At 71.4% G+C, this 56,005-nt stretch carries 52 protein-coding genes (2 of these 52 only partly in view); 25 read left to right on the plus strand and 27 right to left on the minus strand.

Features of this window, described 5'->3' with window-relative positions:
• The 3 genes in view from B9O00_RS11415 to B9O00_RS11425 are tightly spaced (at most 4 nt apart) and all read right to left on the minus strand, a layout consistent with a single transcriptional unit that may run on beyond the window.
• Positions 1–577, minus strand: partial view of an ABC transporter ATP-binding protein gene (locus B9O00_RS11415; protein ID WP_085122800.1) — the 5' portion only. 308 nt of this gene lie to the left of the window's left edge; 577 of the gene's 885 nt are visible here — the first part of the coding sequence; its start codon is at positions 575–577; its stop codon lies off the left edge, out of view.
• Positions 577–2,085, minus strand: a complete 1,509-nt coding sequence (gene livM / locus B9O00_RS11420) for a high-affinity branched-chain amino acid ABC transporter permease LivM (protein WP_143596208.1) — start codon at positions 2,083–2,085, stop codon at positions 577–579. Before livM ends, B9O00_RS11415 begins: the two co-directional genes overlap by 1 nt.
• Positions 2,086–2,089: 4 nt before the next feature.
• Complete coding sequence (locus B9O00_RS11425; RefSeq protein WP_085122801.1) at positions 2,090–3,007, minus strand: ABC transporter permease subunit; 918 nt, start codon at positions 3,005–3,007, stop codon at positions 2,090–2,092.
• 368 nt (positions 3,008–3,375) lie between these two features.
• On the opposite strand from B9O00_RS11425, the gene B9O00_RS11430 reads away from it, so the two are divergent.
• Together B9O00_RS11430 and B9O00_RS11435 are read left to right on the plus strand one after the other, a co-directional pair.
• Positions 3,376–3,876 (plus strand): Lrp/AsnC ligand binding domain-containing protein, encoded by a 501-nt coding sequence (locus tag B9O00_RS11430; protein ID WP_085122802.1) that lies wholly within the window; start codon positions 3,376–3,378, stop codon positions 3,874–3,876.
• Positions 3,877–3,944: 68 nt separating this feature from the next.
• Positions 3,945–4,547 carry an HAD family hydrolase gene (locus tag B9O00_RS11435; RefSeq protein WP_159460192.1) on the plus strand — a complete coding sequence of 201 codons (603 nt, stop codon included), beginning with the start codon at positions 3,945–3,947 and terminating at the stop codon, positions 4,545–4,547.
• 11 nt (positions 4,548–4,558) lie between these two features.
• On the opposite strand, the gene B9O00_RS11440 is transcribed toward B9O00_RS11435, so the two are convergent.
• From B9O00_RS11440 to B9O00_RS11470, 7 genes are all read right to left on the minus strand, one after another.
• Positions 4,559–5,803: a peptidoglycan-binding protein gene (locus B9O00_RS11440; RefSeq protein ID WP_085122804.1), complete on the minus strand. Its 1,245-nt coding sequence runs from the start codon at positions 5,801–5,803 to the stop codon at positions 4,559–4,561.
• A 150-nt stretch (positions 5,804–5,953) separates the two neighbouring features.
• A complete protein-coding gene (locus B9O00_RS11445; protein WP_085122805.1) occupies positions 5,954–6,955 on the minus strand; it encodes a dipeptide ABC transporter ATP-binding protein in 1,002 nt (333 codons plus the stop codon).
• Positions 6,952–7,920 carry an ABC transporter ATP-binding protein gene (locus tag B9O00_RS11450; protein WP_085122806.1) on the minus strand — a complete coding sequence of 323 codons (969 nt, stop codon included), beginning with the start codon at positions 7,918–7,920 and terminating at the stop codon, positions 6,952–6,954. Before B9O00_RS11450 ends, B9O00_RS11445 begins: the two co-directional genes overlap by 4 nt.
• A 4-nt stretch (positions 7,921–7,924) precedes the next feature.
• The gene (locus B9O00_RS11455) at positions 7,925–8,836 is read right to left on the minus strand and encodes an ABC transporter permease subunit (protein ID WP_085122807.1); all 912 of its coding nucleotides are present in this window, start codon (positions 8,834–8,836) and stop codon (positions 7,925–7,927) included.
• A gap of 9 nt (positions 8,837–8,845) precedes the next feature.
• Positions 8,846–9,853 (minus strand): ABC transporter permease subunit, encoded by a 1,008-nt coding sequence (locus B9O00_RS11460; RefSeq protein ID WP_085122808.1) that lies wholly within the window; start codon positions 9,851–9,853, stop codon positions 8,846–8,848.
• 87 nt (positions 9,854–9,940) lie between these two features.
• Positions 9,941–11,536, minus strand: a complete 1,596-nt coding sequence (locus B9O00_RS11465) for an ABC transporter substrate-binding protein (protein ID WP_085122809.1) — start codon at positions 11,534–11,536, stop codon at positions 9,941–9,943.
• Positions 11,537–11,688: 152 nt separating this feature from the next.
• Positions 11,689–11,910, minus strand: a complete 222-nt coding sequence (locus B9O00_RS11470; protein ID WP_218822818.1) for a DUF6898 family protein — start codon at positions 11,908–11,910, stop codon at positions 11,689–11,691.
• A 258-nt stretch (positions 11,911–12,168) separates the two neighbouring features.
• Here B9O00_RS11470 and B9O00_RS11475 point away from each other — a divergent pair, with 258 nt between their 5' ends.
• Complete coding sequence (locus B9O00_RS11475; RefSeq protein ID WP_085122811.1) at positions 12,169–13,140, plus strand: threonine dehydratase; 972 nt, start codon at positions 12,169–12,171, stop codon at positions 13,138–13,140.
• A gap of 7 nt (positions 13,141–13,147) precedes the next feature.
• Here the strand turns inward: B9O00_RS11475 and B9O00_RS11480 are convergent, their stop codons facing one another.
• Complete coding sequence (locus B9O00_RS11480; RefSeq protein ID WP_085122812.1) at positions 13,148–13,750, minus strand: 2-hydroxychromene-2-carboxylate isomerase; 603 nt, start codon at positions 13,748–13,750, stop codon at positions 13,148–13,150.
• A gap of 286 nt (positions 13,751–14,036) precedes the next feature.
• Between B9O00_RS11480 and B9O00_RS11485 the strand changes: the two genes are divergently transcribed.
• Positions 14,037–15,260, plus strand: a complete 1,224-nt coding sequence (locus B9O00_RS11485) for a PAS domain-containing sensor histidine kinase (protein ID WP_159460193.1) — start codon at positions 14,037–14,039, stop codon at positions 15,258–15,260.
• 36 nt (positions 15,261–15,296) lie between these two features.
• On the opposite strand, the gene B9O00_RS11490 is transcribed toward B9O00_RS11485, so the two are convergent.
• From B9O00_RS11490 to B9O00_RS11520, 7 genes are read right to left on the minus strand one after another with little or no spacing between them, the layout of a single operon-like run.
• On the minus strand, positions 15,297–16,286 hold the full coding sequence (locus B9O00_RS11490) for an FAD:protein FMN transferase (RefSeq protein WP_085122814.1): 990 nt from the start codon (positions 16,284–16,286) through the stop codon (positions 15,297–15,299).
• Positions 16,273–16,863, minus strand: a complete 591-nt coding sequence (locus B9O00_RS11495; protein WP_089229620.1) for a nitrous oxide reductase accessory protein NosL — start codon at positions 16,861–16,863, stop codon at positions 16,273–16,275. The genes B9O00_RS11490 and B9O00_RS11495 overlap by 14 nt, the downstream gene beginning before the upstream one ends.
• A complete protein-coding gene (locus tag B9O00_RS11500) occupies positions 16,860–17,687 on the minus strand; it encodes an ABC transporter permease (protein WP_085122815.1) in 828 nt (275 codons plus the stop codon). The genes B9O00_RS11495 and B9O00_RS11500 overlap by 4 nt, the downstream gene beginning before the upstream one ends.
• Positions 17,684–18,601: an ABC transporter ATP-binding protein gene (locus B9O00_RS11505; RefSeq protein ID WP_085122816.1), complete on the minus strand. Its 918-nt coding sequence runs from the start codon at positions 18,599–18,601 to the stop codon at positions 17,684–17,686. Before B9O00_RS11505 ends, B9O00_RS11500 begins: the two co-directional genes overlap by 4 nt.
• Positions 18,598–19,869: a nitrous oxide reductase family maturation protein NosD gene (locus tag B9O00_RS11510; RefSeq protein ID WP_085122817.1), complete on the minus strand. Its 1,272-nt coding sequence runs from the start codon at positions 19,867–19,869 to the stop codon at positions 18,598–18,600. Before B9O00_RS11510 ends, B9O00_RS11505 begins: the two co-directional genes overlap by 4 nt.
• Before the next feature lie 4 nt (positions 19,870–19,873).
• Positions 19,874–21,781, minus strand: a complete 1,908-nt coding sequence (nosZ, locus tag B9O00_RS11515) for a TAT-dependent nitrous-oxide reductase (protein ID WP_085122818.1) — start codon at positions 21,779–21,781, stop codon at positions 19,874–19,876.
• A 30-nt stretch (positions 21,782–21,811) separates the two neighbouring features.
• The gene (locus B9O00_RS11520) at positions 21,812–24,268 is read right to left on the minus strand and encodes a NosR/NirI family protein (protein WP_085122819.1); all 2,457 of its coding nucleotides are present in this window, start codon (positions 24,266–24,268) and stop codon (positions 21,812–21,814) included.
• 177 nt (positions 24,269–24,445) lie between these two features.
• Here B9O00_RS11520 and B9O00_RS11525 point away from each other — a divergent pair, with 177 nt between their 5' ends.
• Positions 24,446–25,426 carry a ferritin family protein gene (locus B9O00_RS11525; protein ID WP_085122820.1) on the plus strand — a complete coding sequence of 327 codons (981 nt, stop codon included), beginning with the start codon at positions 24,446–24,448 and terminating at the stop codon, positions 25,424–25,426.
• A gap of 31 nt (positions 25,427–25,457) precedes the next feature.
• Here the strand turns inward: B9O00_RS11525 and ubiV are convergent, their stop codons facing one another.
• From ubiV to ubiT, 3 genes are read right to left on the minus strand one after another with little or no spacing between them, the layout of a single operon-like run.
• Positions 25,458–26,384 (minus strand): ubiquinone anaerobic biosynthesis protein UbiV, encoded by a 927-nt coding sequence (ubiV, locus tag B9O00_RS11530; RefSeq protein WP_085122821.1) that lies wholly within the window; start codon positions 26,382–26,384, stop codon positions 25,458–25,460.
• Between the two features lie 37 nt (positions 26,385–26,421).
• Positions 26,422–27,441, minus strand: a complete 1,020-nt coding sequence (ubiU, locus tag B9O00_RS11535; protein WP_085122822.1) for a ubiquinone anaerobic biosynthesis protein UbiU — start codon at positions 27,439–27,441, stop codon at positions 26,422–26,424.
• A complete protein-coding gene (gene ubiT, locus B9O00_RS11540) occupies positions 27,438–27,968 on the minus strand; it encodes a ubiquinone anaerobic biosynthesis accessory factor UbiT (protein ID WP_200808475.1) in 531 nt (176 codons plus the stop codon). The genes ubiU and ubiT overlap by 4 nt, the downstream gene beginning before the upstream one ends.
• A gap of 256 nt (positions 27,969–28,224) precedes the next feature.
• Here ubiT and B9O00_RS11545 point away from each other — a divergent pair, with 256 nt between their 5' ends.
• Positions 28,225–29,181 (plus strand): DUF5996 family protein, encoded by a 957-nt coding sequence (locus tag B9O00_RS11545; protein WP_085122823.1) that lies wholly within the window; start codon positions 28,225–28,227, stop codon positions 29,179–29,181.
• 226 nt (positions 29,182–29,407) lie between these two features.
• The gene (locus B9O00_RS32460; protein WP_143596210.1) at positions 29,408–30,235 is read left to right on the plus strand and encodes a hypothetical protein; all 828 of its coding nucleotides are present in this window, start codon (positions 29,408–29,410) and stop codon (positions 30,233–30,235) included.
• Between the two features lie 215 nt (positions 30,236–30,450).
• Here the strand turns inward: B9O00_RS32460 and B9O00_RS11550 are convergent, their stop codons facing one another.
• Entirely contained in the window at positions 30,451–31,584 is a 1,134-nt protein-coding gene (locus B9O00_RS11550) for an acyl-CoA dehydrogenase family protein (protein ID WP_179243919.1), read from the minus strand.
• Between the two features lie 287 nt (positions 31,585–31,871).
• On the opposite strand from B9O00_RS11550, the gene B9O00_RS11555 reads away from it, so the two are divergent.
• The 5 genes from B9O00_RS11555 to phnE all read left to right on the plus strand — a co-directional run bounded on the left by B9O00_RS11555 (position 31,872) and on the right by phnE (position 36,138).
• On the plus strand, positions 31,872–32,594 hold the full coding sequence (locus B9O00_RS11555; protein WP_143596211.1) for a GGDEF domain-containing protein: 723 nt from the start codon (positions 31,872–31,874) through the stop codon (positions 32,592–32,594).
• 59 nt (positions 32,595–32,653) lie between these two features.
• The gene (locus B9O00_RS11560; protein ID WP_085122825.1) at positions 32,654–33,136 is read left to right on the plus strand and encodes a DUF6505 family protein; all 483 of its coding nucleotides are present in this window, start codon (positions 32,654–32,656) and stop codon (positions 33,134–33,136) included.
• A gap of 152 nt (positions 33,137–33,288) precedes the next feature.
• Positions 33,289–34,140, plus strand: coding sequence for a phosphonate ABC transporter ATP-binding protein (gene phnC / locus B9O00_RS11565; RefSeq protein WP_085122826.1), 852 nt, complete (start codon positions 33,289–33,291; stop codon positions 34,138–34,140).
• A 72-nt stretch (positions 34,141–34,212) separates the two neighbouring features.
• The gene (phnD, locus tag B9O00_RS11570) at positions 34,213–35,238 is read left to right on the plus strand and encodes a phosphonate ABC transporter substrate-binding protein (protein ID WP_085122827.1); all 1,026 of its coding nucleotides are present in this window, start codon (positions 34,213–34,215) and stop codon (positions 35,236–35,238) included.
• A 72-nt stretch (positions 35,239–35,310) separates the two neighbouring features.
• Positions 35,311–36,138: a phosphonate ABC transporter, permease protein PhnE gene (phnE, locus tag B9O00_RS11575; RefSeq protein WP_089229619.1), complete on the plus strand. Its 828-nt coding sequence runs from the start codon at positions 35,311–35,313 to the stop codon at positions 36,136–36,138.
• Positions 36,139–36,150: 12 nt separating this feature from the next.
• Here the strand turns inward: phnE and B9O00_RS11580 are convergent, their stop codons facing one another.
• From B9O00_RS11580 to aspS, 3 genes are all read right to left on the minus strand, one after another.
• Positions 36,151–37,200: an agmatine deiminase family protein gene (locus B9O00_RS11580; RefSeq protein WP_085122828.1), complete on the minus strand. Its 1,050-nt coding sequence runs from the start codon at positions 37,198–37,200 to the stop codon at positions 36,151–36,153.
• Positions 37,201–37,400: 200 nt separating this feature from the next.
• A complete protein-coding gene (locus B9O00_RS11585; protein WP_085122829.1) occupies positions 37,401–37,847 on the minus strand; it encodes a hypothetical protein in 447 nt (148 codons plus the stop codon).
• A gap of 114 nt (positions 37,848–37,961) precedes the next feature.
• The gene (aspS, locus tag B9O00_RS11590) at positions 37,962–39,746 is read right to left on the minus strand and encodes an aspartate--tRNA ligase (RefSeq protein WP_085122830.1); all 1,785 of its coding nucleotides are present in this window, start codon (positions 39,744–39,746) and stop codon (positions 37,962–37,964) included.
• A 217-nt stretch (positions 39,747–39,963) separates the two neighbouring features.
• Here aspS and B9O00_RS11595 point away from each other — a divergent pair, with 217 nt between their 5' ends.
• Positions 39,964–40,812: a formate/nitrite transporter family protein gene (locus B9O00_RS11595; RefSeq protein WP_085122831.1), complete on the plus strand. Its 849-nt coding sequence runs from the start codon at positions 39,964–39,966 to the stop codon at positions 40,810–40,812.
• A 4-nt stretch (positions 40,813–40,816) separates the two neighbouring features.
• Here the strand turns inward: B9O00_RS11595 and B9O00_RS11600 are convergent, their stop codons facing one another.
• A complete protein-coding gene (locus tag B9O00_RS11600) occupies positions 40,817–41,413 on the minus strand; it encodes a glutathione S-transferase family protein (RefSeq protein WP_235017105.1) in 597 nt (198 codons plus the stop codon).
• A gap of 105 nt (positions 41,414–41,518) precedes the next feature.
• Between B9O00_RS11600 and B9O00_RS11605 the strand changes: the two genes are divergently transcribed.
• The 12 genes from B9O00_RS11605 (at position 41,519) to B9O00_RS11660 (ending at position 55,336) form a co-directional block, all read left to right on the plus strand.
• On the plus strand, positions 41,519–42,373 hold the full coding sequence (locus B9O00_RS11605; RefSeq protein WP_085122832.1) for an isocitrate lyase/PEP mutase family protein: 855 nt from the start codon (positions 41,519–41,521) through the stop codon (positions 42,371–42,373).
• Between the two features lie 45 nt (positions 42,374–42,418).
• The gene (locus B9O00_RS11610; protein WP_085122833.1) at positions 42,419–43,708 is read left to right on the plus strand and encodes a cation:proton antiporter; all 1,290 of its coding nucleotides are present in this window, start codon (positions 42,419–42,421) and stop codon (positions 43,706–43,708) included.
• A gap of 123 nt (positions 43,709–43,831) precedes the next feature.
• Complete coding sequence (locus B9O00_RS11615) at positions 43,832–44,788, plus strand: sugar-binding transcriptional regulator (protein ID WP_159460194.1); 957 nt, start codon at positions 43,832–43,834, stop codon at positions 44,786–44,788.
• A 74-nt stretch (positions 44,789–44,862) separates the two neighbouring features.
• A complete protein-coding gene (locus B9O00_RS11620; RefSeq protein ID WP_085122835.1) occupies positions 44,863–46,290 on the plus strand; it encodes an ABC transporter substrate-binding protein in 1,428 nt (475 codons plus the stop codon).
• Positions 46,291–46,386: 96 nt separating this feature from the next.
• Complete coding sequence (locus B9O00_RS11625) at positions 46,387–47,325, plus strand: carbohydrate ABC transporter permease (protein ID WP_085122836.1); 939 nt, start codon at positions 46,387–46,389, stop codon at positions 47,323–47,325.
• 14 nt (positions 47,326–47,339) lie between these two features.
• Entirely contained in the window at positions 47,340–48,197 is an 858-nt protein-coding gene (locus B9O00_RS11630; RefSeq protein ID WP_085122837.1) for a carbohydrate ABC transporter permease, read from the plus strand.
• 5 nt (positions 48,198–48,202) lie between these two features.
• Positions 48,203–49,300 carry an ABC transporter ATP-binding protein gene (locus tag B9O00_RS11635; protein WP_085122838.1) on the plus strand — a complete coding sequence of 366 codons (1,098 nt, stop codon included), beginning with the start codon at positions 48,203–48,205 and terminating at the stop codon, positions 49,298–49,300.
• Positions 49,301–49,304: 4 nt separating this feature from the next.
• Complete coding sequence (locus tag B9O00_RS11640; RefSeq protein ID WP_085122839.1) at positions 49,305–50,447, plus strand: ABC transporter ATP-binding protein; 1,143 nt, start codon at positions 49,305–49,307, stop codon at positions 50,445–50,447.
• On the plus strand, positions 50,447–52,054 hold the full coding sequence (locus B9O00_RS11645) for an FGGY-family carbohydrate kinase (protein WP_085122840.1): 1,608 nt from the start codon (positions 50,447–50,449) through the stop codon (positions 52,052–52,054). Before B9O00_RS11640 ends, B9O00_RS11645 begins: the two co-directional genes overlap by 1 nt.
• A 176-nt stretch (positions 52,055–52,230) precedes the next feature.
• Positions 52,231–53,094, plus strand: a complete 864-nt coding sequence (locus B9O00_RS11650) for a 2-hydroxyacid dehydrogenase (protein ID WP_437123442.1) — start codon at positions 52,231–52,233, stop codon at positions 53,092–53,094.
• Positions 53,095–53,111: 17 nt separating this feature from the next.
• Positions 53,112–53,774: an L-fuculose-phosphate aldolase gene (locus B9O00_RS11655; protein WP_085122841.1), complete on the plus strand. Its 663-nt coding sequence runs from the start codon at positions 53,112–53,114 to the stop codon at positions 53,772–53,774.
• Positions 53,775–53,797: 23 nt separating this feature from the next.
• Positions 53,798–55,336, plus strand: a complete 1,539-nt coding sequence (locus B9O00_RS11660) for a glycerol-3-phosphate dehydrogenase (RefSeq protein WP_085122842.1) — start codon at positions 53,798–53,800, stop codon at positions 55,334–55,336.
• Positions 55,337–55,351: 15 nt separating this feature from the next.
• On the opposite strand, the gene B9O00_RS11665 is transcribed toward B9O00_RS11660, so the two are convergent.
• Positions 55,352–56,005, minus strand: partial view of a citryl-CoA lyase gene (locus B9O00_RS11665; protein WP_085122843.1) — the 3' portion only. 153 nt of this gene lie beyond the right edge of the window; only the last 654 of its 807 coding nucleotides appear in the window; its start codon lies beyond the right edge, outside the window; the stop codon is at positions 55,352–55,354.

Consider the following 56,005-nt stretch of genomic DNA (forward strand, 5'->3'; position numbering starts at 1 on the left):
CCGCCGGCTCGTCGAGGCAGAGCATCGCCGGCCCGGTGCACATGGCGCGCGCGATCTCGAGCCGGCGCTGGTCGCCGTAGGGCAGGTTGCCGGCGGAGAAGTCGGCGCGGGCCAGCAGGTTGATCCGGTCGAGCCAGTAGCGCGCCTGGTCGATCGCCTCGCGCTCGGCCTTGCGGTAGCCCTTGAAGCCGAACACGCCGGCCAGCGAGAAGGCCGAAGCCAGCTGCAGCTTGTTGTGCTGGGCGACCAGCAGGTTCTCCAGCACCGACATGTTGGCGAAGAGCCGGATGTTCTGGAAGGTGCGCGCGACGCCGGCGACCCGGGCGATGGCGTGGCCCTCCATGCGCTCGAGCAGGAACTCGCTGCCGTTGCGCGTCATCCTCAGCATGCCGACCGTCGGCTTGTAGAAGCCGGTCAGGCAGTTGAAGACCGTGGTCTTGCCGGCACCGTTCGGCCCGATGATCGCGGTGATCTCGCGGTCGGCCGCGACGAAGGAGACGTCGTCGACCGCGACCAGGCCGCCGAAGCGCATGGTCAGATGCTCGACCTCGAGCAGCGGCGTCTTGTCGGAGGCCATCAGGATGCCGCCTCCGCCGCCTGCTGTTCGGCCCGGATCTCGCTCTCGGCGGGACCGCCGCGGCCGTGCAGCAGCACCGTCGGGTCCCGGTGCGCCAGCAGGCCGCGCGGCCGCCAGATCATGATCAGCACCATGCCGCCGCCGAAGGCCAGCATGCGGTACTGCTCCAGGTCGCGGAACCACTCGGGCATGCCGATCAGGATGATCGAGGCGAAGACCACGCCGAGCTGGCTGCCCATGCCGCCGAGCACGACGATCGCCAGGATGATCGCCGACTCGATGAAGGTGAAGCTCTCCGGGCTGATGAAGCCCTGGCGCGTCGCGAAGAACGAGCCGGCGAAGCCAGCGAACATCGCGCCCGTGGTGAAGGCGGCGAGCTTGACGTTGGTCCGGTTGATGCCGAGCGACTGGCAGGCGATGTCGTCCTCGCGCAGCGCCTCCCAGGCCCGGCCGATCGGCAGCCGGCGTACCCGCATGGTCACGAAGTTGACCAGCAGGGCCAGCGCCAGGATCAGGTAGTAGAGGAAGATCACGCGGTAGAGGGTGTCGTACTCCAGCCCGAACAGCTCATGGAAGGTGGTTGAGCCCGGCGGGGCGTGACGCGCGAAGTCGGCGAAGCCGAAGAAGCTCGGCCGCGGGATCCCGGAGATGCCGTCGGGCCCGCCGGTCACCTTGTACCAGTTCAGCAGGATGATGCGGACCATCTCGCCGAAGCCGAGGGTGACGATCGCCAGATAGTCGCCGCGCAGGCGCAGCACCGGGAAGCCGAGCATCAGGCCGCCGAAGGCCGACAGGATGCCGGCCAGCGGCAGGCACAGCCAGAACGAGAAGCCGAAGGTCTGCGCCAGCAGGGCGTAGGAATAGGCGCCGATCGCGTAGAAGGCGACGTAGCCGAGGTCCAGCAGGCCGGCCAGGCCGACGACGATGTTGAGGCCCCAGCCGAGCATCACGTAGGTCAGGATCAGCGTCGCGATGTCGATCACCTGGCGGTCGGCGAAGGGCAGGAACGGCATGACGATCGCGAAGGCGGCGAGCGCCGGCCCCAGGTAGCGCGACAGCTTCTGGAAGCGCTGGCCGGCCCGGTCCATGGCCTCGTCGCGTTCCTGCGCGGTCAGCTTGGAGCGGTGCCGGACCAGGGTCAGCACGCCCTTGAGCGCCAGCACGCCGCCGCCGATCAGCCCGAACACCGGCAGCACCGTGCCGGGCATCGGGATGACCTGGGTCACCACCGCCATGGCGATGCCGCCGAGGATCACCGGGATCGGCAGGCCGGCGCGATCGAGGATCAGCAGGAAGCGCCCGACCATGACCAGGGCGACGGTCCAGGCGACGTCGGCGAAACGGGTGTCGATGCCGAGCACCGCGCCGTCGCCGGTGTTGGAGTCGACGGTGCGCAGGCCGACCATCGCGAAGGTCAGGCCGAGCGCCACCAGGCCGGCGAAGCCGACCTCCTTGAGGATCGTGCGCGGGTCGAGGTCCGAGAACGCGCCGGGGGTCTCGCTTCGCATCGGCTCAGACCTTCTCGATCTCGGGTTTGCCCAGGATTCCGTAGGGCCGGAAGATCAGCACCAGGACGAGGATCGAGAAGGCCGCGACGTCCTTGTATTCGACCGAGAAGTAGGCCGACCAGTAGGCCTCGATCAGGCCGATCAGCAGGCCGCCGACCATGGCGCCGGTGATCGAGCCGATGCCGCCGAGCACCGCCGCGGTGAAGGCCTTCAGCCCGGCCAGGAAGCCGATGTAGAAGTCGATGACGCCGTAGTAGAGCGTGACCATCACGCCGGCGACCGCGGCCAGCGCCGCGCCGATCACGAAGGTGATCGAGATCGTCCGGTCGACGTCGACGCCGAGCAGCGCCGCCATCGTCTGGTCCTGCTCGCAGGCGCGCTGCCGGCGGCCCAGCTCGGTGCGGCTGATCAGCTGCGAGAAGCCGAGCATCAACGCCAGGGTCAGCGCCATGATGATGATCTGCAGGTAGCTGAGGTTGACGACGAAGCCGTCGGCCCGCTCCATCACCGCGATGCCGCCCTGGACCATCGGCTGCAGCGGCTTGACCCGCGCGCCCTGCAGCAGCTGCACGTAGTTCTCCAGGAAGATCGACATGCCGATCGCGCTGATCAGCGCGGCCAGGCGCTGCGAGCCGCGCAGCGGCTTGTAGGCGAAGCGCTCGATGGTCCAGCCGTAGGTGGCGGTGAAGATCATCGAGAGCACGAGCATGACCAGGATCGCCAGCGGCACCCAGGTGATGCCGAGCAGGCCGGTCACCAGGAACCAGATGATCGCCATGAAGGCGCCGATCATGTAGATGTCGCCGTGGGCGAAATTGATCATGCCGATGATCCCGTAGACCATCGTGTAGCCGATCGCGATCAGGCCGTAGATGGCGCCGAGCGTCAGGCCATTGATCAACTGCTGAAGAAAATACTCCATCAGGCCTTGCCGTTCCCCAGACGCGCGCCGGACCGGCGCGGCTTCCCTGTTCGTTTCGTTATGGCCGCCGCGTTTTATCCGGCGTGCCTTTGAAGCGAGACCTACTCTCGCCCGTTGAAAGCGTCAAGCGACGCCGCGACGCATCGAAGGGCCATCGGGCGTTGCGATCGGGCCCGTGCGGCCCGCGCGACAGTCGCGGAACGCGCGGCCGTCTTCCGATCGGCCCGGAGGCGCCCGATCGCCGGCTCCGGTCCGTTGAGAAGACCAGCCGAATCTGGCAGAGCCCTGCCAGCCTGAGGCCCTTTTTTGTGGCACTCATCTTCGCCTTTCACCTAAATCAGGATCTCAATTCAGACAGAAGGACTGCCATGGCCAGCCCTCACGGAACCCTCGACCGCATCGAGCGCCGCATTCTCGCCGAGCTGCAGCGCGACGGCCGGATGTCGCTCGTCGCCCTGGCCAAGCGCGTCGGCCTGACCAAGACCCCGCTCGCCGAACGCGTTCGCAAGCTGGAGCGCGCCGGCTTCATCCGCGGCTACGCCGCCCTGCTCGACCCCGACAAGCTCGGCGCCGGCCACGTCGCCCTGGTCCAGGTCACCCTGGAGCGCACCACCACCGACGTGCTGGAGGCCTTCAACGTAGCGGTCCGGACGATTCCCCAGGTGCAGTCCTGCCACATGGTCGCCGGCGCCTTCGACTACCTGCTGAAGGTGCGCAGCCGCGACATCGGCGAATACCGCCGGCTGCTCGGCGAGCGGATCTCCACCCTCCCCGGCGTCCAGCAGACCCACACCTTCGCGGTCATGGAGACGGTCAAGGACGATCCCTTCGTCGCGGTCCCGGACGGCGGGCGGGACCCGGCGGCCTGAGCCGCTTCGGTCGGCGGCCGGATCGTGCTATCGACGCGGGCATCGGCGCAGCGGCGGGAGGGGACGGCGTGACGAAGAGGGTTCTGCTGTTCGACCTCGGCGGCGTGCTGGTCGACTGGCGCGGGCTCGCCGAACTCGGTCGCCTCGCCGCGCCGCACGACGACGCCCGCGAGGTGCGCCGGCGTTTCGTCGCCAGCGAGGCGCTGCGCGACTTCGAGACCGGGCGCTGCGATCGCCGGGACTTCGCCGCCCGCTTCGTCGCGGAGTGGCGGCTCGGGCTGGAGGCCGAGGCCTTCCTCGGGCTCTTCCGCTCCTGGCTGCGCGGCCCGTTCCCGGGAACGCTCGAGAGCCTCGACGCGCTGCGCGGCAGCCATCGCCTGGCCTGCCTCAGCAATACCAACGAGATGCACTGGCAGCACATGATGGTCGGCCTCGGCCTGGCCGAGGCGCTCGACCACCGCTACGCCTCGCACCTGCTGGGGCTCGTCAAGCCGGACCGGGCGATCTTCGAGCGGGTGCTCGCCGACCTCGCAGTCGCCCCCTCGGCCGTGACTTTCTTCGACGACGGCGCGGACAACGTCGAGGCCGCCCGCGCCCTCGGCATCGAGAGCCATCTCGTCGATCCGCGGCACGGCGTCCAGCCGACCCTGCGTGCGCTCGGCCTGCTCTGAGCGCGCCACGCTCACCTGGACGGCACTGCCGGCCGGCCCGAAGCCGCCGGCCGGTGTCGATCGCCCGGAGCATCGCCGCTGGCCCAGTGCGTCGTCGTGGTCCGGATCACCAGCTGGCTCAGCTGCGTCGAGGATGGCCGTGCTGCCTCCAGCCGGCTCAGCAGGGTGCCGTCGATGATGCCGTCGGGCACCGCGCCGACCCGCCTCTGGAAGGCGACGACCGCCGCCCTGGTCAGGGCATCCGCGACGCCGTTGACCGGCCCGGGGTTGATACCGTTCTGCAGCAGGCCGCGCTGCACCTTAGCGACGAGGTCGCTGGGCGCCTGGGCAGCTGGGGCCCGGGCCGTCCGCGACGGCCGGGGCGCCGGCGCCGGGCCGTGTGCCATCGTCCGTCCGGCCAGGGGTGACGCCTGGGCATCGGGCGCCGCGGCATGCAGAGGCGCCCTGTCGGCCGCATTGTCCAGCTTCGCGGCGGCGCGCGCCGTCACCGTCCGGGTGGGCCGCGGATCGGCCTGCGCCGCGGCGCTCGTCGGCCCGCCGGACCGGATCGACGGGGGTGGCGCGGCCGGGCCGGCGATCTCGCCCGGCGGCACCGCCCGAACGACCGGCTCGCCGGCCACGGCGGGCGTCTCGGGCGCCGGCACCGCGTCCGCCGCCTGCGGCGGTGGGGCCGCCGGCTCGGAGGGCGCAGGGCTGCGCTCCGCCGGGTCGCGCCGGACCGGCGTCGCGGCGGCGTTCCCGTGCGGGCTGGCGCCGGCAGACGCCACGGCGGCGGGCGGCGGCTCCGCGCCGCCGGAAAACTGCGACAGCAGGGCCGCGCCGAGGCCGGCCGCGGCGAGCAGCACCGCGGCGGCGAGCGCCGGACCCGAGAGCGCTTCCGGCAGCCGCCGTGGCCGGCTCGAGCGCCCACGATCGCGCCCCTCGGCCCTGACGCCGCCCGGGCGCCGCTGTCGGGCGGCGGCCCCGCTGCCGGCCGGGGCGTCGGATCCCTGCTTCTGCCGGTTCGCGGAGCGGCCCTCCGGCACGGCACGACCCGCACTGGCGGCCAGCGCCTCGAACCCCTCGAAGCCCTCGGCATCGGAGACGCCGTCGGGTCTCGCACCGCCGTCCTGCCGGCCGCCGGGCCGACGCCGGCCCTCGAGGCTGGAGGTCCATTCAGCGCCCCAGTCGAGGCGCGGACCGTCGGCTCCGCCGTTCCGGCCGTCGCTGCTTCCGATTCCGTCACATCTCATGCCGAGCGCTCCGAGGCCTGCCATCCCGCATCGGCGGCCGCGCCGTCTCCGGCAGCGCGGCACGCCGAGACCGAGGAATCGTCCGCGGCTCCCACAGGTTCCGGTGCTCCGGCGACCTGCCGTCGTCGATCACAGCCTGCTCACAGCCACTTCCCGGCACCCGCCGCGAGGCGTCTAGGGCACCCGCCCCTCCTCGACGCCGTGGCAGGCCGTCTCGGTCGCGCCAAAGCGCTGCATCGGCGGCACCTCCGTCCGGCAGCGTGCGTCGGCGAAGCGGCAGCGCGGGTGGAACACGCAGCCGGACGGCGGGTTGAAGGGCGACGGCACCTCGCCCTCCAGGCGGATGCGCTGGCCCTTGCGCTCCGGGTCGGCGACCGGCGTCGCCGAGAGCAGCGCCTGGGTGTAGGGGTGGCGCGGCCGCGCGAAGACCTCCTCGACGCTCGCGATCTCGACCGGCCTGCCCAGGTACATGACCATGACCCGGTCGCAGAACAGCCGGACCACCGAGAGGTCGTGGCTGATGAAGACGTAGGTCAGGCCGAAGCGCTGCTGCAGGTCGGTCAGCAGGTTGAGGATCTGCGCCTGGATCGAGACGTCGAGCGCCGAGACTGGCTCGTCGAGCACCAGGATCTTGGGCTCCAGCATCAGCGCCCGGGCGATCGCGATACGCTGGCGCTGGCCGCCCGAGAACATGTGCGGATAGCGGCCGTAGTGCTCGGGCCTGAGGCCGACGGCGCGCAGCATCTCCAGCGCCTTGGCGCGCCGCTCGGCCGGCCGCAGGGCCGTGTTGATGACCAGCGGCTCCTCCAGGATCGAGCCGATCTTCTGGCGCGGATTGAGCGAGGCGTAGGGGTTCTGGAAGACGATCTGGACGGTCGTGCGTAGCCGTCGGCGCGCCGCCCTGTCGGCCTCGCCGGCCTCGATGCCGTCGATCGAGAGCCGGCCCTCGGACGGCGTCTCGATCATGGTCAGCAGGCGCGCCAGGGTCGACTTGCCGCAGCCGGACTCGCCGACGATCGCCAGGGTCTCGCCGGCGGTCACCGAGAAGGTCGCGCCGTTGACCGCGCGGACCAGGGCCGGCGCGCCGAACAGGCCGCGGCGCAGGTCGTAGACCCGCTTCAGGTCGTGCGCCGCGACGATCGCGCCGACCGGGGCGGGCTGCTCGACGGCGCTCACGCCAGCGGCTCCCGGACCGGATGGTGGCACAGCGCCTCGCCGAGCGCCGGCTCCAGGCGCGGCGGCGCGACGCTGCGGCAGAGCGCGTCGGCGCGCGCGCAGCGCGGATTGAACAGGCAGCCCGCGGGCCGGTCGCCCTGCCCCGGCACGACGCCGGGAATCGCCGGCAGGCGGCCGCCCTCGGCGCGCTCCGGCAGGGCCGCCAGCAGGGCGTGGGTGTAGGGATGGTGCGGCGCCCGGAACAGCCCCCTGACCGACTGCCGCTCGACCTGCTGGCCGGCGTACTGCACGACGACCCGCTCGGCGGTCTCGGCGACCACGCCCATGTCGTGGGTGATCAGCACCAGGGCCATGCCGGTCTCGTCGCGCAGCTGCAGCAGCAGGTCGAGGATCTGGGCCTGGATGGTCACGTCGAGCGCCGTCGTCGGCTCGTCGGCGATCAGCAGCTTGGGCCGGCAGGCGATCGCCATGGCGATCAGCACGCGCTGGCTCATGCCGCCGGAGAGCTGGTGCGGAAAGGCGTCGATGCGCCGCTCCGGCTCCGGCATGCCGACCAGGCGCAGCAGCTCCAGGGTGCGCTCGCGGCGCTGGCGCCGGCCGAGCCCGAGGTGCGCCTGCAGCACCTCGCCGATCTGGAAGCCGGCGGTGAAGCAGGGATTGAGGCTGGCGATCGGGTCCTGGAAGATCATCGAGACGTCGCGGCCGATGACCTGGCGGCGCTGGCGGGCCGGCATGCGCTGCAGGTCCTCGCCCTCGAAGGTCAGGCGGTCGGCGGTGACGGTCGCGCCGTCCGGCAGCAGGCCCATGAGCGCCAGCATGGCAACCGACTTGCCCGAGCCGGACTCGCCGACGATGGCCACGACCTCGCGCGGGTCGACGGTGAGGTCGACCCCGTCGACGGCGCGGAACGGGCCGCTGGTCGTATCGAACTCGACGCTGAGGTTGCGGATCTCGAGCAGCGCCATTTGGCTAGGACCTCTTCAGCTTCGGGTCGAGGGCGTCGCGCAGCCCGTCGCCGACGAGGTTGATGGCCAGGACCGAGACCAGGATGGCGATGCCGGGGAAGGTCACGACCCACCAGGCGCGCAGGATGAACTCGCGCGCCTCGGCCAGCATCGTGCCCCACTCCGGGGTCGGCGGCTGGGCGCCCATGCCCAGGAAGCCGAGGGCGGCCGCGTCGAGGATCGCGTTGGAGAAGGACAGCGTCGCCTGGACGATCAGCGGCGCCAGGCAGTTCGGCAGGATCGTCAGGAACATCAGGCGCAGGGGCCCGGCGCCGACGGTGCGCGCCGAGACGACGTAGTCGCGGTGCTTCTCGGACATCACCGAGGCGCGGGTCAGGCGCACGAAGTGCGGCTGCAGCACGATGGCGATGGCGATCATGGCGTTGAGCAGCCCGGGCCCCAGGATCGCGACCAGCACCAGGGCCAGCAGCAGCGAGGGGAAGGCCAGGATCACGTCCATGACCCGCATGATCACGCCGTCGACCCAGGCGCCGAAATAGCCGGCGACCAGGCCGATCAGGATGCCGCCGGTCAGCGCGATCGAGACCACGACGACGCCGATGAACAGCGAGAAGCGCGCGCCGAAGATCAGCCGCGAGAGGATGTCGCGGCCGACCGCGTCGGTGCCGAGCAGGTAGTCGAGCCGGCCGGCCTCGGCCCAGGCCGGCGGCATCAGCAGCGCGTCGCGGTTCTGCAGGATCGGGTCTTGGGGGGCCAGCAGCGGCGCCAGCAGGGCGATCGCGACCAGGGCCACGAAGACCGCGAGGCCGAGCACGGCGCCGCGGTTGCGCCGGAAGTCGCGCCAGAAGTCGCGCAGCACCTGGCGGGTCGCCGAGCGGGCGGCGCGTTCGATGGCGGCGGTCGTGCTGTCGCTCATCGCTAAACCTCACTGATGCCGGATGCGCGGGTTGATCAGGCCGTAGAGCAGGTCGACCACCAGGTTGACGACCATGACCACACCGGCGATCAGCAGCAGGCCGCCCTGCACCGCCGGATAGTCGCGCCGGAAGATCGAATCGACCATCCACTTGCCGACGCCGGGCCAGGAGAAGATCGTCTCGGTCAGGATCGCGCCGGCCAGCAGCACGCCGACCTGCAGGCCGATCGTCGTGATCACCGGGATCAGCGCGTTGCGCAGGGCGTGCAGGCCGATCACCCTGAGCGGCGACAGCCCCTTGGCGCGGGCGGTGCGGATGTAGTCCTCGCCGAGCACCTCGAGCATCGCCGAGCGGGTCTGCCGGGCGATCACCGCGAGCGGGATCGTCGCCAGCACGATCGAGGGCAGGATCAGGTGCGACAGCGCCGAGCCGAAGGCGCCCTCCTGCCCCGAGAGCAGCGCATCGATCAGCATGAAGCCGGTGACCGGCTCGAAGAAGTAGATCAGCGAGATGCGGCCGGAGACCGGCGTCCAGTGCAGGATGCCGGAGAACAGGATGATCAGCAGCAGGCCCCACCAGAAGATCGGCATGGAGTAGCCGACCAGGGCGGTGCCCATCATCGCCTGCTCCAGCAGCGAGCCGCGCCTGACCGCCGCGATCACGCCGGCCGGCACGCCGAGCGCCACGGCCAGGAAGATCGCGCAGAGCGACAGCTCGACGGTGGCCGGGAACAGCGTCAGGAACTCGCCCAGCACCGGGTTCTTGGTGATGATCGAGGTGCCGAGGTCGCCCTGCAGCAGGTTGCCGAGATAGGTCAGGTACTGCTGCCAGATCGGCCGGTCGAAGCCGAGCTGGTGCAGCAGCTCGGCATGGCGCTCCGGCGTCAGGCCGCGCTCGCCGGCCATCAGCAGCACGGGATCGCCCGGCAGGATGCGGATGAAGCCGAAGGCGACGACCGTGATGCCGACGAAGGTCGGCGCCAGGAAGGCGACGCGTCTGAGAAGGAAGCCGAACATCGGCGTCGACGGCGCTGGCGAAGCCGCGGAGGCCGGGACCGGGCCGCGCCAGGCGGCCCGGCCCCGTGCCGATCCGCGGACCTGCCGTCAGTCGGCGAGGCTGACGCCGTCGAAGCGGTGCGAGCCGAGCGGGTCCATCTTGTAGCCCTGGACCTTCTTCGACATCGGCATGAAGACCACCGAATGGGCGATCGTCGCCCAGGGCGCCTCGCGCTTGAAGACGACCTGCGCCTGCTCGTAGAGCTTGGTGCGCTCGGCCTTGTCCGAGGTCACCTTGGCCTTCTGGATCAGGTCGTCGAACTCCTTGTTGCACCACTGGGCACGGTTGGCACCGCCGACCGCGTCGCAGCCCAGCAGCACGGCCAGGAAATTGTCCGGGTCGCCGTTGTCGCCGGTCCAGCCGAGCAGCACGGCGCCGTCACGGTCCTCGGCCTTGGACAGCTTGAGGTACTCGCCCCATTCGTAGGAGACGATCTCGGCCTCGACGCCGACCTTGGCGAAGTCCGCCTGGATCAGCTCGGCCATGCGCCGGGCGTTCGGGTTGTAGGGGCGCTGCACCGGCATCGCCCAGATCTTCATCTTCAGGTCCTTGACCCCCGCGTCGGCCAGCATCTTCTTGGCCGCGGCGGGATCGTAGGGATCGTCCTTGATCGCCTTGTCGTAGGACCACATGGTCGGCGGGATCGGGTTGATCGCGGCCCGGCCGGCGCCCTGGAACACCGCGTCCAGGATCGCCTTCTTGTTGATCGCCATGTTGAGGGCCTTGCGGACCTCGACCTTGTCGAACGGCGGCATCTTGGTGTTGTAGGCCAGATAGCCGACGTTCAGGCCCTCCTGCTCCATCAGCTGGATGTTCGCATTGGCCTCGAGCGCCGGGACGTCGGCGGGGTTCGGGTAGGGCATGACCTGGCACTCGCCGGCCAGCAGCTTCTGCTGGCGCACCGCCGCGTCGGTCGTGATCGCGAAGACCAGGTTGTCGATCGCCTGCTTGCCCTCCCAGTAGTCCGGGTTGGCCTTGTAGCGGATCACCGCGTCCTTCTGGTAGGCGACGAACTGGAAGGGGCCGGTGCCGACCGGCTCCTGGTTCAGCTTCTCCTTGTGGCCCGCGGCCGCCAGCTGGTCGGCGTACTCCTTCGACAGGATCGAGGCGAAGTCCATGGCGAGGTCGGCCAGCATCGGCGCCTCGGGCCGGGTCAGCACGAACTTCACCGTCATGTCGTCGACCTTGACGATGTCCTTGATCAGCTCGGGCATCGACATGCCGTCGAAGTACTCGTAGGCGATTCCGGCCGTGTACTCGTGCCAGGGGTCGTCCTTCTTGAGCTGCCGGTTGAAGCTGAACAGCACGTCGTCGGCGTTGAAGTCGCGGGTCGGCGTGAAGAAGCCGGTCTTGTGGAACTTGACCCCGGGCCGGAGCTTGAAGGTGTACTCCTTGCCGTCCGGCGAGACGGTCCAGCTCTCGGCGAGGCCGGGGATCACGTTGGTCGTGCCGCGCTCGAACTCGACCAGCCGGTTGTAGATCGGCTTCGAGGAGGCGTCGAAGGTCGTGCCGGCGGTGTAGGGCGCCGGATCGAAGCCCTCGGGCGAGCCTTCCGAGCAGTAGACCAGGGTCTTGGCGGAGGCGGCCCCCGCCACCGAAAGCGCCAAGGTGGCGGCCAGGATGCCGCAGAGCCTGTATCGCATTGTCTTGTTCTCCCTGTCCCGGCGCGGCCGTTGACCGGCCGTGCCTTCCGAGAACGGACTCTGCGGCGGGCACCGGAAACTGGCAAGAGGCAGTCTGCTCACAACCCCTTGTGCGAGTAGCCGGCCCTTGTGCGAGTGGCCTGGACCGGGCCTCAGACCACGAGGCCGCCGCGCGGCCTGGCCGCCGGCGCCGCCGGCTTGCGCTGCTGCAGGACGTATTCGAGCTTGCGCACCGCGGCGCGCTGCAGGGCCGCCTCGCCGGCCGCGGGATCGCCGACGATCGAGACCTCGACCAGCGATTCGCTGTCGATCGCCGACACCTTCACGTAGCTGCCGACGCTGTGGAACTCGACGATGACCGAGCGCTTGTCCATGCCCGAAAGGATCGCGCCGGTCGCCTAAGGCTTCGTTAACCGCTCGTGCGGATCGCCGCGGCCGAGCGCGCCAGACGCGCCGCGGCGGGCAGGCGGCCGCGTCGCGTCGGCACGAGGCGGCGAGCCGGACCCGACCATCCATCGGCCGATGCCTTGACCCTTCCCGTGCGCCGTGGGAGTCGTGGCGATGGTCGCGGACGTCCCCGGGACGGACAAGGGCCCGGGACGGACAGAGGACTGGCAGCGGAGGGCGCGGCGTTGGACAGGCTACCGACCCTGGAAGAGATCGAGGCGGCGGCGGCGATCGTCTACCGCCACCTGCCGCCGACGCCGCAGTACGCCTGGCCGCTGCTCGCCGAGGCCCTGGGCTGCCGGGTCTGGGTCAAGCACGAGAACCACACGCCGACCGGCGCCTTCAAGGTGCGCGGCGGCGTGGTCTACCTGGAGCGGCTGCGCCAGCGCCTGCCCGCGGTGCGCGGCGTCGCGACGGCGACCCGCGGCAACCACGGCCAGTCGGTCGCCTTCGCGGCCGCGGCCCACGGCCTGGAGGCGCGGGTCTACGTGCCGCACGGCAACTCGGTCGAGAAGAACGCGGCGATGCGCGCCTTCGGCGCCCGCCTGGTCGAGGCTGGCGGCGACTTCCAGGAGGCCCGCGAGACGGCGATCGCCGAGGCCGAGCGCGACGGCCTGCACATGCTGCCCTCGTTCCATCCGGACCTGGTCGCCGGCGTCGCCAGCTACCCGGCCGAGCTGTTCCGCGCCGTCCCCGACCTCGATGCCGTCTACGTGCCGGTCGGGCTCGGCTCCGGGCTCTGCGCCACCCTGGCGGCGCGCGACGCGCTGAGCCCCGCCACCGAGGTGATCGGCGTCGTCTCGACCGAGGCCCAGGCCTACCGGCTGTCCTTCGAGGCCGGCGAGCCGGTCTCGACCAACTCGGCGGCCACCGTCCTGGCCGACGGCATGGCCTGCCGCGTGCCGGAGCCGGACGCCGTCGCGCTGATCAACGCCGGTGCCGCGCGGATCCTCGCGGTCGGCGACGGCGAGGTCGCCGAGGCGATGCGCAGCCTCTATCGCGCGACCCACAATCTGGCCGAAGGCGCCGGCGCCGCCGCCCTCGCCGCCCTGGCCCAGGAGCGGGAGCGGCAGCGCGGCCGCCGGGTGGCGGTCATGCTGACCGGCGGCAACGTCGATGCCGAGCTGTTCGTCCGGGTGCTGTCCGGAACGCTCTGAGCCGGCCCTACCAGCCCCCGGTCTCGAGCCAGCGCTCGACGGCGTCCAGGCGGTCGTTGCCCCAGAAGGGCTCGCCGTCGACGACCATGAAGGGCGAGCCGAAGACCCCGGTCGCGACCGCCGCCTCGACCTCGCGGCGCAGCCGGTCCTTGACCTCGGCATCTTGCAGCGCCGCCTCGAGCGCCGGCCGCTCGACGCCGAGGCCCTCGGCGACCGCCACAACCGAATCCGCCCTGGAGATGTCGCCGCCCTCGGCGAAGGCGCGGCGGTAGAGCGCCTGGGCCAGGTCGCGCGCCAGATCCGGCCGCTCGCCGGCCAGCCAGTAGAAGGCCCGGCAGGCGGCCACCGACAGGAAGGGGAAGGACTCCGGCAGCCGATAGGGCACGCCGAGCGCGCGTGCCGAGCGCTCGATGTCGCGGCGCGCGTAGTCGCCCTTGAGCGGGATGTTCAGCAGCGGCTCCGTGCGGGTCGTCTTGAACACCGCGCCGAGCAGGAACGGCCGCCAGACAACCGACCGGCCGTGCCTGGCCGCCAGCGCGTCGATGCGCTCGGAGGCCAAGTAACCGTAAGGGCTGGAGAAATCGAAGTAGAAGTCGATCGGCGCAGCCATCAGCGTCTCCCCTTGTTTGCCGTTGCGCTGCAGGCTGACGCAACCGGAAGGGACGTCAAGGGACTTGCGCCACACGATAGTGCGCCCTTTATGCATTTCAACGAATCGAGATAGCGGGACTATAAGCGTGAAATCTGCGGCAGGGGCATCTCGTCCTTGGCTGCCCGAGGAACAGGATGCGAACGGAGGCGTCGCTCGCAGCATGCGGGGGACCAATAGCGAACTTGCCGCCGAGCTGCCGGAAGCCCCGCGTGCAGAAATGCAGCCGAGACCGGAACGCATCCGCATGTCCTCGACCCGCGACGAGGCGCTGCGCAGCGTCGCGGACTGGTATTGGCGCAGTGGCCGCGACGGGCTGATCGAGGAGATCGGGCCGACGGTCGCGCGCAGCCTCGGCCTGCCGGCCCAGCTTCTGGTCGGCCGCCCCTTCGGCTCCTTGATCGCTGATCCGGCGGGCGAGCTGGCGCGGCAGTTCGAGCGCCTGACCGAGGCGCAGCAGCCGTTCCGCGAGCTGCCGCTGACTCTGCTGGCCCAGGACGGCGCCAAGGTGTCGATGCGCCTGAGCGGCGTGCCGCAATACGACGCCGGCGGCCGCTTCGCCGGCTATGCCGGGACCGGCACCGAGGTGGCGCGCCCCTCGCCGCTGGTCGACGACGGCGAGTCGAGCGCCGCGATCCTCGCCGCCGAGGTCGAGAAGCTGGTCATGGAGAACGTGCGGCTGCGCATCGCCCTCGGCAGCGGCGGCAAGGCCGGCCGCGGCCGCGCCGCCGAGGAGCACGAGCCGGCCGCCGCCCAGCGCCTCGACGACGAGCGCCGCAACGCCCGCCTTGCCCACGAGCTGCGCACGCCGCTCAACGCGATCATCGGCTACGCCGAGTTCGCCTCCGGCCGGGTCACCTCCGGCGAGGACAAGGTGCGCGAGTGCCTGGAGCGCATCCTGACCGCGGCCCGGCACATGGACGCCTTCATCGGCGCCGGCTTCGAGCCGAGCGAGACGCCGCGCCTCGAGCTCGCCCCGGTCGCCCTGGACAGCGCGCTGCGCGACGTCGCGGCGATGGTCGAGCCGCAGGCCCGGGCCAAGGCCATCGACCTCTCGGCGCTGTCGATCGAGGGCGCCTACGTCGTGCTCGCCGACCGTGGCGCGCTGACCCAGGTGCTGGTCAACCTGGCGGTCAACGCGATCAAGTACAACCGCCGCGGCGGCGCTGTCGGGGCCTCGGTCAGCCTGGAAGGCGTCGACCGCGTCGCCTTGGCCATCTGGGACACCGGCAAGGGCATCGCGCCGGACGACCTGCCGCACATCTTCGAGCCGGGCTTCCGCGGCAAGGGGCCGACCGAGGTCGAGTCCGAGCCGGACGCCGCCGGCCGGCCGGGCGGGCGCGGCCTCGGGCTGGCGATCTCGGCCGACCTGGCGCGCGCCATGGGCGGGCGTCTCGACGCGACCAGCGAGCTCGGCCAGGGCACGCGGGTGACGCTGCGCCTGCGCCGGGCCGCGGCGCGCCCCGAATAGGGCGCCGCGCAAGGCTCCCACCGGAGCCCCGACCTCTCAGACCAGGCGGCGCAGGGCCCCCGGCACGGCGAGATAAACGCCGAGCCCGCCGGCGGCCTGCGCCCGGTCTCGGATCTCGGCCGCCGGCATCAGGCTGAAGGCGGTCGACCAGGCATCGGCGAGGGTCGCCTCCGCCGCGACGACGGTGACGCCGCGGCGCGTCGGCGCGGTCGTGCCGCGGCGCGGGTCGATCAGATGGCTGAAGCGCGCCTCGCGATCGAAGACCGTGCCGTAGCCCCCCGAAGTCGCGACGGCACGGCCGCTGCAGTCCAGGGCGCCCAGCGCGTGCGTCGGCTCGGCAGGATCGGCGATGCCGACCTGCCAGCCCCGGCCGTCGGGCCGGCTGCCGAGGCCGCGGATCTCGCCGAGATCGAGCAGGACGCGCTCGACGCCGTTGCGCCGCAGCAGCTCCGCGACCCGGTCGGTGACGAAGCCCTGGGCGATGCCGTTGAGCGTCACCGCCATGCCCGGCCGCCCGAAGGCGACGCGCTCGGCATCGACCTGCAGGCGGCGCCAGCCGACCAGCGGCAGCAGCGCGGCGAGGTCCGGCGCGGTCTCGCCGCCGGCGGCGAAGTGCTCCTGGTAGCCGCGCCAGAGCGGCTGGACGGTCACGTCGAAGGCGCCGCCGCTGGCCTCGCTCACCGCCGCCGCGCGCTGCAGCAGCTCGACCAGCTCGAGCGGCGGCGGCTCGAGCCGCCCCTCGCGGTTCAGCCGGGCGAGCGCGGAGTCGGCCCGGTAGAGGCTGAAGATCCGCTCCAGGCGCTCGATCTCGTCGACCGCCAGCGCAATGATCCGTCGGGCCTCGGCGGCGTCGGGATGGAGCAGCCGGATCGAGGCGCGCGCGCCGAGCGCCACGCCGTTCCAGTCGTGGACGGCCGTCCGGGCGTGCGCCGAGGGCGGCAGCAGGGCTGCCCCGGCGACGGCGCCGGCGATCGCGATGAAGCGGCGCCGGCTGCTGCGCGGGCCGCGGTGCTCAATGGCTGGCATGATCGTCCTCCTTCGCCGCGGCGTCCGGCCCGGCGCGCTCGGCCGTCTGGCCGTCGCGCCCGCCCTCGCCCAGCACGTAGTCCTGCGGGATCTCGGCGAAGCCGTAGATCGTGCCGCCGCGCTCGGCGCGGAAGCGCTCGGCCGCGGCCCAGTCCGAGAAGGGCACCGCCTCGGCGGCGCCCATGCCGCCGCGTGCCGAGCTGCCGACGACGTAGACGGCGTCGCGCGCCGCGACCCAGGCGCCCGGCTCCGGGTGCTCCCAGTTCCGCGCCCGCGCCATGTCGTTGACGTAGATCGCCGCGACCGCCTTCGACTCCTCGGGCAGCATCGTGTAGGCGAGGGTGTCGCGCACGGACATGAACCACAGGGGCCGGCTCTGGCCGGCCAGGAAGATCTGGCCCTTCGGCCCCGGTGAGTCGGCGACCGCCATGCCGCAGAAGTAGGCGACGGCCTCGACGCCGGGCTCCTGGGGCGGCGGCGGCGCGGCGACGTCGCGCTTGCCGTCGCAGCCGGCCAGGGCGGCGCCGGCGACCAGCGCCAGCAGCAGCAGCGCCGGCGCCTTCAGCCGGATGCTCATGGTTGCCTCCTGTTGAACAGCAGCACGCCGAGACCGAGCGGCAGCAGGATCCAGGCGGCGAGCGCGGCATAGAGCGCCGCCACCGGCAGCTGGCCGACCTCGCCCGGCGCGCTCATCCCCGACAGCAGCGCGGCACCGCCGGAGCCGGTCAGGTTGATCAGGCGGTAGACGTCGGCCGGGTTGAGCAGCAGCAGCGCGTCGAACAGCCCGCCGCTGACGGTCGCGCCCTGGTCGGCGACCAGCAGGCCGAGCAGCGCCGCGTCGTAGAGCAGCACGAAGACCAGCCACAGGCCGACCGCCAGGCCGGCCGCCGTCGCCCGCTCGCGCACAGCGATGCTGGCGAGGCCGCCGAGCCCGACGAAGGCGGCGCCGAGCAGCACCGAGGTCCCGATCAGCGTGGCGAAGCCCGCCCAGTCTGCCGGGTCGGCGCCGCGCGTGGCGAACAGCAGCAGCCCGGCAGCGCCGTAGCCGACGACCGTGGCGAGCGCCAGGATCGCCGTGTGGCCGAGGAACTTGCCGAGCACGATCTGCCAGCGCGCCACGGGATAGGCGAGCAGCAGCAGCAGCGTGCCGCGCTCGGCCTCGCCGACCACGGCGTCGAACGACAGCAGCAGCGCGATCAGCGGCACCAGGAAGATCGTCAGGCCGGCGAGGCTGACGACGACCACGGCGAGCGGCGAGGCGCCGGTCGTGCCGCCCGGCGCGCTGCCGAGCAGGACCAGGCTGAGCGCCAGGGCCGCCAGGATCGCGGTGGTCGCCGCGACCCAGCGGTTGCGGATGCCGGCACGGACCTCCTGGCCGGCGATGGTCAGCAGGGCGTTCATCGGCTCTCTCCGGCGGTCAGGTGGCGGTACAGCGCGTCGAGGCCAGGACTCTGGATCTCGACTTCCTCGACGAGGTCGCGCAGGCGGTCGAGGTCGTGGATCAGCGCCGCGCGGTCGGCAGCCGCCACGGCCAGCTCGAGATGCCGCTCGCTGCGCGCCAGCGGCTCGGCATAGCCGGACAGCCGCTCCAGCACCCGCCCGGTCGTGCAGAACGGCACCTTCAGGCGGACGCGCAGCGGCAGCTGGACCCGCCGGCGCAGCTCGGCCATGTCGCCGACCGCGAGCAGGCGGCCGCGGTGCACCAGGGCGACCCGGTCGACGTGGGGCTCGACCTCGGCCAGGGCATGGGTCGAGACCAGGATCGAGACGCCCTCGCCGCGCAGCCGGTCGATGGTCTGGTAGACCTCGCGCCGCGAGTCCGGGTCGAGCCCGGAGGTCGGCTCGTCGAGCAGCAGGATGCCCGGCGCGCCGATCAGCGCCTGGGCCAGGGCCAGGCGCTGGCGCATGCCCTTGGAGTAGGTGCCGACCCGGCGCCCGGCGGCCTCCGCCAGGCCGACCCGGCGCAGCAGCCCGGCGTTGGCGGCGAGCGGTGCGCGCTTCAGGCGGGCGTAGAAGGCAAGCAGCTCGCTGCCGGTCATCGCGCCGTGGAAGGCGACGCTCTCGGGCAGGAAGCCGAGCCGGCGGCGGACCTGGGCGCCGTGCCGGCCGGCCGGGTCCTCGCCGAGGATGCGCACCCTGCCCGCGCTCGGCCGGATCACGCCGAGGATCAGCTTCATCAGGGTGGTCTTGCCGGCGCCGTTGTGGCCGACCAGGGCGACGGTCTCGCCGGCCGAGAGGCTCAGCGTCGCGTCGTCCAGGGCGGTCAGCCGCCCGTAGCGCTTGGTCAGATGGTCGAGCGTGACGATGGCGCTCATGAGTGCGGCCCTCCCGTGGCCGGTGGCGCCATCAGCGGCGCGCTGTCGACGACCCCGCCGGGCAGCAGCGCCGGCAGGCGCGACTGGGCGAAGCGCAGGGCGGTGATCGCCGGGCTGTTGAGCAGCAGCTTGGCCAGCGGGTAGCGCCAGAGGATGTCGTCGGCGATGTCGTTGGGGCGGTAGGCGCGGTCGGCGATGCCGTCGCCGTTCAGGTCGAAGGCGGCGTTGTCGCTCCAGTAGTTGCCGCGCCCGTCGTGGCTCCACTCGACGGTCCGGGTGCCGACGTACTTGACCTGGGTCCGGTTGCCGACGAAGGCGTTGCCGGAGACCGCGTTGCGCTCCGAGCCGGCGGTGAAGTGGATGCCGATCGGGCAGCCCTGGAAGCGGTTGCCCTCGATCCGGTTGCGGTGGGCGTTGTAGATGAACAGGCACTTGCCGGCGCTGTTCAGCACGACGTTGCCGGTGACCGTCGAATCGTTGACGTAGTTCATCAGCAGGCCGTGGTCGCGGTCGCCCTCGCTGACGTTGTCGCGGATCTCCAGGCGGTCGGAGTACATCAGCGCCCAGGCGGCATGGTTGCCGTGGGAGCGGTTGCCGACGATCCGGCTGTCCTGGGTGTACATGTAGTGGATGGCGAAGCGCAGGTCGGCGAAGCGGTTGTCGCGGAAGACGTTGCGCTTGCTGGTCGTGACGAAGATGCCGTCGCGGCCGTAGCGGATGTCGTTGCCGACGACCTCGGCGCCCGGCGCATTCCAGATCGACACGCCGTTGCCGGCCTCGGACAGGCGCAGGTCGCGACGCCCGACGATCGTGTTGTCCACGACCAGCGAGCCGGCAGCGCCGTGCAGGTAGACGCCGAACAGGTTGTTCTCCAGGCGGTTGCCGCGGATCACGGCGTGCCGGGCGCTGCGCCTGACGAGCACCGCCGAATCCATCGCCGGCAGGTCGAGGCCGGAGCCGGTGATGGTCAGGCCGGTGACCGTGACGTCGGAGGCCGTGATGGTGATCACGCTGCCCTTGCCGTCGCCCTCCAGCAGCGTCCCCTCGACGCCGGCCAGCGCCAGCGGCCGGTCGATCGTGACCGGGCCCCGGTAGCGCCCGGCGCCGAGCCGCACGACGTCGCCCGGCGCGGCCGCCGCGAGCACCGCCTGCAGGTCGTCGCCGGGCGCCGGCCGGAGCTCGGCCGCCGCCGCCGTGGCCGAAGCCACGGCGGCGAGCAGCAGGCCGCCGATCAGGCGGGCAACCGGGCCTGGTCGAAGCCGGGCCATGGCGTCACGCCGCCCTCGGCTCGACCAGCATGCGGCCCTTCATCTCCATATGGAGGGCGTGGCAGAACCACTGGCAGTAGTACCAGTAGACGCCGGCCCGATCCGCGGTGAAGGTCACCGAGGCGGTCGCCTGCGGCGCCACCTCCATGGCGACGCCGTGGTTGGCGACGGTGAAGCCGTGGGTCAGGTCCTCGACCTCGTCCATGTTGGTGATGTAGACCGTGACCTCGTCGCCCTGCTTGACCTTGAAGTCGGTCAGGCTGAAGGCCGGGGCGACCGAGAACATGTAGACCCGGACCTTGTTGCCGTCGCGGATCACGTCCGCGGCGCTCTCCAGGTCGATGCCGTCGGCCGCCGCCTGCTTCCGCGCCTCCTCGAACATCGGGTCCTTGCGATCCCAGATCTGGACCGGGTTGACCTTCGAGTGGTGGACGATGATCGCGTCGTGCGGCTCGGCGAAGCTCGGGCCGTCGTGCACCAGCACCATCTCGTCGCCCGAGATGTCGATCAGCTGGTCGCACTCGGGCTTCAGCGGGCCGACGTTGAGGAACCGGTCCTTGGAGAACTTGTTGAGCGAGAGAAGCCACTTGCCGTCGGCCTCCTTGGTCTCGCCCATGGAGGTGTGGTTGTGGCCCGGCTGGTACTGGACGTCGAGCTTCTGGAGGATCGGGTCGACGTCCTCGCCCTTGAACTTGGCGATCGCCTTCTGGATGTCCCACTTGCAGATCTGGCTGTCGATGAACAGCGTGGTGTAGGCGTTGCCGCGGTTGTCGAAGGCCGTGTGCAGCGGGCCGAGGCCCAGCTCCGGCTCCGCCACCACCGTGTCGCGCGGCTGGATCTTGTCGTCGAACAGCTCCGGGAAGCGCCGCAGGTCGAAGACCGTGACGGTCGGCGACAGCTTGCCGTTGGCGACGACATGGATGCCGTCCGGCGCGGTGTTGAGGCCGTGCGGGCTCTGCGGCACCGGCACGTAGCGGGTGTAGGGCGAGCCGTGGCGGCCGTCGACCACGGGGACGCCGTTGTACTCCTTGTAGTCGCCCTTCTTGACCGCCGCCTCGATGCGCGCGAGGTCGAAGATGACGATCCAGTCCTGCTCCGCGGCGGTCATCTCGGCGAGCGTGACGCCGCCCTCGGAGTTGTAGGAGGTCGAGAAGGCGTACTTGCCCTGGTAGTCGCAGTCGACGTTGTCCAGATTGCCGTCGACGATGACCTGCCAGGCGATCTTCATGGAGTCGCCGTCGATCGCCGTGAACATGCCGACGTACTTCTTCGGATCGTCGAGGATGCTGCCGTCGTTGACCAGCGGCACCCGGTCCTCGCCGTTGGCGAAGACGTAGCCGGTGCGCGGATACTTCTGCGGCCGCAGGCCGTGCACCGACAGCATGTTCGGGATCTCGATGATCTTGTCGCACTTCATGACGTCGCAGCGGATGCGCCCGACCCGGCTGTTCGCCTTGTCGTTCACGAAGAGGTAGCGGCCGTCGTAGGTGCCGTCGGTGAACGACATGTGCGGGTGGTGCAGGTCGCCGTTCAGGTAGACGCCGCCGCGGGTCTCCAGGAACTTCTTCGTGTAGGGCTGCAGGCCCTCGGTCAGGATCTTGCGGCTCTCGTTGGTCAGGCCCCAGCCGGTCGCGCTGCAGCGGTTGAACACCGGGATGCGCATCAGCTCGCGCATCGAAGGCATGCCGAGGATCCGGACCTCGCCGGTCTGACCGCTCGAGAAGAAGCCGTAGTACTCGTCGAGCTCGCCCGGCCCGACCTCCGACTTGGTCGCCGCATGGCCGGTGCCGGGGGCGAGCATCGTCCCGCCGGCCAGGCCGCCGCCGGCGAGCCCGGCCAGCATCGCCGCCTTGGCGGTACCGCCCAGCAGGCCGCGCCGGCTGAGGTTCAACTGCTCTGTCTTGTCTGACATGACTCTCTCCTACTCCTCGAAAAGGGGCCTCTAGGCTTCGGTCGACTGCGACGCCGGTTCGGCCGGCGCCTCGTTTTTTCGGTCGGACAGGCGCGGGCGCGGCGGCAGAGCGACGTCGGGCGCCGCCGTCGAGGGCGCGGCCGTGGCGGCGCGGCGCTCGCGCTTCAGGCGCTTCTGGATCACCACCGGGCACTTGCGGTCGTGGCGGTAGAGCACCTGGCAGTGCAGGCAGGAGATGCACTCGTTCGGATTGATGTGGCCTTCCGGGTGGATGGCCTGCACCGGGCACTCGTTGAAGCAGCGCATGCAGGGGCTGCCGCATTCGCGGTAGCGCTTCAGCCAGTCGAACATCCTGAGGCGCCCCGGGATCGCCAGCGCCGCGCCGAGCGGGCAGAGGTAGCGGCAGAAGAAGCGCTCGACGAACAGGCCGGCGACGATCAGCGCCAGCGCGAAGGCGACGAACCACCAGTCGCGGACGAAGTGCAGGATGATCGCAGTCTTGAAGGGCTCGATCTCGGCCAGCTGCTCGGCCAGCCCGAGCGAGGTCAGCGAGACGCCGAACAGCCCGAGGAAGACGATGTACTTGATCGGCCAGAGCCGCTCGTGCAGGCCCCAGGGCACCTTGACCTGCGGCAGCTTGAGAGCGCGCGCGACCCGGTTGGTCAGCTCCTGCAGCGCGCCGAAGGGGCAGAGCCAGCCGCAGAACGGGCCGCGGCCCCAGAACAGCAGCGCCGCCGCGACCGAGAACCAGAGGATGAAGATCAGCGGGTCGACCAGGAAGTAGGACCACTGGAAGTCGGTCCTGAGCGCGTTCGCGAAGGCCAGCACGTTGACCACCGAGAGCTGCGCCTCGGCGACCCAGCCGAGCCAGAACAGCGTGACCGTCAGGAAGCCGATGCGCAGCCAGAAGAACAGGCGCTCGCGCTTCACCAGGAGGTCCTGGAAGAAGAAGATCGCGGTCAGCACCAGCAGCATGGCGACGAGCACGCCGATCGACACGACCTTGCTGTGCCAGATCCGCTGCCACAGCGGTGTCTCCGGCGCGCCGGCGAATGTGGCCGCCGCCGACGCGGCGCCGGAGGCGGCCTGGGCGGCAGCCTGGGCCGCGGCGGTGTCGGCCGGCCGGGCCGCCGGCGCCACGGTCGCGACGGTCTTGGCGTAGGGCGCCGGCAGCCGGTAGTCGAGGGCGAAGGAGGTGAAGGCCTTGTCCAGGGCGCCGATGCGGCGCTGGACCAGCAGTCGCAGCGTCCAGGTCTCGGCCGGATCGAGCTGCGCACCCTGCGGCACGGTGAAGAGGGCGATCTCCTTGAAGTCGGGCGCGCCGGCGGCGGCCAGCTCGGCGATCCGCTCGTGCTGCTTGTCGCGGAAGCGCACCGTCTCGGCGCCCTGGGTCACCTCGATGCGGTCGAACACGCCGCCGCGCACGTAGCCGGAGCCCTTGAAGGAGTAGCGCCCGCGGCCCATCACCAGCACCGCCGCCTGGCCCGGCGCCAGGCGCTGGCGCAGGCGCTCGTACTCCTCGTCGCCGAGCAGGCTGCGGCCGATCGCCGGCTGCGAGGCCAGGGCGACGTAGAGGTCGACGAAGGTGGCGTCCGGCTTGCCCTTCTCGGGCCGCTTCGCCGCCTCGGCGTTGCCCGAGCGCTCGAAGGCCTCGTTGACGCCGGCGACGGTGACCTGCAGGCGCCGCACCGCGCCGTTGCCGAGCAGGCTCGTCCAGTCGGCGACCGTGCCGCCCTCGGGATCGACGACGCGCTTCGGCGCGGCCGGGGCCGCGGCCGCCTCGGTGCCGCCGAGCAGCCGGGCGGCGATGCGGCCGGCCGAGCGGACGACGCCGTCGCCGATCACCAGGACCGTGACCGTCGCGCCGGAGACGATGTCGACCTCCGGCGCCGCCTCGCCGTGCGCCACGGCCCTCAGCGGGTTGAAGCCGAGGAAGCCGTCGAGGTAGGCCGCGATGCGCTTCTCGGGGATGCCGATCAGCACGATCGGCTCGTGATGCTCGACCAGCCTGGCGCCGACGATGGTGCCGTCGGGCGAGAGGCCGACCAGGGTGCGGATCGGCTTGCCGGAGTAGCCGGTGGTGTTGACCACGTCGGAGGTCAGGTAGACGTAGCCGACGACCTTGTCGCCCTTGAGCGCCGGCACCACCGGCGGCGAGCCCTGAGGCTCGCCGTAGCGGTCGGCACCGGGCACGAGCTCGCCGGCCCGCACCCGGTAGGCGTGATCGCGATGGTAGCCGTAGGCCTTGTGGTCGTGCGCGCCGCGGTCCCGTTCGTCGTCCTGGCGCTTGCGGCCGGCGTCGTCCTGGCTGCGGTCGAGAAACTGCTCGAGGTGGGACTCGCTCGCGGCTCCCGAGGCGTCGGCCGCCCCGGCCGGCGGCGCGGCCAGCAGGCCCAGCCCGACGGTCAGGGCCGCCAGCAGGATCGCCGGCCGGAGGGCCGCGCGGAGCCGCGCTGTCGGGTTCGGGATTGGCTCTGCAGTCGGCATGACAGTCTCTGTCTCGGGGAAGGGTCACGCCCGCCGCCCCACCAGCGGACGGCGGGACCTTCCTCGATCTCCGGCCGGGTCAATTTGCTCCGCATCAAATCGCCGGCAATTCGTCTGTGAGAGTTTGCCGGCGTTCAGTCGGCACTTCCGCCGGCGGCTGTCCCTGGAGAACCGCGCGTGCCCCACGTGAATCGCAGGACCCTGAGCCGGGACCCTTCCGCCCGCGTCGGTTCCCTGGCCGAGCTGGTCGGCATCGCCCATGCCGTCGAGACCGAGGCGATCCGACGCTACCGCTGGCTCGCGCAGGAGATGCGCCGGCGCGACGAGGCCGGCACGGCCGACGCCTTCGAGGCCATGGCCGAGGAGGAGGAGACCCACGTCGCGGCCGTCGAGACCTGGGCCGAAGGCCTGGGAACCGGCGTCTCGCGGACCGCCGACTTCCGCTGGCGGCTGCCGCCCGACCTGGCGGAGAGCTGGGAGGCCGCGGTCGGCAGCGCGCTGCTGACGCCCTACCGCGCCTATGCCATCGCGGTGGACAACGAAGAGCGCGCCTTCGCCTTCTACTCCTATCTCGCGGCGGCCAGCGACGACCCGGCGATCGCCCGCGAGGCGGAGCACCTCGCCAGCGAGGAGCTGCGCCACGCCGCGCGGCTCAGGACCTGGCGACGGGCGGCCTGGCGACGCGAGGCGAGCCGCGGCCGCACGGCCCGGCGCCCGCAGACGCCGAAGGCGCTGGCCGGCTTCCTGGCTGAGCGGGAGGCGGCGATCGCCGCCTGCCATCGCCAGCTGGCCGAGCGCCTGCAGGCGCTGGGCGACCAGGAGAGCGCCGCTCTGCTCGCCGTGCTCGCGGCCGAGGCGGCGGCGCGCACGGAAGCCGGCCGGATCCCGGAGGACCAGCCCGCCTGCGACGCCGAAGACTGCAGGGCCAGGCGCCCGGTCGCCCTGCTGCTGGCCGCGCAGCGGCCGCTCGAGGCGCTCTGCGAAGACCTGGAGGACCTCGAGCTCAGCGCGCCGACCGAGGCCCTGCAGGCGATGGCCCAGACCTTCCTGGCCGACGCCATCGCCCGCATCGCCCGCATCGGCCGCCGCCTGGAGCTCATCGAGGGCGGGCAGGCGATCGGCGGGCCGGGCCGGACGGTCCCCGGCAACGATCGGTGAGCCGGGCCGCGCCCGGCCCCGCCGCCGAGCCTCAGAGCGGCCCGGGGCCGGACACGCGCGCAGCCCCGACGCCGCCCGCCAGGAAGCCGTCGGACAGGGGAGCGATGCCCTGCAGCGCCTGCAGCCGCGCCAGCGCCTCCCCGGCACCGAGGGCGCCGGCCAGGCGATCGCGGTAGAGACGCGTCACGGCGACCATGTCGCAGAGCTGCGGCGACAGCCGGAAGGCGGTCAGCCCGGCGCCGCGCAGGTCGTCGCTCCGCCCCAGGGTCGTCGCGCAGCTGTAGGACAGGGTCTGGACGCCGTTGACCGCGAGGAAGCCCTCGCCGTCGAGGGTCTCGACCGCCAGGCCGTCGGGGTCCTCGGCGCAGACGAACTGGCAGGAATCCTTCGACAGGCCATGGATGCGGGCGTGGTAGCAGCGCCCCGACAGCGCCAGCGGCACCCGGCCGAAGGACCAGACCTCCAGGGTCAGGGACAGCCCCTCGGCCGCCGTCGCGAGCGCCGCGACCGACGCCAGCGGCAGCTCCGGGGGCAGGCACACGCGCCGCGCGCCGCGCTCGGCCAGGAAAGCCAGGGTCGCCTCGTTGTAGACGTTGACCAGGGGGCCGACCGAGAAGCCGCGGCCGGCCGGCAGGAGCCCCAGCAGCGTCAGGTCGTTGACCTCGATCTCGGTCTCCTCCATCGCCGCCAGGTCGGCGGCCAGCCCGCGCTCCCGCGGACTGGTGACCAGCGCCAGGGACGCCAGGGCGACGGCCTTGCCGCCGCGCTGCAGGCGCTCGACCGCGGCGGCGACGCGCTGGGCGTAGAACGGCAGGCGCTTGGAGCAGACGACCTCGCCGAGCACGACCCGGTCGAGATCGGCCTCGTCGGCGATCCGCGCATAGAAGTCCGCCCAGTCGTCGGCGCGCCAGTTGAACAGCACGGGGCCGAGGGTGAGCTCTGGACGGCCGTCGGGCACGAGCGGGTCCTCCTTTCCTCTGCGGCGCCTGCTTCGGCTAGCGCCAGGTCTTGCGATAGGCCCCCGTGGTGGCGCTCTGGCCCTCGCTCAGCCGACGGAGATCGCCGGCCGGCAGGGGGCGGCCCGCGGCATGGGCGTCGATGGCCCGGCGGAAGCTGCCGACGACGGCCTCGATATAGGCCCGGCTGCGCTGGCGTCCCTCGATCTTCAGGGCCGCGACGCCGGCATCGGCGAGCTGCGGGATCAGCGTCGCGGCATCCAGGCTCGCCGGGTCCTCGAAGACGTGGCCGCGATAGCCGCCGGCCGCGAAGGCGCCCTTGCACAGCGTGGGATAGGGTGCCGGCGCCCCGCGCGGCACCCGGTCGATGGTGAAGTCGCCGAGCCGCGCCACGAGCTCCTCGCCCTCCTCGCGGTAGGCGACGTGGCTGGCCGGCGAGCAGACGCCGTTCATGTTCGGCGAGCGGCCGGTCGCGTAGGAGGACAGCGAACAGCGCCCCTCCGCCATGACGCAGAGCCCGCCGAACACGAAGACTTCGGTCTCGCAGGCGACGGCATCGTTGATCGCCGCGATCTCCTCGACGCTGAGCACGCGCGGCAGGACCACGCGCTTGACCCCGAAGGTCTCGGCATAGAAGCGGATCGCATCGGCGTTCGCCGCGGCCGCCTGCACCGAGAGATGCAGCCTGAGGTCGGGATGGCGGTGGGCGGCATAGTTGAGCAGGCCGAGGTCCGCCAGGATCACGGCGTCGACGCCGAGCCGAGCCGCGTCGTCGACCGCCCGGGTCCAGAGCTCGAAGGCCCCGGCGCGCGGGAAGGTGTTGACCGCGAGCAGCAGCCTGACGCCCCGCTCCCGCGCGTGCCGCACGGCCCGCGCCATCTCGTCCCGGGAGAAGTTGAGACCGGGGAAGTTCCGTGCGTTGGTCTCGTCGTTGAAGCCGCAGTAGACGGCGTCGGCGCCGGCCGCCACCGCGGTGCGCAGCGCTGCCGGCGTGCCGGCCGGACAGATCAGCTCGGGACCGGGCCGCTGCCCGGCCCCCCTCGCGCGGGCACCGGTCACAGCGGCGGCCGCCCGGCCCGCGACAGGGCCACGCCGGTCATCCGCTCGGCGAGCGGCACGACCAGGCCGGCCGGCCGCGCGACCAGGGGCGACAGCGGCCCCAGGCAGGCCGCCGCCTCGTCGGGCAGGTCGAGCTCGGCGTCGTCGAGGGCGTTGCGCAGGGCGAGCACCGCCTCGGTGTCGCCCTCGATGGCGAGATCCCGGGAGAAGAACAGGGCGTCGCCATCGAGCCGGCCGTGGATCATCCCAAGCAGGGCCGCCAGCGGCCCGGCGATGCGCGCGTGCCAAGCCGAGCGGAGCACCGGCCGGCCGACGATCTCGACCTGCGGACCCTCGGGCCGCGGCCACAGCCGGACCGCGACCGGCAGGTCCGTCGGATCGATCAGGAAGGTCGCCGAGGCATGCTCCCCGAGCCGCTCGAAGAGATCCGGATGCCGGCGACCGACGCCCGCGACCAGGCGCTGAAGCGCCCAGCGCAGCGCCGGACGCGGCAGCAGCGCGAGCAGCTCGGCCGCTCGCGGCGGCACGGTCGGAATCCCCGGCTTGCCGTCGCCCGCGCCCGCCGCGCGGCGCCCCTCTCGATCCGACCTGAACACGCTCCCGTCCTCCCGCTGCGGCCGCGGAGCCGCGCCAGACGCGTCGACTCCGGGACCGCCCCGGAGGGTTCCACAGCCGCCCGGCCCGGGATTTGATCCAGCGCAAAAGCCGCCGCCCCGCCGCCCGTCGGCGCGCGCCGATGCTATGCTCCGCCGCCGACTCCAGCGGAAAGCAAGGACCGCCCCGATGAGCGTGCCCCCGACGCGACGGCCCGACTGGCCCGAGATCCCCTTTCCGGCCTGGCGCGAGACCTGCCGGCACCTGCACCTGATGACCCAGGTCGTCGGCAAGTACCGCCTCGCCCGCTCGCCCTGGCTCAACCACTCCTGGCACGCGACGCTCTACGTCACCGCGCGTGGCCTCGCCACCGGCCCGGTGCCCGACGGGGCGCGAACCCTTGAGATCGAGTTCGACTGCCTCGACCACCTGCTGCTGCTGCGCGCCGACGACGGCGGGACGCGGCGCCTGCCGCTCGGGCCGGGCTCGCTGGCCGCCTTCCACCAGGCCTTCCGGACGGCCCTGGCGGAGCTCGGCGCCGACCCGCGCTTCGACGGTCGGCCGAACGAGCTGCCGGCCCCGGTGCGCTTCGCCGAGGACCAGGAGCAGCGGCCCTACGACCGCGACGCGGTCGAGCGCTTCTGGCGTGCGCTGCTCGCGATCGACCGCGTGTTCCGGCGCTTCCGCAGCGGCTTCCTCGGCAAGGTCTCGCCGGCCCATCTGTTCTGGGGCTCCTTCGACCTGGCGGTCACCCGCTTCTCGGGCCGGCGCGCGCCGCTGCATCCCGGCGGCATCCCCGCGCTGCCCGACGCCGTGACCCGCGAGGCCTATTCCCACGAGGTCGCCTCGGCCGGCTTCTGGCCGGGCGGCGGCGGGCTCGAGGAGCCGGCCTTCTACGCCTACGCCTATCCGGCGCCGGCCGGCTTCGCCGAGGCCGCGGTCGCGCCGGCGGAAGCCTGTTTCCACAAGGATCTCGGCGAGTTCCTGCTGCCCTACGAGGCAGTGCGCCGGGCCGCCGATCCCGAGGCCGCGCTGCTCGCCTTCCTGCAGTCGACCTATGCCGCCGCCGCCGACCTCGGCGGCTGGGACCGCGCCGCCCTGGACTGCGACCTCGGCGAGCCGCGGCGGCCACGACCCGTCGAGTAGAAAGCTCACTTCATTCCGCCGTGATTGTTCAGTTGTGGCACGCGCAGCGCCTGGGCGCCCAAACCTTCAGAGCACATGCCGGGTCGATCTTTTATCTACGTAAAATAGAATTACTATTCATATATTATCTTTTTGGTTGACATTTGTTTTGACTCCTGCTAGACGAGGCCGATTTTGATGATCTTGCTCCTTTGATCTGCAAACCGGCGGAGATGGAGTGATTTTGATGAGAATTACTATTTTCCGGGGCACTTCAAGAAGATCGATGCTATCAATTTGCGTCGTTCTCTTGGTGATCTGTCCTTTGTTCCGGTCGGCCGCAGCTACAGAGAAAGTGGAATGCTCGGCCCCATTACCAATAGAGATAAATATTAAGCCACCACCTCAAAATATTCCCGAATCACTTGCTCGGTTTCACGGATTTTGGGGAAATGAAAGATGGAATGGATTGTTATGCAATCTTCTTTTTCTCGAAGTGCGCGATAATCAGGGATCTGTCACTGGAATTTACAGCTGGGGCGACAGCCAAAGATTGGGAATTTCGTCTGGTTACATAAATATAGTGGGAACCATCACGGGATCCCGTCTCACCCTCAGCCGGTTTAGCAATGGTGCCGAGGTCACCTACAACTTGACCTCACAAGGGCTGCAAGGAACTTACTTGAAAGATGGGGTGACAAGTTACGTTACACTGATTCACCTCTCTCAGGAGGCAGCATTAAGAGGAAACAAAGTCCGGCAGGAAGACATTCGTGCATTGGTTGGAAAATGGGAGGGGAAGTACGTATTCAAGGACACAGGCGACGGCGGTTACAGCACGCTCTGGGTCCATTCCATCAACGAGGCTGGAGCAGATGTTACAATTGAATGGCGTTGGCCTGTTCAGAGAAGCGACTCTACTCATGTGACGGCTGCACTTGTACGCGATGAAAAGGGCCGCATTATCGGCATCGAGCCCTGGAGAGGAAGCCGGCTGATGTTCAGAGGCAACCGATTGGTTGGAGACCTAAAAATGATACCGGGAATTGCATCTCATACGTTTGAGAAGGACTAATACCGCCCCCCATCTCCCGGGCCACCGGCCTGCAATTCTCTGCGAGTGTTCTCGGCCCATGATATTCATAGGGCACGGAGCTTGATGCTTGTCACCCTCCTGCTCACTCGACAGACTATCAGGTCGCAGACTGTCCAAGTTCTTCCAGTGAAGCCGCTGAACAAACACTGCAAGATCCCATCGGCTGTCGGCACCCAAAGTCCGCCGGTCTGTCCTCACGCCGCCAGCTGCCGCGCCAGGATCAGGCGCTGGACCTCGCTGGTGCCCTCGTAGATCTGGCAGACCCGGACGTCGCGGTAGATGCGCTCGACCGGATAGTCCTCCAGGTAGCCGTAGCCGCCGTGCACCTGGATCGCCGCCGAGCAGACCTCCTCGGCGATCTCGCTGGCGAAGAGCTTGGCCATCGAGGCCTCCTGCAGGCAGGGCCGGCCGGCGTCCCTCAGGGCTGCGGCGTGCAGGGTCATCAGCTCGGCGGCGTGCAGCTTGGTCGCGCAGTCGGCGAGCTTGAAGCCGACCGCCTGGTGCTCGACGATCCGCTTGCCCATCGCCTCGCGCTCGCGGGCATAGGCGACGGCGTGCTCGAAGGCCGAGCGGGCCATGCCGACCGACTGGGCGGCGATGCCGATGCGCCCGCCCTCCAGGCCGGAGAGCGCGATCCGGTAGCCCTGCCCCTCCTCGCCGAGCAGCAGGTCCGGGGTCAGCTCCATCTCCTCGAAGACGATCTGGCAGGTGTCCGAGCCGCGCTGGCCGAGCTTCCGCTCCTTGCGCGCGACGCGGTAGCCGGGCGTCGCGGTCGGCACCAGGAAGGCCGAGATGCCCTTCTTGCCGGCCTCGGGGTCGGTCACCGCGAAGACGATGGCGACCGCGGCGTTCTCGCCCGAGGTGATGAACTGCTTGGTGCCGTTCAGCACCCACTTGTTGCCCTCCTTGCGGGCCCGCGTCCTGATCGCCGAGGCGTCGGAGCCGGCGCCCGGCTCGGTCAGGCAGAAGGCGCCGATCTGCTCGCCGCGCGCCATCGGCTTGAGGAAGCGCTCCTTCTGGGCCTGCGTGCCGAACTTCAGGATCGGCAGGCAGCCGACCGAGTTGTGCACCGACATGATGGTCGAGCAGGCGCCGTCGCCGGCCGCGACCTCGATGAGGGCCAGGGCGTAGGAGACGACGTCGGTGCCGGCGCCGTCCCACTCCTCGGGCACCAGCATGCCGAGGAAGCCGAGCTCGGCCAGGCCCTCGACCCCTTCCTTCGGGAAGCGCGCCTCGCGGTCCCACTCGGCGGCCAGCGGCGCCAGCCGGTCGCGGGCGAACTGCCGGGCGGTATCGCGGATCAGGCTCTGTTCCTCGTTGAGGATCATCGGGACGCTCCTTCCTCTTGCTCGGCCGGGCTCGGTGCGACCGGGCTCGGTGCGACCGGGCTCGGTGCGACCGGGCCCGGTCCGGGCGGAGCATCGGGCGGCGGCCCCGGCGAATCAAGCGGCCGGCCGGGCCGGGCTTGCCGGGCGCCCGGCAGGATTTGCCCGGGCGCCCCGGCAAGAGCTGCCGCACAGGGTCGACGGAGCCAGCGTTTCCGGGGATTCCACCGGTCGGCACGGAGCTTGCTGATGAGCCGCCGGAACGACCTGTCCGCTGGGGGAGACCGACCGTGCCTGACGGCGCCGCCATGCCCTTGACCGCCTTCGAGATCAGCCAGGAGCGGGGTACCGCCTCGCTGCTCGACTTCGACGGCGTCGCGCTCAAGCTGCGCCGCCTCGCCGAGCGGATGGCCGACCAGATCGATCCCGACGCGCGCGCCGCCGCCGAGGAGCTGCTGGCTGCCGCCGAGGAGGCCGAGCGCGCCCTGGTCGACCGCAGCCGCCGGATCCGCCAGCTCGAGAACCTCTCGATCACCGACGAGCTGACCGGCCTGCTCAACCGCCGCGGCTTCCAGGAGATGCTGCGCCGCGCCCTCGCCGACGCCGAGCGCCACGGCGAGGAGGGCCTGCTGCTGCTCTGCGACCTCGACCACTTCAAGGCGACCAACGACTCCTACGGCCACCTCGCCGGCGATTCGGTGCTGAGCGCCGTCGCCGAGACCCTGCGCCGCTCGACCCGCCGCAACGACGCCGTGGCGCGGCTCGGCGGCGACGAGTTCGCCGTGCTGATGCCCAAGACGCCGGTGGCGCGCGCCGAGCGCCTCGCCGCCAAGCTGTCCGACGCAGTCAACCACCTGCTGGTGCCCTGGGGTCACAAGAAGATCCCCGTCGCCGCCTCCTTCGGCTGGGAGAGCTACGACCCCAAGAGCCGTCCCGACCGCCTGTTCTTCCTGGCCGACCGCAAGCTCTACCGCTGCAAGCGCCCCCACGCCCCCGACATCGTCGAGCACTGAGCGGCCGAGCGCCGGGAGTCGATTGCGCCGGCCGACGGATGGCCTAGACTCGCGCGGCCATGAAGCTGCCGCGCGTCGTCCGCCTCGACCAGTCCGACGTCTACGTCTTCACCCGTGCCGCCGAGCCGGGCGAACCGGCGATCCCGGGCGGCTTCGCCTTCCTGGAGAACGACCCCGCGGACCTCGAGGGCGAGGCGCAGCTCGCCTTCCGCAACAGCTGGCTCGGCCTGACCTCCTTCGGCCGCGCCTCGCTGGTCGAGATCGCCGATGTCGAGGAGGCCGATGTCGCCGCCGCCGTCGAGCGCCTCGCCCGGCATTTCGTCGAGACCTACGGCGCGCCGGGCCTGACCGCCGCCCTGCCGGTCGCCCGCCGCGAGCTCGACGAGGCGAGCCGGCTCTGCGAGCACAAGACCGGGACCCTGCTGTCGGTCGAGCGCGACCTCGACGAGGCCGGCGAGATCGTCGAGCGCTTCCGGGTCGTCGAGCCGTCGCGGGCGCCCGACCACGCACCGATCTGGCGCATCGTCGACGAGCCGGAGTGAGCGGCCGGCGCGGCCGCAACGATTCCGTCAAGTCCCGGTGATGTAACCGTCATACCTGCGTCATAACGTCGCTACCGAACGCCGCCAGACTGCGCGGCGACTTCGGTGGGCGCTTGCCCCGCCGGCCAGGATCATCGCTGCCGGGAGAGCGCATGCAGGCGATCGAGATCTCGAGCCTCGCCAAGAGCTTCGGCGCGCAGCCCGCGCTCGCCGGCGTGTCCCTGACCGTCGCACCGGGCGAGATGGTCGCGCTGATCGGCGCGTCCGGCTCCGGCAAGTCGACGCTGATCCGCCACGTCGCCGGCCTGCTCGCCGGCGACCGCGCGACCGGCTCCGTGCAGGTGCTCGGCCGGCCGGTTCAGCACGGCGGCCGGCTGGCCCGCGGCCTGCGCGCCTTGCGCTGCGAGATCGGCGTCATCTTTCAGCAGTTCAACCTGGTCGGACGGCTGTCGCTGCTGACCAACGTGCTGCTCGGCACCCTCGGCCGCGTGCCCGTCTGGCGGGGCAGCCTCGGGCTGTTCAGCGATGCCGAGAAGCTGGAGGCGATGGCGGCCCTGCAGCGGGTCGGCATGGCCGGCTACGCCGGCCAGCGCGCCTCGACCCTGTCGGGCGGCCAGCAGCAGCGGGCGGCGATCGCGCGCTGCCTGGTCCAGCGCGCCCGGCTGGTGCTCGCCGACGAGCCGATCGCCTCGCTCGACCCGGCCTCGGCCAAGCGCGTCATGGAGATGCTGGCCGAGATCAACCGCGAGGACGGCATCACCGTCGTGGTCTCGCTGCACCAGGTCGACTACGCGATCCGCTACTGCCGGCGGGTCGTCGCGCTGCGCGACGGCAAGGTCGTCTACGACGGCCCGACCACGGCCCTGACCCGTGCCTTCCTGCACGAGCTCTACGGCACCAGCAGCGAGGAGCTGCTGCTGTCGGGCGCCGTCGACGAGACGGAGCCCGCGACGGCTCCGGACGAGAGCTACCCGGAGGCCGCGGTCGCCCGCGCCGCGGGCTGAGCGCCGGCCGCCGGTCCATCCCCGCCCCGCTCGAAGGGGGCGGGTTCCCACGCGAAACCAAGGAGGGACGAGATGTTACGCACGCTACTGGCCGGCGCGGCGCTGGCCGCGACGGTCCTCGGCTCGGCTGCGGCCGGCGCCGAGGAGATGAAGGCGATCAACTTCGGCATCATCTCCACCGAGTCCTCGCAGAACCTGAAGGCCAGCTTCGATCCCTTCCTGAAGGACATGGAGCAGGCCCTCGGCATGCCGGTGAAGGCCTTCTTCGCGCCGGACTACGCCGGCGTCATCGAGGGCATGCGCTTCGGCAAGGTCGACGTCGCCTGGTTCGGCAACAAGTCGGCCATGGAGGCCGTCGACCGGGCCGGCGGCGAGATCTTCGCCCAGACCATCAAGGACGACGGCTCCGAGGGCTACTACTCCCTGCTGATCGTCAACAAGGACAGCCCGATCAAGAGCCTCGGCGACCTGCTGAAGGCCTGCGGCCAGGGCCTGTCCTTCGGCAACGGCGACCCGAACTCGACCTCCGGCTTCCTGGTCCCGAGCTACTACGTCTGGGCCAAGAACGGCGTCGACCCGAAGGCCTGCTTCAAGCGCGTCGTCAACGCCAACCACGAGACCAACGCGCTGGCCGTGGCCAACGGCCAGGTCGACGTCGCGACCAACAACACCGAGTCGATCTACGCCCGCCTCGCCAAGACCAACCCCGAGGCCGCCGGCAAGATCCGCGAGATCTGGCGCTCGCCGCTGATCCCCTCCGACCCGATGGTCTGGCGCAAGGACCTGCCGGCCGAGGCCAAGGCGAAGATCTACTACTTCTTCATGACCTACGGCCGCTTCGGCGACATGGCCAAGGTCGAGCACGAGCGCAAGGTGCTGGCCGAGATGTCCGACGGCTGGGGCCCCTTCCTGGCCTCCTCCGACGCCCAGCTGATCCCGATCCGCCAGCTCCAGCTGTTCCGCAACAAGCTGAAGATCCAGAACGACGAGACGCTGAGCGCCGAGGAGAAGCAGCAGAAGACCGCCGCGATCGACGAGCAGCTCGTCGCGCTCGACAAGTGGGCGGCCGTCGTCGCGCCGGCCGGCGCGACCGAGTAGCCGGACCGTCGTCTCCGGGGGCGGCCGCGCGGCCGCCCCCGGCCCTTTTCCCGAACCAAGCGGACGACCGCCATGGCCGACCTGACCGCCCGGATGACCAGCGAGCAGCGGGGCGACCTGCGCCGCGCGCTGCCGCGCCGCGACGCCCGGAGCAGCCTGCTCGCCCTGCTCGGCTGGGCGGCGGCCTGTGGCATCCTGGCCTGGTCCTGGCAGGGCGCCGAGATGCGCCCGGCCGACCTCTTCAGCTTCGCCGGCAACATGGCGGAGTTCGCCGCCGGCTTCACCGACCCCGACTTCCACCACTGGCGGACCTTCCTCGACGGCATGGTGGTGACCATCCAGATCGCGATCTGGGGCACGCTGCTGGCCGTGGTCTTCGCCGTGCCGCTGGGCGTGCTCTGCGCCGAGAACGTCGTGCCCTGGTACGTCTACCAGCCGGTGCGCCGCCTGATGGACGCCTGCCGCGCGATCAACGAGATGGTCTTCGCCATGCTGTTCGTCGTCGCCGTCGGGCTCGGCCCCTTCGCCGGCGTGCTGGCGCTCTTCGTGCACACCACCGGGATCCTGGCCAAGCTCTTCTCCGAGGCCGTCGAGGCGATCGACCCGCGCCCGGTCGAGGGTCTCCGCGCGACCGGCGCAACCCGGGTCCAGGAGGTGATCTTCGGGATCATCCCCCAGGTCCTGCCGCTGTGGATCAGCTACACGCTCTACCGCTTCGAATCGAACGTCCGCTCGGCGACCGTGGTCGGCCTGGTCGGCGCCGGCGGCATCGGCGTGCTGCTCTGGGAGTACATCCGCGGCTTCTACTACTCGGAGACCGCGGCGGTGATGATCTTCATCATCGTCACCGTCACCCTGCTCGACCTCGCCTCCCAGCAGATCCGCAAGCGCTTCACCTGAGCCGGCGGCGGCTCAGTGCACGTCGTCCTTGTCGGCGGCCGGCGCCTCGACGGCGGGCTGCTGCTGGGTGATGCAGTGGATGCCACCGCCGCCGTGCAGGATGTCGAGCGCCGGCACCTGCACGATCTTGCGGTCGGGGAACAGCTCCTCGAAGAGGTCGAAGGCTCGGTCGTCGGCCGGGTCGTCGAAGGAAGGCAGCACGACGCCGCCATTGGCGAAGTAGAAGTTGACGTAGGACAGGCCGAGGCGCGTGCCGTCCTCCTGATAGCGCGCCTTGGGCTGGCGCACCTCGACGACCTCCAGCGGCCGGCCCCGGGCGTCGGTCTCGGCCTGCAGCAGCTCGCGGTTGGCCTGCAGGCGCTCGTAGTTGGCGTCGTCGGGATCGTCGGTGGTCTGCACCAGCACCCGGGCCGGGCCGATGAAGCAGGCGACGTTGTCGACGTGGCCGTCGGTCTCGTCGTCGACCAGGCCCTCGGGCAGCCAGATGATCTTGCTGGCACCGGTATGGCTGCACAGCAGGCGCTCGATCTCGGCGACGCTGCGGCCCGGATTGCGGTTGTCGTTGAGCAGGGTCGGCCGCACCGCCAGCAGGGTGCCCTCGCCGTCGACGTGGATCGCGCCGCCCTCGGTGACCAGGTCGCAGGCGTAGCGCCGGACCTCGCCCCGCGCCAGGATCTCGGCGGCGACCCTGGCGTCGTGGGCATAGGGCCGGTAGCGCTCGCCCCAGGCATTGAACACCCAGTCGACGCCGGCGAGGCCGCCCTTGCCGTCGACCAGGAAGGTCGGGCCGCTGTCGCGCAGCCAGGAATCGTCGTGATCCATCGGCATGGTGCCGACGCCGGCGCCGCACTTGATCGAGGCCTCGGCGACCGCGACCGGGTTGGCGATCATGGTGACGGGCTCGAAGCGCGCGATCGCCCGGGCGACCTCGGCATAGGCCTCGCGGGCCGCATCGAGGTGCTCGCCCCACAGCGCCTCGCGCGTCGGCCAGGCCATCCAGGTCCGCGCGTGCGGCGCCCATTCCGCCGGCATGTAGAAACCGTCGTCGACTGGTCCGGCCATCCAATCCCGCTCTCGGTGGTTGTCCCAGTTGTCCGGCGGCGGCTGCAGCGGGCACGCCGCGAAAGGGCCTCCGGCGGTCGCCGAGCGCCCCCGCGCGGCACTCTAGGCAAGGCCCGGAGGACTGTCCACGCCGGGCTGTACAAGCCTGCCAAGCGACGGCAGAAACCGCCTTAGATCAAGATCTTACAGAAAAACAAGGATCAGCCTTCCTGGCCGATCACGCCCAGGCCGGCCGGGCGCGCGCCATCGGCCAGGAAGGCCGCGTCGGAGGGCAGCCCGGGCCGCAGCGCCTCGCCGTCCTGCGGCAGGCCGTCGGCCAGGAAGGGGGCCGCCGCCAGCTCGATCGCCTGGGCCGTCCCGGTCCCGGCCTCGGCCTGCGCGTCCGGCGCCGTGCCGGGCAGCGGCTCGAGCGCCGCGACCGCGGTCTCGTAGGTCGGGCTGTCGAGGCAGTAGCTGCCGTCGGTGACGATGTTGAACAGCGCGCAGTCCTGCTGGGCCACGATCGAGATGCCGTTGTCCGCCACCGACTTGCCGGTCGCGGCATAGCTGCCCGCGTCCATCATCAGAGAGGCGATCGACAGGGCCGGCGGCACGGCACAGCCCGCCAGCGGCAGAATCAACAGAACCGCCAACAGGATCTTGCGCATGCCGGTTGAATCCCCCCCAGATTTAATGAGGATTCTATCCTTGCCTCGATTCCCTTGTCAAAAGCTTAAGGTTAATCCTTGTCCGCGCAGGAAAAAATCCGCGCCGGCCTCCCCTTATTTCTTCACCGGCGGCAGGGCCAGCTTCAGGCTGAGCTCGCGCAGCCGCTCCGGCGTCGCCGCGGCCGGCGCCTTCATCATCAGGTCCTCGGCCCGCTGGTTGAGCGGGAAGGCGATGATCTCGCGGATGTTCGGCTCGTCGGCCAGCAGCATGACGATGCGGTCGATGCCCGGGGCCGAGCCGCCGTGCGGCGGCGCGCCATAGCGCAGGGCGTTGAACAGGCCGGCGAAGCGGGCCTCGACCTCCTCGGCGCCGTAGCCGGCGATCTCGAAGGCCTTGACCATGACGTCCGGCAGGTGGTTCCGGATCGCGCCCGACGACAGCTCCACGCCGTTGCAGACGATGTCGTACTGGAAGGCCTTGATCTCCAGCGGATCCATGGTCTCCAGCGCCTCGAGCCCGCCCTGCGGCATCGAGAAGGGGTTGTGCGAGAACTCGATCTTCCCGGTCTCCTCGTCGAGCTCGTACATCGGGAAGTCGACGATCCAGCAGAAGCGGAAGGCGTCCTTCTCGATCAGGTCGAGCTCCTGGCCGAGCTTGCTGCGGACTTGGCCGGCGAAGGCGGCCGCGGCCTTCGGCTTGTCGCAGGCGAAGAACACCGCGTCGCCGTTCTTCAGGCCGGCGGTCTCCATGATCCGGGCGACGCGGACCGCCTCCAGGTTCTTGGCGATCGGGCCGCGCGCCTCGCCCTCCTCGCCGTAGACGATGTAGCCGAGGCCGGCCTTGCCCTCGTGCTGGGCCCAGGAGTTCAGCTTGTCGAACCAGCTGCGCGCCTGCTTCGCCGCGCCCGGCGCCGGGATCGCGCGGACCACCGCGCCTTGCTCGATCAGGCGCGAGAAGATGCCGAAGCCGCCGCCGGCGAAGTCGGCGGTGACGTCGACGATCTCGATCGGGTTGCGCAGGTCCGGCTTGTCGCTGCCGTACTTCAGCAGCGCCTCGTCGTAGGGGATCCGCGGGAAGGGCGGCGGCGTCACGCTGCGGCCCCGGCCGAACTCCTCGAAGACGCCGTGCATGACCGGCTCCAGCGCCGCGAAGACGTCGTCCTGGGTGACGAAGCTCATCTCGAAGTCGAGCTGGTAGAACTCGCCCGGCGAGCGGTCGGCGCGCGCGTCCTCGTCGCGGAAGCAGGGCGCGATCTGGAAGTAGCGGTCGAAGCCGGCGACCATCAGCAGCTGCTTGAACATCTGCGGGGCCTGCGGCAGGGCGTAGAACTTGCCGGGGTGGATGCGGCTCGGCACCAGGTAGGCGCGCGCGCCCTCCGGGCTGTCGGCCGTCAGGATCGGCGTCTGGAACTCGGTGAAGCCCAGCTCGATCATGCGCCGGCGGATCGAGTTGATGACCTGGCCGCGCAGCACGATGTTGCGCTGCATCTTCTCGCGCCGCAGGTCGAGGTAGCGGTAGCGCAGGCGCGTCTCCTCGCCGGCGTCCTCCTCGGCGTTGACCTGCAGCGGCAGCGGGTCGGCGGCCGACAGCAGCTCGACCGCCTCGATGCGCAGCTCGACCTCGCCGGTCGGCAGGTTCGGATTGACCGTCTCGGCCACGCGCTCGACGACCTTGCCGGTGAAGCAGACCACCGACTCGCTCTTCAGCGCCTCGACCTCGGCGAAGAGGGGCGCCGAGACGTCGACCACGCACTGGGTGATGCCGTAGTGGTCGCGCAGGTCGACGAACAGCAGCTGGCCGTGGTCGCGCTTGCGATGGACCCAGCCCGACAGGCGGGCCGGCTTGCCGGCGTCTGCGGCGCGCAGCTGGCCGCAGGTGTGAGTGCGATAGGCGTGCATTCCCAGGCTTCCCGAGGGTTCCGAGCGAGATGGCGATGGTCGCGAAAAAAGCGGGCGCAAGAGGCACGCCCGTCCGCGCTTTGTCAAGGAGGCGCCGGACCGCGGAAAGGCCTCGGCGCCATGATCCCGCCGGCCCCGACAGGGAGCGGCGCAACCGAATCGCTTCCTGCGCGCTTCTGTGAGCGCCCTTCAGCAGCGACGAGGACGGAACCGGCCGATGAGCGACGAGAAGCGAGCCGAGCAGAAGCTCGACCAGAAGGACCGGCGCAAGCTCGACGAGAAGGAGGAGAGCGCCGTCGAGGAGCGGGTCAGCCTGCGCGCGCCGCTGGTCTACGAGATCATCAGCCGCGACGGCGAGGAGGAGCTGATCCGTCCGATGGCCTCGCTCTGGTGGTCGGGCGTCGCCGCCGGCATCTGCCTCAGCACCTCGGTCTTCGTCGAGAGCTTCCTGCACTACTACCTGCCCGACCGGCCCTGGCGGCCGCTGGCCGAGAGCCTCGGCTACTCCTTCGGCTTCCTGCTGGTCATCCTGGGCGGCCTGCAGCTCTTCACCGAGAACACCATCACCGTGATCCTGCCGCTGCTGGCCCGGCCGACGCGGCGCAACCTCGTCGCCGTGCTCCGACTCTGGGCGGTCGTGCTGCTCGCCAACCTGGTCGGCACGCTGCTGTCCGCGGCGCTGGCCGTGCACGGCGGCATCGCCACCGACGCCCAGCTCGGCGCGGCCCTCGACCTCGCCCGCCACTACGTCGAATACACACCGCTCGAGATGCTGCTGCGCGGCGTTCCGGCCGGCTTCCTGATCGCCGCGCTGGTCTGGATGCTGCCGTCCTCCCGGGGCAGCGAGTTCTGGGTCATCACGACGGTCACCTACGTCATCGCGCTCGGCGGCCTGACCCACGTCATCGCCGGCTCGACCGAGGTCTTCCTGCTGACGCTGACCGGCGAGCTCGGCGTCCCGGGCACGCTCTTCGGCGTGATCCTGCCGACCCTGGTCGGCAACATCGTCGGCGGCACGGTGCTGTTCTCGCTGCTCGCCTACGGCCAGGTCAGCTCGGAGATCTGATCGGTCAGCCGGCCTCGCGCGCCAGCGCCCGCTGGAACGCCGGCCGGGCCACGCAGCGGTCGGCATAGGCATGGAGCAGCGGGTTCTCGGGCAGGATGCCGAACTGCCGGAAGAAGTGGAGCGTCGAGCCGATCATGACGTCGGCCATGGTGAAGCGCTCGCCGAGCAGCCACGGGCCCTGCGCCAGCCCCTGCTCCAGGGCGCCCAGCATGGAGTCGTAGTCGCCCCAGCCGTTGCGCCGGGGGCTCGCCGGCCAGCCGCCGAGCTTCTCGGCCACCGCGGGCTCGATGACGCCGGTCGTGAAGACCATCCACCAGAGATAGCGGCCGCGTCGCGGGTCCTCGACCGCCGGCGCCAGCCCGGCCTCGGGAAAGCGGTCGGCGAGCCACAGGCCGATCGCGGCCGAATCGGCGAGGCCGCCGCCGTCGTACAGCAGCGCCGGCAGCTTGCCGAGCGGGCTGACCGCCCGGAAGGCGGGATCGGCGCGGGCGACCGGGTCGTCGATGTCGAGCGGCAGCAGCTCGTAGTCGGCGCCAGTCTCCTCGATCATCCAGATGGCGCGCTGGGCGCGGGTCTTCGGCCACCAGTAGAGCTTCAGCATGATCACCTTCCGTTCCCGTTCAGCTCGTGCCACGATGCGCGAGCGGCGCGGCGGAGGCAAGCCCGGCCGGGCCGCTGCGACACGCTGGACGGGGGAGGAGAGGAAATGGTTGCTGCGGACGACGAGAGCCGGGCGGCCGCCTTCGCGGCGCTGCACGCGGGGCCGGGCATCTTCGTGCTGCCGAACCCCTGGGACATCGGCAGCGCCAAGCTGCTGACGGCGCTCGGCTTCCCGGCACTGGCCACGACCAGCGCCGGCTACGCCTTCTCGCGCGGCAAGCAGGACAAGGTCGGCGAGACCGGCCGCGAGGAGGCCCTGGCCCACGCCCGCGAAATCGTCGGCGCGACCCACCTGCCGGTCAGCGCCGACCTGGAGAACGGCTTCGGCGACCGTCCCGAGGACGTCGCCGAGACGGTGCGCCGGGCCGCCGAGGCCGGCCTCTCGGGCTGCACCATCGAGGACACGACCGGCGATCCGGCCAGGCCGATCTACGAGCGCAGCCACGCGATCGAGCGGATCGCCGCCGGGGTCGAGGCGGCGAAGTCCCTGCCCCGTCCCTTCCAGCTGACCGCGCGCGCCGAGAACTACCTGCACGGTCGACCGGATTTCGACGACACGCTGGCGCGCCTCCAGGGCTACGAGGCCGTCGGCGCCCCCGTGCTCTACGCGCCCGGCCTGCCCGACCTGGCGGCGATCAGCCGGGTCTGCGAGGCGGTCTCCCGGCCGGTCAACGTGGTCGCCGGCATCGGCCTCCAGGGCGTCACCCTGGCCGAGCTGGAGGCCGCCGGCGTGCGCCGCGTCAGCCTCGGCTCGGCGCTCGCCCGCACGGCGCTCGGCGCGATGCTGAGCGCGGCGCGCGGCATCCTGGTGCGGGGCAGCTTCGACGGCCTTTCCGGCGCCGCCTCCTTCGCCGGCATCAAGGCCCTGCTGAGCGAGGCCGATAGCCTGGCCGGCGGCTAGACGGCGCCGGAACCGGGCGGGGCCGCGCGCATTGGGCTAGCAGCCATGGCAAGCGCCCCTTCCCTGTTCGACGGCCTCGCGGTCCTGCTGACCCTGACCGCGGTGTTCGGCTGGCTCAACCTGCGCTTCCTGCGCCTGCCGCAATCGATCGCTCTGCTGACGACCGGCCTCATCGTCTCGGGGGTCGTGCTGGTCGGCCGCCAGGTCGCGCCGGAGTTCGCCGGCTTCACGACCGGCCTGGTCGCGGCCCTGGACCGGCTCGACTTCTCGCGCGCGGTGCTCGACGGCGTGCTCGCCTTCATCCTCTTCGCCGGCGCCCTGCAGATCGACTTCGACGAGCTGCGCGACCGGCTGCTGCCGATCGGCATCCTGGCGACGGTCGGCACGCTGATCTCGACCGCGATGGTCACCGGCCTGTTCTGGGGGGCCGCGCGCCTGCTCGACTTCCCGCTGCCGGCGGCGTGGGCCCTGGTCTTCGCCGCGCTGATCAGCCCGACCGACCCGGTCGCGGTGATGGCGACGCTGCGGGGCAGCAAGCTGCCGAAGCGCGTCGCCATGGTCATGGAGGGCGAGTCGCTGTTCAACGACGGCGTCGGCGTCGTGCTGTTCCTCGCCTTCCTGGCGACGGCGACCGGCGCCGAGGCGCCCGATCCGCTGAGCATCGGCGGCGGCGTCCTGCTGGAAAGCCTGGGCGGCATCGTGCTCGGCGCCGCGGCCGGCTGGCTGACCTACCGGGCGATGCGGCTGGTCGACGAGTACGTCGTAGAGGTCATGCTGAGCCTGGCCCTGGTCACCGGCACCTACGCGCTGGCCCAGCACATCCACGTCAGCGGCCCGATCGCCATGGTCGTCGCCGGCCTGGTGATCGGCAACCGCGGCATGGCGCGCGGCATGAGCGAGCAGACCCGGCACTACGTCGGCGCCTTCTGGCTGCTGGTCGGCGAGATCCTCAACGCCCTGCTGTTCCTGCTGATCGGCCTCGAGGTGCTGGTCCTCGATCTCGACTTCAACCACCTGCTGCTCGCGCTGCTGGCCATCCCGATCGCGCTCTTCGCCCGCTTCGCCGCGGTCGCGACGCCGATGCTGGCGACGGCCTGGCGCAAGGGCGTCCGCCTCGCGCCGGTGACGCTGCTGACCTGGGGCGGCGTGCGCGGCGGCATCTCGATCGCCCTGGCCCTGTCGATCCGCAGCCCGGACTACCGCGACACGATCCTGACCGCGACCTACGCCGTCGTGCTGTTCACCGTCGTGCTGCTGGGCCTGACCATCGGACCGGTGACCCGCCGCCTCTACCCGGGGCAGCGCGCGCTCGACGGCGGCCCGGACGGCGCCTGAGGACGGCTTCCGGCCGCGGGTAGGTGCAGCCCCGCCGACACAGTCGTTGCGCGACTGTACAATTTCACATAGACTGAACAAATGAACGATGCGGCGAGAAACAAGCCGCACGAAGGGGTGGGAATGCACGGACTCGTGGACCAGGACGGTGACCTCGCCGTCCGTGCCGCCTGGCTTTCCTTCGCCGGCGGCCTGACCCAGGAGCAGATCGCCGAGCGGCTCGGCCTGTCGCGCGTCAAGGTCGCGCGGCTGATCGCGCGGGCCCAGGCCCAGGGCTACGTCAGGGTCTTCGTCGAGGGGCCGATCAACGGCTGCCTGAGGCTCGAGGACCGCCTGGTCGAGCGCTTCGGCCTGACCGCCTGCCGGGTCGTGCCGAGCCTGTCCGACGAGCCCTTGCCGCTGGCCGCCCTCGGTCCGGCGGGGGCCTGGACCCTGAAGCAGATCCTCGATCGCAAGGAGGTGACGGTCGTCGGCATGGGCCACGGCCGCACCCTGGCCGCCGCGGTGCAGATGCTGCCGGCGGTCTCGCGCCCCGACATGACCTTCGTCTCGCTGCTCGGTAGCCTGACCCGCTCGGCGGCGACCCATCCCTTCGACGTGATCACGCGCCTGAGCGACCGCACCGGCGGCAGCGGCTACTTCATGCCGGCGCCCTTCCGCTGCGATTCCGCCGAGGACCGCGCGGTCTTCCTCAAGCAGCGCAGCCTGCGCGAGGTCTTCGCCCTGACCGGCCGGGCCCAGGTCATGGTGGTCGGCGTCGGCGCGGTGAAGCGCGCCGACCACATGGTCGAGGTCGGCCTGGTCAGCCGCGCCGAGCAGCAGGAGGTCCTGGCCGTCGGCGCCGTCGGCGAGATCCTCGGCCTGTTCATCGACGCCGAGGGCCGGCCGGTCGACAGCAAGGTCAACGAGCGCTCGATCGCCGTCGGCCTGGAGGCCCTCAGGGACAAGGAGACCATCGTCATCGCCGGGGGGCACGGCAAGGCACGGGCCGTGCGCGCCGCCCTCCGCACGGGAGTCATCCGGCATCTCGTCACGGATGAAGCGACCGCAGCGCGAATCCTGGAGGGGGAAGCGACCTGACCAGGCGTTTCTGGCCAGGCGTTTCTGGCCGGGCTCTGCGGCTGAACGACAAGATCAATGGGAGGAGCCAAGAGATGTACGAGAAAGCCAAGGACCTCGCCGAGGCCTACGTCGCCCGTCGCCTCAGCCGGCGCGCCTTCATCGACCGCATGGCCAAGCTCGGCATCGGCGCCGCGGCGGCCAGGTGGGCGCTGAGCGAGGCCACGACCCGCGCGCTCGCCGCCGACTACGACTGGCAGAAGCACAAGGGCAAGACCGTCACCCTGCTGCTCAACAAGCACCCCTACACCGACGCCATGATCGCCGACCTGGACAGCTTCAAGAAGCTGACCGGCATGGACGTGAAGTACGACGTGTTCCCGGAGGACGTCTATTTCGACAAGGTCACGGCGGCGCTGTCGTCGCGCTCGACCCAGTACGACGCCTTCATGACCGGCGCCTATCAGACCTGGCAGTACGGCCCGGCCGGCTGGCTGGTCGACATGAACGAGTACATCGGCCAGGCGGCGCCGAACTACAACTGGAACGACGTGCTGCCGAACCTGCGCGCCTCGACCGCCTGGTCGGGCGTGCCGGGCGCGCCGCTCGGCGGCGCGGGCGCCAAGCAGTGGGCCCTGCCCTGGGGCTTCGAGCTGAACTCGGTCAGCTACAACAAGCGCGTGTTCGACAAGCTCGGCATGACCCCGCCCGAGAACCTTCCCGACATGAAGGACAAGGCGGCGAAGATCACCAAGGACGTCGACGGCATGTACGGCATCGGCGTGCGCGGCTCGCGCAGCTGGGCGACGATCCACCCGGGCTATCTCTCGGGCTTCACCAACTACGGCGCCCACGACTTCGAGATGGTCGACGGCAAGCTGAAGGCCGCGATGAACTCGGCCGCCGGCAAGCAGTTCACCGAGCTCTGGGTCGCGATGATCAAGCAGTCCGGCCCGCGCAACTGGTCGACCTACACCTGGTACGAGGTCGGCAACGACCTGGGCGCCGGCGCCTCGGGCATGATCTTCGACGCCGACATCCTGGGCTACTTCATGAACGGCGGCACCAAGGAGGCCGGCAACATCGCCTACTCGGCCTTCGCGGCCAAGCCGGGCGCCAAGCAGCCGACGCCCAACGTCTGGATCTGGTCGCTGGCGATGAACAACTTCTCCAAGCAGAAGGAGGCGGCCTGGTACTGGATGCAGTGGGCGACCAGCCAGGAGCACGACCTGTTCGGCGCGCGCAAGATGGACTTCGTCAATCCGGTCCGCCAGTCGGTCTGGGACGACGAGACCTTCCGCGACCGCATCGCCAAGAGCTACCCCGGCTACCTTGAGCAGTACGAGGCCTCGGCGCCCGGCTCGAAGATCTACTTCACGCCGCAGCCGCTGTTCTTCAACCTGACCACCGAGTGGGCGGCCTCGCTGCAGAAGATGGTCGCCGACGAGGTGCCGGTCGACGAGGGCCTGGACCAGCTCGCCGAAAGCGTCAACCGCCAGCTCGCCAGCGCGGGCCTGCGCTGAGCTGCGGCCCGGCGGTCTAGCGGCCCGGCGGTCCCGCGGCGTCGCGGGGCCGCCGGCGGCGGCCGGGCGAAGCGCTTCCACCAGTCGGCAGGAACCATGACGACCCAGGACATGACCCAGGCCAGCGTGCTTCCGGCGCGGCGCCGCGGCGGCCGGCTGCGCGCCGCCCTGCCCTACCTGCTGTCGCTGCCCTCGCTGCTGGTGACGATCGGCATCCTGATTCCCTTCGGCACCGCGGTCTACTACTCGCTGCAGCGCTACAACCTCGCCTTCCCCTTCACCCGCGGCTTCATCGGCCTCGACAACTACGCCCAGTTCCTGGCCGACCCGGCGTTCTGGAACACCGTCCGGGTCTCGCTGCTCTACACCCTGCTGACGGTCGGCGTGGAGCTGCTCCTGGGGCTCGCCATGGCGCTGCTGCTGCAGCGCCGTACGGCGGTCAACAACCTGCTCTCGGTGCTGCTGATCCTGCCGCTGATGACGGCGCCGGCGATCGCCGCGCTGATGTGGAAGCTGATGACCAACCCCAACTTCGGGGTGCTCAGCTACCTGGTCGGCCTGGCCGGCTTCACCGACTTCCGCTGGGCCTCGGCGCCCTCGACGGCGCTGCTAACCGTGGTGCTGGTCGACGTCTGGGTCTACACGCCCTTCATGATGATCCTGCTGCTGGCCGGCCTGCGCTCGCTGCCGCGCCAGCCCTTCGAGGCGGCCGAGCTGGACGGCGTGCCGGCCAGCTTCGTGTTCTTCCGCATCACCCTGCCGATGCTGACGCCCTACATCATCACCGCCAGCCTGTTCCGCATGCTCGACGCGATCCAGCAGTTCGACATCATCTACGCGATGACCCAGGGCGGCCCGGGCGACCGCCTGATGGTGTTCCAGGTCCAGGCCTACCTGGAGGCCTTCACCTTCACCAACATCGGCCGCTCGGCCGCCTTCCTGATGGTGCTCTGGGCGATCACCTTCGCCCTGTCCAACCTGTTCATCAAGCAGTGGCTGAAGCTGCGCGAACGCACCCACCACGCGGCCGGCTGAGGGAGGGACGGAGAATGCAGCGCAGCTCCTGGCCCTGGCGGATCTTCAAGGCGCTCTGCCTGACCGCGATCAGCCTGTTCTTCCTGTTCCCGATCCTCTGGGTGCTGCTGATGTCGTTCCAGACCAACGCCGACATCCTCCGCGTGCCGCCCAGCCCCTTCTTCACGCCGACGCTCGCCAACTACAAGGCGCTGATCGCCGGCGAGCTGACCGGCGCCGGCTCGACCCTGCAGATCGCCTACATGAAGAACATCCTGAACAGCTTCGTGCTGTCGGCCTGCTCGGTGCTGCTGTCGCTGCTGCTCGGCGTGCCGGCGGCCTACGCCTTCGCCCGCTACCGCTTCCGGCTCGGCGAGAACATCGCCTTCACCCTGCTGTCGTTCCGCTTCGCGCCGCCGCTGCTGGTGCTGCTGCCGCTGCTGCTCTACTTCCAGGAGCTCGGGCTCTACGACACCTACATCGGCCTGATCTGGGTCTACCAGCTGATCACCCTGCCGCTGATCCTCTGGATCGTGCGCGGCTACTTCGAGGACGTCAGCCCGGACATCGAGCACGCCTACCGCATCGACGGCCACTCCTGGCTGCGCTCCTTCCTCAAGATCGCCGTGCCGCTGGCCCGGCCGGGCATCGCCGCGGCCGCGCTGCTGGCCTTCATCTTCGCCTGGAACAACTTCGTCTTCGCGCTGATCCTCGGCTCCTCCGACGTGCAGCCGGTGACCGTCGGCGCGCTCGCCTTCATCACCGCCTCGGGCATCCAGTACGGCCAGATCGCCGCCGGCCTGGTGCTCTCGGTGATCCCGACCTTCGTGCTGGCGCTGGTCATGCAGCGCTACCTGGTCGAGGGCCTGTCGCTGGGCGCGGTCAAGGGGTGACGGCCATGAGCTTCCTGATCCTCGACCGCCTCTCCAAGTCCTTCGGCGCCGTCAAGGTCTTCGACGGCCTGTCGCTCGCCGTCGCCAAGGGCGAGACCGTCGCGATCTGCAGCCCCTCGGGCTCCGGCAAGACGCTGCTGCTGCGCCTGATCGCCGGCATCTACGAGCCCGACGCCGGCGAGATCCTGATCGACGGCAAGGCGGTCACCGGCCTCGCGCCCGACGCCCGCGGCATCGGCATGGCCTTCCAGAACTTCGCGCTCTACCCGCACCTGACCGCCTTCGAGAACATCGCCAGCCCGCTGCGCGCCCGCGGCGTCGCTGAGGCCGAGCTGACCCGCCGGGTCGGCCGGGTCGCCGAGATCCTCAAGATCGGTCACGTGCTCAGGCACCTGCCGCGCGAGCTGTCGAACGGCCAGAAGCAGCGCACGGCGCTGGCCCGCGCGATCGTCGCCGACGCCCGCCTGCTGCTGCTCGACGACCCCCTGCGCAACGTCGACGCCAAGCTGCGCTACGAGATGCGCCACGAGCTGCCGCGGGTGCTGCGCGAGTTCGAGGCGACGGTGCTCTACGTCACCCAGGACTTCCGCGAGGCGATGGCGCTGGGCCGGCGCATCGGCGTGCTGCACGGCGGCGGCTTCGTCCAGGTCGACCGGCCGCAGCGCATCTACGCCGACCCCGAGACGGTCGAGGTCGCGCGCCTGTTCGGCGACCCGACGATCAACCTCTACGACTCGGAGCTGGCCGGCGGCGCGGTCTCGCTGCTCGGCCTGACGCTCGGCCTGCCCGGTGCGGCCGACGGCGGCCGGCGGCCCTGCCGGGTCGGCGTCCGGCCGGAGCACGTCGAGCTCGATGCCGGGGGCGAGGCCGCGCCGGACGGCGGCGCCGGGGGCCTGCCGGTGACCATCGAGGCGGTGACGCCGCTCAACCAGAACGCCGTGCTGCTGCTGCAGGCCGCCGGGGGCGGCGAGATCCTGGCCAGCACCACGCTGCAGCGCGCCGAGGCCCTCGCCCGCGGCCCGCGCCGGGCGATCGCCCGGGTGCGGCCCGAGCACCTGCTGCTGTTCGACCGCGACAGCGGCGCGCGCATCCGGACGGGATGAGACCATGGCCGACCTGACGCTCGACTCGGTGACCAAGATCTACCGCCCGCGCGGCCGCGAGCCGGTGCGCGCGGTCAGCGGCCTCGACATGGCCATCGCCGACGGCGAGATCGTCGCGCTGCTCGGCTCCTCGGGCTGCGGCAAGACCTCGACCCTGCGCATGGTCGCCGGCTTCGAGACCGTCAGCGAGGGCAGCATCAGCCTCGGCGGGCGCCGTCTCAACGCGCTGCGGCCGGCCCAGCGCAACGTCGCCATGGCCTTCGAGGGCTACTCGCTCTATCCGCCGCTGACCGTGCGCGACAACGTCGCCTTCGCCCTGCTGCGCGAGCGGGCGCCGCGCGCCGAGGTCGCCAGCAAGGTCGCCGAGGTCGCCGAGCTGCTGGAGATCGAGGGCTCCCTCGACCGCTACCCGGCGACCATTTCCTCGGGCCACCAGCAGCGCGCCTCGCTGGCCCGCGCGCTGATCCGCCCGGCGGCACTGCACCTGCTCGACGAGCCGATGTCGCAGCTCGAGCCGCAGGTCCGCGCCGTGCTGCGGGCGCGCATCAAGGAATGGCTGAAGGACCGCGGCATGACCGCCGTCCTGGTCACCCACGACCAGACCGACGCGATCGCGCTGGCCGACCGCATCGCGGTCATGGAGGCGAGCCGGCTGATGCAGTTCGGCACGCCCGCCGAGCTGCGCGAGCGGCCGGCCAACCTCTTCGTCGCCGGCTTCGTCGGCGAGCCGCCGATGAACCTGGTCGAGGCCGAGGTCGTGGCCGGCGACGGCCGGCCGCGCGTGGTCGCGGCGGACGGCCTGCTGACGCTGGAGCTGCCGGCCCTGAACGGCCCGCTCGCGCCGCGGCCCGGCCAGCGGGTCTGGCTCGGCCTCAGCCCGCGCCATCTCGCCGTCGGCCGGGGCCCGCAGCGCGCCCGGGTCGTCGCCAACCAGTGGCTCGGCGACCAGACCCACCTGGCGCTGGAGCTCGGCGACGGCGCCGCCGCCCTGCCGCTGATCGCGGTCGCCGCCGGCATGCTGGAGGCCGAGCCCGGCGAGAGCGTCGCCTTCGAGGTCGAGCCGCGCGGCCTCCACCTCTTCGACCACGAGGACGACACCGCGCTCTACCACGGCAGCCCGGACGGCACGACGGGGGAGCCGGCGTGATGGCCCGCGACCTGCTGATCGGCCTCGACGCCGGCACCTCGATGATCAAGGCCGTCGCCTTCGACCTGGCGGGCCGCCAGCTCGCCGCCGCCGCCACGCCCAACGCCTACCGCCGCGACCCCGGCGGCCGGATCGTCGAGCAGGACCTGGAGGAGACCTGGGAGCGCACGGCGCGGACCCTGGGCCAGCTCGCCGAGGCCCTGCCCGACCTCGCCGGCCGGACCGCCGCGCTCGGCGTCACCGGCCAGGGCGACGGCACCTGGCTGATCGACGCCGCCGGCCGCCCGGTGGCCCCCGCCTGGCTGTGGCTCGACACGCGCGCCGCGCCGGTCGTCGAGGAGCTGGCGGCGAGCGGCGCGCGCGCGGCCCTCGGCCGCCTCACCGGCTGCGGCCTCAACGCCTCGAACCAGAGCGGCCAGCTGGTCTGGCTGAAGCGCCATCGGCCGGAGCTGCTCGAGCGCGCGGCGACCGCCTTCCACTGCAAGGACTGGCTCTACTTCCGCATGACCGGCCGCCGCGCCACCGACCCGACCGAGGGCGTCTTCACCTTCGGCGACTGGCGGCGCCGCGGCTACGCCGCCGAGGCCCTGGCCCTGCTCGGCCTGGAGGCGGAGCGCCGCCTGTTGCCGGAGATCCTCGACGGCACCCGCGCCCACGACCCGCTGGCCGCCGAGGCCGCGGCCGCCCTCGGCCTGCCCGCCGGCACGCCGGTCGTGCTCGGCTACGTCGACGTCATCTGCTCGGCCCTGGGCGGCGGCCTGCATGCGCCGGAGGGCCGCGCGGCCGTCTCGCTGCTCGGCTCGACCGGCATGCACATGACCCTGGGGCCGAGCGAGGCGATCCGGCCGGCCGAGCCGGCGAACGGCTACCTGATGGCCTTCCCGGTGCCCGGCCGCACGGCGCAGATGCAGTCGAACATGGCCGGCACGCTCAACATCGACTGGCTGGTCGGCCTGGTCGGCGAGGCCGCGGCCCTGGCCGGCGGCGCCGAGCCGGCGACGCCGGAGCTGCTGGCCGCGCTCGACGGCAGGGTGCTCGCGGCCCGGCCCGGCGCCGCGCTCTACCACCCCTACATCGACCGCGCCGGCGAGCGCGGGCCCTTCTTCGACGCCCGCGCCCGCGCCCAGTTCTTCGGCCTGTCGAACGCGGTCGGGCTCGGCGAGCTGGCGCGCACGGTCTACGAGGGCCTCTGCTTCGCCGCGCGCGACTGCTACGACGCCATGTCCTGCCGGCCCGACGAGGTCCGGGTCGCCGGCGGCGGCGCGCGCAGCCGCGCCCTGCGCGGCCTGCTGGCCAGCGTGCTCGGCCTGCCGGTGCGCGAATCCCTGCGCGAGGAGCAAGGGGCGGCCGGGGTCGCGATGATCGCCGGGGTCGCGGTCGGCGCCCTGGCCGACATGGACGAGGCCTGCCGCCGCTGGGTCGAGCCGGCGCTCGGCGAGCGCCTGCTGCCCGACCCGGCGCTCGCCGCCCGCTACGACGGCCTCTACGCGCTCTACCGCGAGCTCAGGGCCGCGGCGCCGCCGCACTGGGCCGCGCTGGCCGCGCTCGACGCGGCTCCCGAAAACCGGCAGGAAGCCCGCTCCGCAGCCAAGGAGGCAGCCTCGTGAGCAGGATCGGCACGGCGATCATCGGCGACCGCTTCATGAAGCCCGAGGCCTTCGCGAAGGCCCTGGAGGCGGTCGAGGGCCTCAGCTTCGACCTGCGCCTCCTGGAGCAGCCCTGGCCCGACGAGCCGATGCACCACGGCTACGCCGATCCCGCGCTCGACGGCCTGAAGGAGTTCATGGGCGCGCCGGACGAGGTCGCGGCGTTCATCGGCGACGCCAAGGTCTTCGTCACGCACCTGGCGCCGGTCACCGAGACGATGCTGGCGCGCTGCCCCAACCTGGAGCTGATCGCGGTGTCGCGCGGCGGGCCGGTCAACGTCGACCGCGCGGCCGTGAAGCGCCGCGGCATCCGCCTGGTCTCGACGCCCGGGCGCAACGCCGACGCGGTGGCGGAGTTCGCGATCGGCGCGATCCTGGCCGAGACCCGGCTGATCCGCGCCGGCCACGAGGCGCTGCGCGGCGGCACCTGGCGCGGCGACCTCTACCGCGCTGACCGGACCGGCCGCGAGCTGCGCGAGATGACCGTCGGGGTGATCGGCTACGGCCACATCGGCAGCCGGCTGGTCCGCCTGCTGCGCGTCTTCGGGCCGCGCATCCTGGTCGCCGACCCCTACGTCCAGCTCAGCCGCGAGGACCAGGAGGCCGGCGTCGAGCAGGTCGGCCTGGAGCGCCTGCTGGAGGAGAGCGACGTGGTCACGCTGCACGCCCGCGTGACGCCGGAGACGACCGGCTTCCTGGGCGCCGAGCAGTTCGCCCGCATGAAGCCCGGCGCGCTCTTCGTCAACACGGCGCGCGGGCCGATGGTCGACTACGACGCGCTCTACCGGGCGCTCGCCTCGCGCCACCTGGGCGGCGCGATGCTGGAGACCTTCGCCGTCGAGCCGGTGCCGCCGGACTGGCCGCTGCTGCAGCTCGACAACGTCACCCTGACGCCGCACATCGCCGGCGCCTCGGTGCGCACCATCACCCTGGCCGCCGAGATGATCGCCGAGGACATCCGGCGCCACTTCGCCGGCGAGCCGCCGGTTCACCAGATCTGAGACGGGAGAGGAAGAGCATGCAGGACGCCGAATACGCGCTGCGCAAGGAGATCATCGAGACCTGCAGGAAGATGAACGCCCTGGGCATCAACCAGGGCACCTCGGGCAACGTCAGCGCACGCTGGGACAAGGGCCTGCTGGTGACGCCCAGCGGCATCGACTACGACGCCATCGCGCCCGAGGACATCGTCTACATGAGGATGGACGGCAGCTACGACCATCACCTCGTGCCCTCGACGGAGTGGCGCTTCCACCGCGACATCCTGAAGAGCCGCAAGGATGTCAACGCGGTCGTCCACGCCCACCCGACCTACTGCACGGCGATCTCGATGACCGGCCGCGACATCCCGGCCGTGCACTACATGATCGCCGCCGCCGGCGGGCCCAGCGTGCGCTGCGCGCCCTACCAGACCTTCGGCACCGACGGGCTGTCGCGCAACGCCGTCAAGGCGCTGAAGGACCGCATGTGCTGCCTGCTGTCCAACCACGGCATGATTGCCTGCGGCGTCAGCCTGAAGAAGGCGCTGTGGCTGGCCAACGAGCTGGAGACCCTGGCCCGGCAGTACACCGTGGCGCTGCAGCTCGGCGAGCCGCTCAACGTGCTGTCGGACGGCGAGATCGCCACGGTCGTCGAGAAGTTCAAGGGCTACGGCCTGCGCCCGAAGAGCAGCGCGGCCTGAGCCGCGGCGGCGGCTTCCCGGTCATGGCCGACACCGCCCGCAGCGCGCCCGCCGCGGCAGAAAAGGTTTACGACCTCGTGGTGATCGGCGGCGGCATCAACGGCGCCGGCATCGCCCGCGACGCCGCCGGACGCGGCCTGTCGGTGCTGCTCTGCGAGCAGGGCGACCTCGGCGAGGGCACCTCCTCGCGCAGCGGCAAGCTGGTGCACGGCGGCCTGCGCTACCTCGAGTACTACGAGTTCCGGCTGGTCCGCGAGGCGCTGATCGAGCGCGAGGTGCTGCTGCGCGCCGCGCCCCACGTCATCTGGCCGCTGCGCTTCGTGCTGCCGCACAGCCCGGAGCAGCGGCCGGCCTGGCTGATCCGCCTCGGCCTGTTCCTCTACGACCACCTGGGCGGCCGCGAGAGGCTGCCGGCCAGCCGCGCGCTCGACCTGCGCCACGACCCGGCCGGCCGGCCGATCCGTCCCGGCTTCGTCCGTGCCTTCGAGTATTCCGACTGCTGGGTCGACGATTCCCGGCTCGTCGTGCTGAACGCCCTCGACGCGGCGGCGCGCGGCGCCGCGGTGCTGACCCGCACGGCCTGCGGCGGCGCGCGGCGCGAGGCGGGCCTGTGGAGCGTCGCCCTCGACGCGCCGGACGGCTGGCGCACCGTCCGGGCCCGCGCCCTGGTCAACGCCGCCGGCCCCTGGGTCGAGCAGGTCATCGGCTCGGTCGCCGGCCTCAACGGCCGGCGCCGGGTGCGGCTGGTCAAGGGCAGCCACCTGGTGACCCGCAAGTTCTGGGACGGCCCCCAGGCCTACCTGCTGCAGAACCGCGACCGCCGGGTCATCTTCGTCAATCCCTACCTCGACGACCTCGCGCTGATCGGCACCACCGACATCCCCTACGAGGGCCGGCCCGAGGAGGTCGCCGCCGACGAGGACGAGACCGGCTACCTGCTCGAGGTGCTCGACCGCTACTTCGCGGCGGCGCCGGGGCGCGCCGAGGTGCTGCACCGCTTCTCCGGCGTGCGGCCGCTCTACGACGACGATGCCGAGAACCCCTCGGCGGTGACCCGCGACTACGTCTTCGACAGCGACCCGGCGACGCCGGGCGACGGCCGGGCGCCGATCCTCTCGGTGTTCGGCGGCAAGATCACGACCTACCGGAAGCTGGCCGAGCACGCGCTCAGGAGTCTCGCGCCCTTCTTCCCGTCCCTCGGTCCGCCCTGGACCGCGACGGCGCCCTTGCCCGGCGGCGACCTGCCGGACGCCGACTTCGAGGCCTTCCTGGCCGGCTTCGCGCAGCGTCACCCCTGGCTGCCGCCCAGGCTCGCCAGGCACTACGCCCGGCTCTACGGCACGCGCGCCGAGGACCTGCTGGACGGCGCGGAGACCCTGGCCGACCTCGGCCGGTCCTTCGGCCCCCTGTTCCACGAGCGCGAGGCCGACTTCCTGGTCCGCGAGGAATGGGCCCGGAGCGCCGAGGACATCCTGGAGCGCCGCACCAAGCACGGCCTGTTCCTGGATCCCGAGCAACGCGCCGCCTTCGCCGACTGGCTGGAGCGCGCGCCGGTCGCCTGATCCGTGCCGCCGCCCCTACCCCTCGTAGGTCCAGCGGTAGGCCGGCGGGGTCGGCCCCTTGTTGCGGCCGCCCTGCTGCTTCTGCTCCCAGGCGTGGGCCAGGATGCCGACCGAGCGGGACAGGCAGAACAGGCCGCGGGCCAGCGGCGCCGGGCAGCCGAGCTCGGCGTAGATCACCGCGGTCGAGCCGTCGATGTTGAGCGGCACCGGCCGGCCGCCGCGCTCCTCGGCCAGGCGCGCGCCGATCGCCCGGGCGATGGCGGCGAAGCGGCCCGAGACCTGGCCGCGCTCGACCGCCAGGTCGACCAGGCCGAGCAGCCGCGGCCCGCGCGGGTCGACCGGCTTGTGGAAGCGGTGGCCGAAGCCCGAGACGTACTTGCCGTTGGCCGCCCGCCAGGCGTCGAGCTCGGCGGCGGCGGCCTCGGCCAGCGGCTCGCCGTCCTGCCAGCGGCGGTCGATCGCCTGGTAGAGCTCGACCGCCTGCTCGCCGGCGCCGCCGTGCACGTCGCCCAGCACGTTGACCGCCGAGGCCATGGCGTTGTTGAGGCCGACGCCGCAGGTCACGGCCATGCGGGCGATCGCGATCGAGGGCGCCTGGGGGCCGTGGTCGACGGCGGCGACCAGCGCCGCCTCCAGCAGCTTGGCGCGGCCGCCCTCGATCATCTCGCC

It is taken from the genome of Tistlia consotensis USBA 355 (genome assembly GCF_900177295.1).
Classification (GTDB): Bacteria; Pseudomonadota; Alphaproteobacteria; order Kiloniellales; family DSM-21159; genus Tistlia; species Tistlia consotensis.

Coding starts and splice junctions, on each gene's coding strand:
- B9O00_RS11630 (WP_085122837.1), top strand. CDS start 47,340: ATGCAGCGCAGCTCCTGGCCCTGGCGGATCTTCAAGGCGCTCTGCCTG.
- B9O00_RS11430 (WP_085122802.1), top strand. CDS start 3,376: ATGGCCAGCCCTCACGGAACCCTCGACCGCATCGAGCGCCGCATTCTC.
- phnE (WP_089229619.1), top strand. CDS start 35,311: ATGGCCGACCTGACCGCCCGGATGACCAGCGAGCAGCGGGGCGACCTG.
- nosZ (WP_085122818.1), bottom strand. CDS start 21,781: ATGTCAGACAAGACAGAGCAGTTGAACCTCAGCCGGCGCGGCCTGCTG.
- aspS (WP_085122830.1), bottom strand. CDS start 39,746: ATGCACGCCTATCGCACTCACACCTGCGGCCAGCTGCGCGCCGCAGAC.
- B9O00_RS11545 (WP_085122823.1), top strand. CDS start 28,225: ATGAGCGTGCCCCCGACGCGACGGCCCGACTGGCCCGAGATCCCCTTT.
- B9O00_RS11425 (WP_085122801.1), bottom strand. CDS start 3,007: ATGGAGTATTTTCTTCAGCAGTTGATCAATGGCCTGACGCTCGGCGCC.
- B9O00_RS11490 (WP_085122814.1), bottom strand. CDS start 16,286: ATGCCAGCCATTGAGCACCGCGGCCCGCGCAGCAGCCGGCGCCGCTTC.
- B9O00_RS11600 (WP_235017105.1), bottom strand. CDS start 41,413: ATGCTGAAGCTCTACTGGTGGCCGAAGACCCGCGCCCAGCGCGCCATC.
- B9O00_RS11505 (WP_085122816.1), bottom strand. CDS start 18,601: ATGAGCGCCATCGTCACGCTCGACCATCTGACCAAGCGCTACGGGCGG.
- B9O00_RS11660 (WP_085122842.1), top strand. CDS start 53,798: ATGGCCGACACCGCCCGCAGCGCGCCCGCCGCGGCAGAAAAGGTTTAC.
- phnC (WP_085122826.1), top strand. CDS start 33,289: ATGCAGGCGATCGAGATCTCGAGCCTCGCCAAGAGCTTCGGCGCGCAG.
- B9O00_RS11450 (WP_085122806.1), bottom strand. CDS start 7,920: ATGGCGCTGCTCGAGATCCGCAACCTCAGCGTCGAGTTCGATACGACC.
- B9O00_RS11460 (WP_085122808.1), bottom strand. CDS start 9,853: ATGTTCGGCTTCCTTCTCAGACGCGTCGCCTTCCTGGCGCCGACCTTC.
- B9O00_RS11495 (WP_089229620.1), bottom strand. CDS start 16,863: ATGAGCATCCGGCTGAAGGCGCCGGCGCTGCTGCTGCTGGCGCTGGTC.
- B9O00_RS11455 (WP_085122807.1), bottom strand. CDS start 8,836: ATGAGCGACAGCACGACCGCCGCCATCGAACGCGCCGCCCGCTCGGCG.
- B9O00_RS11610 (WP_085122833.1), top strand. CDS start 42,419: ATGGCAAGCGCCCCTTCCCTGTTCGACGGCCTCGCGGTCCTGCTGACC.
- B9O00_RS11650 (WP_437123442.1), top strand. CDS start 52,231: ATGGGCGCGCCGGACGAGGTCGCGGCGTTCATCGGCGACGCCAAGGTC.
- B9O00_RS11470 (WP_218822818.1), bottom strand. CDS start 11,910: ATGGACAAGCGCTCGGTCATCGTCGAGTTCCACAGCGTCGGCAGCTAC.
- B9O00_RS32460 (WP_143596210.1), top strand. CDS start 29,408: ATGAGAATTACTATTTTCCGGGGCACTTCAAGAAGATCGATGCTATCA.
- B9O00_RS11615 (WP_159460194.1), top strand. CDS start 43,832: ATGCACGGACTCGTGGACCAGGACGGTGACCTCGCCGTCCGTGCCGCC.
- B9O00_RS11520 (WP_085122819.1), bottom strand. CDS start 24,268: ATGCCGACTGCAGAGCCAATCCCGAACCCGACAGCGCGGCTCCGCGCG.
- B9O00_RS11585 (WP_085122829.1), bottom strand. CDS start 37,847: ATGCGCAAGATCCTGTTGGCGGTTCTGTTGATTCTGCCGCTGGCGGGC.
- livM (WP_143596208.1), bottom strand. CDS start 2,085: ATGCGAAGCGAGACCCCCGGCGCGTTCTCGGACCTCGACCCGCGCACG.
- phnD (WP_085122827.1), top strand. CDS start 34,213: ATGTTACGCACGCTACTGGCCGGCGCGGCGCTGGCCGCGACGGTCCTC.
- B9O00_RS11465 (WP_085122809.1), bottom strand. CDS start 11,536: ATGCGATACAGGCTCTGCGGCATCCTGGCCGCCACCTTGGCGCTTTCG.
- B9O00_RS11510 (WP_085122817.1), bottom strand. CDS start 19,869: ATGGCCCGGCTTCGACCAGGCCCGGTTGCCCGCCTGATCGGCGGCCTG.
- B9O00_RS11625 (WP_085122836.1), top strand. CDS start 46,387: ATGACGACCCAGGACATGACCCAGGCCAGCGTGCTTCCGGCGCGGCGC.
- B9O00_RS11640 (WP_085122839.1), top strand. CDS start 49,305: ATGGCCGACCTGACGCTCGACTCGGTGACCAAGATCTACCGCCCGCGC.
- B9O00_RS11485 (WP_159460193.1), top strand. CDS start 14,037: ATGTCCTCGACCCGCGACGAGGCGCTGCGCAGCGTCGCGGACTGGTAT.
- B9O00_RS11645 (WP_085122840.1), top strand. CDS start 50,447: ATGGCCCGCGACCTGCTGATCGGCCTCGACGCCGGCACCTCGATGATC.
- B9O00_RS11550 (WP_179243919.1), bottom strand. CDS start 31,584: ATGATCCTCAACGAGGAACAGAGCCTGATCCGCGATACCGCCCGGCAG.
- B9O00_RS11500 (WP_085122815.1), bottom strand. CDS start 17,687: ATGAACGCCCTGCTGACCATCGCCGGCCAGGAGGTCCGTGCCGGCATC.
- B9O00_RS11595 (WP_085122831.1), top strand. CDS start 39,964: ATGAGCGACGAGAAGCGAGCCGAGCAGAAGCTCGACCAGAAGGACCGG.
- B9O00_RS11605 (WP_085122832.1), top strand. CDS start 41,519: ATGGTTGCTGCGGACGACGAGAGCCGGGCGGCCGCCTTCGCGGCGCTG.
- B9O00_RS11620 (WP_085122835.1), top strand. CDS start 44,863: ATGTACGAGAAAGCCAAGGACCTCGCCGAGGCCTACGTCGCCCGTCGC.
- B9O00_RS11655 (WP_085122841.1), top strand. CDS start 53,112: ATGCAGGACGCCGAATACGCGCTGCGCAAGGAGATCATCGAGACCTGC.
- B9O00_RS11440 (WP_085122804.1), bottom strand. CDS start 5,803: ATGGCAGGCCTCGGAGCGCTCGGCATGAGATGTGACGGAATCGGAAGC.
- B9O00_RS11480 (WP_085122812.1), bottom strand. CDS start 13,750: ATGGCTGCGCCGATCGACTTCTACTTCGATTTCTCCAGCCCTTACGGT.
- B9O00_RS11635 (WP_085122838.1), top strand. CDS start 48,203: ATGAGCTTCCTGATCCTCGACCGCCTCTCCAAGTCCTTCGGCGCCGTC.
- B9O00_RS11580 (WP_085122828.1), bottom strand. CDS start 37,200: ATGGCCGGACCAGTCGACGACGGTTTCTACATGCCGGCGGAATGGGCG.
- B9O00_RS11560 (WP_085122825.1), top strand. CDS start 32,654: ATGAAGCTGCCGCGCGTCGTCCGCCTCGACCAGTCCGACGTCTACGTC.